Source organism: Actinomadura physcomitrii (genome assembly GCF_008923205.2).
Taxonomy (GTDB): domain Bacteria; phylum Actinomycetota; class Actinomycetes; order Streptosporangiales; family Streptosporangiaceae; genus Spirillospora; species Spirillospora physcomitrii.
Window position 1 is genome coordinate 1 of the sequence record NZ_WBMS02000057.1, and the last position, 57,238, is coordinate 57,238.

Annotated in this window: 47 protein-coding genes, 1 rRNA gene and 1 pseudogene; 31 read left to right on the forward strand and 18 right to left on the reverse strand. The window is 73.4% G+C overall.

What is annotated here, in order from left to right:
- The 3 genes from rrf to F8568_RS41735 form a co-directional block, all read left to right on the forward strand.
- Window positions 1-94, forward strand: a 5S ribosomal RNA gene (rrf, locus tag F8568_RS41725); the annotation flags it as partial.
- Window positions 95-471: 377 nt separating this feature from the next.
- Complete coding sequence (locus F8568_RS41730; RefSeq protein WP_151599591.1) at window positions 472-1,026, forward strand: hypothetical protein; 555 nt, start codon at window positions 472-474, stop codon at window positions 1,024-1,026.
- Window positions 1,027-1,177: 151 nt separating this feature from the next.
- A complete protein-coding gene (locus tag F8568_RS41735) occupies window positions 1,178-3,409 on the forward strand; it encodes an N-acetylmuramoyl-L-alanine amidase (RefSeq protein WP_160573957.1) in 2,232 nt (743 codons plus the stop codon).
- Between the two features lie 84 nt (window positions 3,410-3,493).
- On the opposite strand, the gene F8568_RS41740 is transcribed toward F8568_RS41735, so the two are convergent.
- Window positions 3,494-5,146, reverse strand: coding sequence for a DNA repair helicase XPB (locus tag F8568_RS41740; RefSeq protein ID WP_151599595.1), 1,653 nt, complete (start codon window positions 5,144-5,146; stop codon window positions 3,494-3,496).
- Between the two features lie 208 nt (window positions 5,147-5,354).
- Here F8568_RS41740 and F8568_RS41745 point away from each other — a divergent pair, with 208 nt between their 5' ends.
- On the forward strand, window positions 5,355-5,915 hold the full coding sequence (locus F8568_RS41745) for an MFS transporter (RefSeq protein ID WP_202125975.1): 561 nt from the start codon (window positions 5,355-5,357) through the stop codon (window positions 5,913-5,915).
- Here F8568_RS41745 and F8568_RS41750 read toward each other — a convergent pair.
- The 3 genes from F8568_RS41750 to F8568_RS41760 all read right to left on the reverse strand — a co-directional run bounded on the left by F8568_RS41750 (window position 5,891) and on the right by F8568_RS41760 (window position 9,648).
- Window positions 5,891-6,301: a DUF4190 domain-containing protein gene (locus tag F8568_RS41750; RefSeq protein WP_151599599.1), complete on the reverse strand. Its 411-nt coding sequence runs from the start codon at window positions 6,299-6,301 to the stop codon at window positions 5,891-5,893. The two genes, F8568_RS41745 and F8568_RS41750, sit on opposite strands and share 25 nt — an antisense overlap.
- Window positions 6,302-6,447: 146 nt before the next feature.
- On the reverse strand, window positions 6,448-8,829 hold the full coding sequence (locus tag F8568_RS41755) for a helicase-associated domain-containing protein (protein WP_151599601.1): 2,382 nt from the start codon (window positions 8,827-8,829) through the stop codon (window positions 6,448-6,450).
- Between the two features lie 201 nt (window positions 8,830-9,030).
- The gene (locus F8568_RS41760) at window positions 9,031-9,648 is read right to left on the reverse strand and encodes a TetR/AcrR family transcriptional regulator (protein WP_202125976.1); all 618 of its coding nucleotides are present in this window, start codon (window positions 9,646-9,648) and stop codon (window positions 9,031-9,033) included.
- 412 nt (window positions 9,649-10,060) lie between these two features.
- On the opposite strand from F8568_RS41760, the gene F8568_RS41765 reads away from it, so the two are divergent.
- Window positions 10,061-10,540 (forward strand): GNAT family N-acetyltransferase, encoded by a 480-nt coding sequence (locus F8568_RS41765; RefSeq protein ID WP_236010010.1) that lies wholly within the window; start codon window positions 10,061-10,063, stop codon window positions 10,538-10,540.
- A 35-nt stretch (window positions 10,541-10,575) separates the two neighbouring features.
- Here F8568_RS41765 and F8568_RS47315 read toward each other — a convergent pair whose 3' ends face one another.
- Entirely contained in the window at window positions 10,576-11,034 is a 459-nt protein-coding gene (locus F8568_RS47315) for a hypothetical protein (RefSeq protein WP_202125977.1), read from the reverse strand.
- A gap of 334 nt (window positions 11,035-11,368) precedes the next feature.
- On the opposite strand from F8568_RS47315, the gene F8568_RS41775 reads away from it, so the two are divergent.
- Window positions 11,369-12,019, forward strand: a complete 651-nt coding sequence (locus F8568_RS41775; protein WP_328601276.1) for an HAD family hydrolase — start codon at window positions 11,369-11,371, stop codon at window positions 12,017-12,019.
- Window positions 12,020-12,185: 166 nt separating this feature from the next.
- Complete coding sequence (locus F8568_RS41780; RefSeq protein WP_151599603.1) at window positions 12,186-12,581, forward strand: cold-shock protein; 396 nt, start codon at window positions 12,186-12,188, stop codon at window positions 12,579-12,581.
- 26 nt (window positions 12,582-12,607) lie between these two features.
- Here F8568_RS41780 and F8568_RS41785 read toward each other — a convergent pair whose 3' ends face one another.
- Window positions 12,608-14,035, reverse strand: coding sequence for an MFS transporter (locus tag F8568_RS41785; protein ID WP_236010011.1), 1,428 nt, complete (start codon window positions 14,033-14,035; stop codon window positions 12,608-12,610).
- Window positions 14,036-14,320: 285 nt separating this feature from the next.
- Here F8568_RS41785 and F8568_RS41790 point away from each other — a divergent pair, with 285 nt between their 5' ends.
- Together F8568_RS41790 and F8568_RS41795 are read left to right on the forward strand one after the other, a co-directional pair.
- On the forward strand, window positions 14,321-15,067 hold the full coding sequence (locus F8568_RS41790; RefSeq protein WP_328601280.1) for a DUF3027 domain-containing protein: 747 nt from the start codon (window positions 14,321-14,323) through the stop codon (window positions 15,065-15,067).
- 67 nt (window positions 15,068-15,134) lie between these two features.
- Window positions 15,135-18,125, forward strand: a complete 2,991-nt coding sequence (locus tag F8568_RS41795) for a sacsin N-terminal ATP-binding-like domain-containing protein (protein WP_407924514.1) — start codon at window positions 15,135-15,137, stop codon at window positions 18,123-18,125.
- Here the strand turns inward: F8568_RS41795 and F8568_RS41800 are convergent.
- On the reverse strand, window positions 18,122-18,505 hold the full coding sequence (locus tag F8568_RS41800; RefSeq protein ID WP_151599610.1) for a DUF2530 domain-containing protein: 384 nt from the start codon (window positions 18,503-18,505) through the stop codon (window positions 18,122-18,124). The two genes, F8568_RS41795 and F8568_RS41800, sit on opposite strands and share 4 nt — an antisense overlap.
- Window positions 18,506-18,542: 37 nt before the next feature.
- Entirely contained in the window at window positions 18,543-19,106 is a 564-nt protein-coding gene (locus tag F8568_RS41805) for a TetR-like C-terminal domain-containing protein (protein WP_151599612.1), read from the reverse strand.
- Window positions 19,107-19,214: 108 nt separating this feature from the next.
- Here F8568_RS41805 and F8568_RS41810 point away from each other — a divergent pair, with 108 nt between their 5' ends.
- The 3 genes from F8568_RS41810 (at window position 19,215) to thpR (ending at window position 22,200) form a co-directional block, all read left to right on the forward strand.
- Window positions 19,215-19,682 carry a MarR family winged helix-turn-helix transcriptional regulator gene (locus F8568_RS41810; protein WP_151599613.1) on the forward strand — a complete coding sequence of 156 codons (468 nt, stop codon included), beginning with the start codon at window positions 19,215-19,217 and terminating at the stop codon, window positions 19,680-19,682.
- A 518-nt stretch (window positions 19,683-20,200) separates the two neighbouring features.
- Window positions 20,201-21,442, forward strand: coding sequence for an MFS transporter (locus F8568_RS41815; protein WP_151599678.1), 1,242 nt, complete (start codon window positions 20,201-20,203; stop codon window positions 21,440-21,442).
- Window positions 21,443-21,576: 134 nt separating this feature from the next.
- Window positions 21,577-22,200, forward strand: coding sequence for an RNA 2',3'-cyclic phosphodiesterase (gene thpR / locus F8568_RS41820; RefSeq protein ID WP_151599615.1), 624 nt, complete (start codon window positions 21,577-21,579; stop codon window positions 22,198-22,200).
- On the opposite strand, the gene F8568_RS41825 is transcribed toward thpR, so the two are convergent.
- Together F8568_RS41825 and F8568_RS41830 are read right to left on the reverse strand one after the other, a co-directional pair.
- Window positions 22,137-24,299: a hypothetical protein gene (locus F8568_RS41825; RefSeq protein WP_151599617.1), complete on the reverse strand. Its 2,163-nt coding sequence runs from the start codon at window positions 24,297-24,299 to the stop codon at window positions 22,137-22,139. The genes thpR and F8568_RS41825 overlap by 64 nt on opposite strands.
- A gap of 388 nt (window positions 24,300-24,687) precedes the next feature.
- Entirely contained in the window at window positions 24,688-25,722 is a 1,035-nt protein-coding gene (locus F8568_RS41830) for a hypothetical protein (protein WP_151599619.1), read from the reverse strand.
- A gap of 240 nt (window positions 25,723-25,962) precedes the next feature.
- On the opposite strand from F8568_RS41830, the gene F8568_RS41835 reads away from it, so the two are divergent.
- The gene (locus F8568_RS41835) at window positions 25,963-26,826 is read left to right on the forward strand and encodes a class II glutamine amidotransferase (RefSeq protein WP_328601281.1); all 864 of its coding nucleotides are present in this window, start codon (window positions 25,963-25,965) and stop codon (window positions 26,824-26,826) included.
- Between the two features lie 36 nt (window positions 26,827-26,862).
- Here F8568_RS41835 and serC read toward each other — a convergent pair whose 3' ends face one another.
- On the reverse strand, window positions 26,863-27,999 hold the full coding sequence (gene serC, locus F8568_RS41840; protein ID WP_151599623.1) for a phosphoserine transaminase: 1,137 nt from the start codon (window positions 27,997-27,999) through the stop codon (window positions 26,863-26,865).
- 74 nt (window positions 28,000-28,073) lie between these two features.
- Here serC and F8568_RS51315 point away from each other — a divergent pair, with 74 nt between their 5' ends.
- Together F8568_RS51315 and F8568_RS51320 are read left to right on the forward strand one after the other, a co-directional pair.
- Complete coding sequence (locus F8568_RS51315; protein ID WP_151599625.1) at window positions 28,074-28,169, forward strand: helix-turn-helix domain-containing protein; 96 nt, start codon at window positions 28,074-28,076, stop codon at window positions 28,167-28,169.
- Between the two features lie 44 nt (window positions 28,170-28,213).
- Window positions 28,214-28,594: pseudogene (locus F8568_RS51320) on the forward strand (RNA-guided endonuclease InsQ/TnpB family protein); the annotation flags it as partial.
- A gap of 129 nt (window positions 28,595-28,723) precedes the next feature.
- On the opposite strand, the gene F8568_RS47320 reads toward F8568_RS51320, so the two are convergent.
- Both F8568_RS47320 and F8568_RS41855 read right to left on the reverse strand, forming a co-directional pair.
- A complete protein-coding gene (locus F8568_RS47320) occupies window positions 28,724-29,074 on the reverse strand; it encodes a hypothetical protein (protein WP_202125987.1) in 351 nt (116 codons plus the stop codon).
- Window positions 29,075-29,531: 457 nt separating this feature from the next.
- A complete protein-coding gene (locus tag F8568_RS41855; protein ID WP_151599627.1) occupies window positions 29,532-30,641 on the reverse strand; it encodes a citrate synthase 2 in 1,110 nt (369 codons plus the stop codon).
- Between the two features lie 92 nt (window positions 30,642-30,733).
- Between F8568_RS41855 and pdxH the strand changes: the two genes are divergently transcribed.
- The 5 genes from pdxH to F8568_RS41880 all read left to right on the forward strand — a co-directional run bounded on the left by pdxH (window position 30,734) and on the right by F8568_RS41880 (window position 37,346).
- Window positions 30,734-31,504, forward strand: a complete 771-nt coding sequence (gene pdxH / locus F8568_RS41860) for a pyridoxamine 5'-phosphate oxidase (protein ID WP_151599628.1) — start codon at window positions 30,734-30,736, stop codon at window positions 31,502-31,504.
- The gene (locus F8568_RS41865) at window positions 31,501-32,889 is read left to right on the forward strand and encodes an MFS transporter (protein WP_151599630.1); all 1,389 of its coding nucleotides are present in this window, start codon (window positions 31,501-31,503) and stop codon (window positions 32,887-32,889) included. The genes pdxH and F8568_RS41865 overlap by 4 nt, the downstream gene beginning before the upstream one ends.
- Window positions 32,890-33,042: 153 nt before the next feature.
- On the forward strand, window positions 33,043-33,744 hold the full coding sequence (locus F8568_RS41870) for a metal-dependent transcriptional regulator (RefSeq protein ID WP_151599632.1): 702 nt from the start codon (window positions 33,043-33,045) through the stop codon (window positions 33,742-33,744).
- A gap of 234 nt (window positions 33,745-33,978) precedes the next feature.
- The gene (locus tag F8568_RS41875; protein ID WP_151599634.1) at window positions 33,979-36,351 is read left to right on the forward strand and encodes a SpoIIE family protein phosphatase; all 2,373 of its coding nucleotides are present in this window, start codon (window positions 33,979-33,981) and stop codon (window positions 36,349-36,351) included.
- A complete protein-coding gene (locus F8568_RS41880) occupies window positions 36,351-37,346 on the forward strand; it encodes a zinc-dependent alcohol dehydrogenase family protein (protein ID WP_151599680.1) in 996 nt (331 codons plus the stop codon). The genes F8568_RS41875 and F8568_RS41880 overlap by 1 nt, the downstream gene beginning before the upstream one ends.
- Before the next feature lie 71 nt (window positions 37,347-37,417).
- Here the strand turns inward: F8568_RS41880 and F8568_RS41885 are convergent, their stop codons facing one another.
- Together F8568_RS41885 and F8568_RS47325 are read right to left on the reverse strand one after the other, a co-directional pair.
- Window positions 37,418-38,236, reverse strand: a complete 819-nt coding sequence (locus F8568_RS41885; protein WP_151599636.1) for a class I SAM-dependent methyltransferase — start codon at window positions 38,234-38,236, stop codon at window positions 37,418-37,420.
- A 131-nt stretch (window positions 38,237-38,367) separates the two neighbouring features.
- Complete coding sequence (locus F8568_RS47325; protein WP_202125979.1) at window positions 38,368-38,532, reverse strand: hypothetical protein; 165 nt, start codon at window positions 38,530-38,532, stop codon at window positions 38,368-38,370.
- Window positions 38,533-38,638: 106 nt separating this feature from the next.
- On the opposite strand from F8568_RS47325, the gene F8568_RS41890 reads away from it, so the two are divergent.
- From F8568_RS41890 to F8568_RS41925, 8 genes are all read left to right on the forward strand, one after another.
- Window positions 38,639-39,037 (forward strand): hypothetical protein, encoded by a 399-nt coding sequence (locus F8568_RS41890; RefSeq protein ID WP_328601278.1) that lies wholly within the window; start codon window positions 38,639-38,641, stop codon window positions 39,035-39,037.
- A 120-nt stretch (window positions 39,038-39,157) separates the two neighbouring features.
- Window positions 39,158-41,197, forward strand: coding sequence for an MFS transporter (locus F8568_RS41895; RefSeq protein WP_151599638.1), 2,040 nt, complete (start codon window positions 39,158-39,160; stop codon window positions 41,195-41,197).
- A gap of 116 nt (window positions 41,198-41,313) precedes the next feature.
- Entirely contained in the window at window positions 41,314-42,447 is a 1,134-nt protein-coding gene (locus F8568_RS41900) for an acetyl-CoA C-acetyltransferase (RefSeq protein ID WP_151599639.1), read from the forward strand.
- Window positions 42,448-42,555: 108 nt separating this feature from the next.
- Complete coding sequence (locus F8568_RS41905; protein WP_151599641.1) at window positions 42,556-43,350, forward strand: enoyl-CoA hydratase-related protein; 795 nt, start codon at window positions 42,556-42,558, stop codon at window positions 43,348-43,350.
- Window positions 43,351-43,779: 429 nt separating this feature from the next.
- On the forward strand, window positions 43,780-44,598 hold the full coding sequence (locus F8568_RS41910; RefSeq protein ID WP_151599643.1) for a hypothetical protein: 819 nt from the start codon (window positions 43,780-43,782) through the stop codon (window positions 44,596-44,598).
- 31 nt (window positions 44,599-44,629) lie between these two features.
- On the forward strand, window positions 44,630-45,382 hold the full coding sequence (locus tag F8568_RS41915; RefSeq protein ID WP_160573959.1) for a radical SAM protein: 753 nt from the start codon (window positions 44,630-44,632) through the stop codon (window positions 45,380-45,382).
- A gap of 28 nt (window positions 45,383-45,410) precedes the next feature.
- Window positions 45,411-45,911, forward strand: a complete 501-nt coding sequence (locus F8568_RS41920) for a nucleoside deaminase (protein ID WP_160573960.1) — start codon at window positions 45,411-45,413, stop codon at window positions 45,909-45,911.
- On the forward strand, window positions 45,908-46,657 hold the full coding sequence (locus tag F8568_RS41925) for a class I SAM-dependent methyltransferase (protein WP_151599649.1): 750 nt from the start codon (window positions 45,908-45,910) through the stop codon (window positions 46,655-46,657). The genes F8568_RS41920 and F8568_RS41925 overlap by 4 nt, the downstream gene beginning before the upstream one ends.
- A gap of 3 nt (window positions 46,658-46,660) precedes the next feature.
- On the opposite strand, the gene F8568_RS41930 is transcribed toward F8568_RS41925, so the two are convergent.
- On the reverse strand, window positions 46,661-47,425 hold the full coding sequence (locus tag F8568_RS41930; protein WP_151599651.1) for an IclR family transcriptional regulator: 765 nt from the start codon (window positions 47,423-47,425) through the stop codon (window positions 46,661-46,663).
- Between the two features lie 220 nt (window positions 47,426-47,645).
- On the opposite strand from F8568_RS41930, the gene F8568_RS41935 reads away from it, so the two are divergent.
- Together F8568_RS41935 and F8568_RS41940 are read left to right on the forward strand one after the other, a co-directional pair.
- Complete coding sequence (locus tag F8568_RS41935) at window positions 47,646-49,613, forward strand: acyl-CoA dehydrogenase family protein (RefSeq protein ID WP_151599653.1); 1,968 nt, start codon at window positions 47,646-47,648, stop codon at window positions 49,611-49,613.
- 268 nt (window positions 49,614-49,881) lie between these two features.
- Window positions 49,882-50,700, forward strand: a complete 819-nt coding sequence (locus tag F8568_RS41940) for a class I SAM-dependent methyltransferase (RefSeq protein ID WP_151599655.1) — start codon at window positions 49,882-49,884, stop codon at window positions 50,698-50,700.
- Between the two features lie 238 nt (window positions 50,701-50,938).
- On the opposite strand, the gene F8568_RS50805 is transcribed toward F8568_RS41940, so the two are convergent.
- Together F8568_RS50805 and F8568_RS41950 are read right to left on the reverse strand one after the other, a co-directional pair.
- Complete coding sequence (locus tag F8568_RS50805) at window positions 50,939-53,911, reverse strand: helix-turn-helix transcriptional regulator (RefSeq protein ID WP_328601279.1); 2,973 nt, start codon at window positions 53,909-53,911, stop codon at window positions 50,939-50,941.
- A 42-nt stretch (window positions 53,912-53,953) separates the two neighbouring features.
- A complete protein-coding gene (locus F8568_RS41950; protein ID WP_151599657.1) occupies window positions 53,954-55,018 on the reverse strand; it encodes a CaiB/BaiF CoA transferase family protein in 1,065 nt (354 codons plus the stop codon).
- A gap of 332 nt (window positions 55,019-55,350) precedes the next feature.
- Here F8568_RS41950 and F8568_RS41955 point away from each other — a divergent pair, with 332 nt between their 5' ends.
- Entirely contained in the window at window positions 55,351-57,069 is a 1,719-nt protein-coding gene (locus tag F8568_RS41955; RefSeq protein ID WP_151599659.1) for an LLM class flavin-dependent oxidoreductase, read from the forward strand.
- Window positions 57,070-57,238 lie beyond the last annotated feature (169 nt).

Consider the following 57,238-nt stretch of genomic DNA (forward strand, 5'->3'; position numbering starts at 1 on the left):
AACACCCGGTCCCATTCCGAACCCGGAAGTTAAGCCCTTCAGCGCCGATGGTACTGCATGGGAGACTGTGTGGGAGAGTAGGACACCGCCGGACACATATTGGGAAGGCCCCGCCGAAAGGCGGGGCTTTTTCCCTTTGCGGCCGGAGCCGAGCAACGGCGGTGCGCGGACGCTAGATGAACGAAGTTGTTCGTTAGAGTACGGTGAATCTCGGTCTCTTCTCGACGTCCGCCTATGTCCAGTGAGGACGCTTGCCGACATGAGCCAGCCGCAAGAGCCAGCCCAACCGCAGTGGGGAGGCCCGCCTCCGCAGCCAGGACCGTATCCGACGGCGGGTCATCACGGGCAGCCGTTGGCCCGCCTGAAGCGCCTCAAGGTCCGCCGCCAGGAGTGCATCTCGGAAGCCCGCCAGGTCTCGGATATCCACCACCGGGATACCAGGGAACCTTCTACCAGCAGGCCGGTGGGCCGGTGGGCTCTCAGGCGCCTTCCGGGCGGGGGCTGAACTGGTTCGGTGTCGTGGTCGCGGGAGCGGCGCTTCTGCTGGTGGTCTCCACGGTCCTGCCGTGGGTGCGGGTGTCTGTGGACGGGCAGTGGCTTTCGCCGAGCGCCACCCAGCACGTCGAGAGGTCGTTCAACGGGTTCGAGGGCAATGTCGGCTGGGGTTACCTGACGCTGCTGTGCGCCTTCGCGGCGGCCGCCCTCGGCGTGCTCGGTGCCGTTCTCCGGAACGGCCGGCTCGTCGGTGCGGCGGCGATTCCCGGGCTGCCCGGCTTGGTGTCCTTGGGGCTGGTGCTCGCGCGCCTGGATTCCGCCAGGTCCGCAGTCGTCGACGGTCAGGTCCACGGGATTCCTCCCGCGCTGAGAGTTGTCCTCGAGAAGAAGCTTCAGACGTCGTTGGACGTCGGCTGGTTCCTCGCGCTCCTGATGACCCTGGTGGTCATCGGTGTAAGCGTCGTGGCGTTCATCATCGCCGTCGGACGTCCGGCCGATGCGGGGCGGCAGCAGCCCGTGCCGGGACGTTGAGCCACCGCATTGTTTCTCGCTGGCAATTGCGTGACAATTGCGGGGCCCGAGGTGCTGGTGGTGCGGGGATGCCGGCCGGTGATGGTGCGGCCCGGGTCGTGATCGGAGAGACATGCTCAGGCGTACTTTATTTGGTGCGTCCGTTGCCACGGTGGTGGTCGCGGGAACGGTGACGTACCTGGTCTCCAGTGGATCGGACGCGACGACGTCCGCGAGCGGCAAGCCCGGCCCGGGGCGCGTGCATCAGTACGCGCTGCGGAGCATGACGGCCGGCACCGCGGCGCAGAAGGTGGCGGGGCTCCCCGCCGCGTCCACCGAGCCGTTCAGCCTCCTCGGTGTGACGTGGGACAAGCCGCGGTCCGAGCTGCACGGGACGGTCCGGGTCCGGACCCGGGACGCCGCGTCCGGACAGTGGTCGGGCTGGCGCGAGGTCGAGCCGGAGACCGAGGACGCCCCCGACGCCCGCGAGGGCGCCGCGAGGGGAAGCCGGGGCGGGACGAGCGGGCTGTGGGTCGGGCCTTCCAACGGCGTCGAGGTGCGGGTGACCGGGCATGGCCGGACGCTCCCGACCGGGCTGCGCGTCGACCTCGTCGATCCCGGAGATCCGGGAGACTCCGGAGACCCGGCGGGCGGGGGCGGGACGTCCCGGCCCCGGGCCGCGGGCGGGGGCGGCACCGACGCCCGGCTGGCCGCGGCCGCCGAACCGATCGACTCGCCGGCCCCGGCCGACTCGTCGAGCCCGGCTGCGGAACCGTCAGCCTCCAGCAGTGCGGAACCGTCGCCTTCGGAGTCGCTGGCGCCGACGTCTTCGCCGGCCGGCGGCACGGCGCCGTCGTCGCAGCGGTTGGGCGCGAAAGCGGTGATCGCGCCGAAGCCGGCGATGGTGTCGCGGGCGGCGTGGGGCGCCGACGAGTCGCTGGTGAAGGAGCCGCCGGAGTACGACGCGTCGGTGAAGGCGGTGTTCGTCCACCACTCCGACACCGGCAACTCCTACACGTGCGCGCAGGCGAAGTCCGTGGTGCGGTCGATCTTCCTGTACCACGTGAAGAGCGAGGGCTGGAACGACATCGGCTACAACTTCCTCGTGGACAAGTGCGGCACCGTGTACGAGGGCCGCGGGGGAGGCGCCGACCGTCCGGTGCACGGCGCGCACACCTACGGGTTCAACACCGACACGACCGGGATCGCCGTCCTCGGCACCTACACGAAGGCGAACGAGACGCCGGCGGGCGTCGCGCCGACGCAGGCGGCGCTGAACGGCGTGGCGAAGGTGGCGGCGTGGAAGCTCGGCCTGACGGGCGTCGACCCGGCGGGCAAGACGACGCTGACGTCGATGGCGCCGGACGGGACGGGCGGGAAGTACCCGTACGGCAAGAAGGTGTCGTTCTACACGATCTCCGGGCACCGTGACGGGTTCGCCACGGCGTGCCCGGGCGCGCAGCTGTACGCCATGCTCGGCGCCATCCGGACCGCCGCGAAGAAGCTCACCACCCCCGCGGTCGCCGTCACGCTGTCGGGCGCGGCGAACGTGGGCGGCCGCTACTACACCAAGAGCACGGTGACGGTCGGGTGGAAGCCGGTCGCGTCGGCGACGTACGAGGTCCGCGTCGACGGGGCGGTCGCGGCGACGCCGGCGGCCGGTGCGTCGTCCGCGGCGCTGACGCTGAAGCCGGGCACGCACAGCGTCATGGTGCACGCCAAGTACAGCGGCGGTGGCACCGCCGACTCGCCGGCGTCCACGGTCGTCGCGGACGTCACCAAGCCCGTCTTCGCGACGCCGCCGGCGCTGTCGCTGCGGCCCGCGACGGTCACCACGACCGCCGTTCCCGTCACGCTCGGCTGGAAGGCCACCGACAACGCGCTGCTCGGCTCGGTCAAGGCGACGTCGCCGGCCGCCAAGACGTTCGCCCCGGCCACGACGAGCTGGGCGGCGACGGCGACGCCGGGCGCGGCGCAGTCGTGGTCGCTGACCGCCGCCGACGCCGCCGGGAACACCGCGACGTCCGGCACGTCGCAGAGCGTCGCGCTCATGCCGGAGGGCCAGTCGCAGCGCACCGGGCCCTGGAAGCGGACGACGAACAGCTCCTACCTCGGCGGGTACGGGCTCTACAGCGGCACCAAGGGCGCGAGCGCGAGCTGGACGTTCACCGGGCGCAGCGCGGGCCTGGTCGTCAAGCGGCAGTCGAACGTCGGCGCGGTCGTCGTCTACGTGGACGGCGTGAAGGCCGGCACGCTCGACACCCGCGCGTCCAAGCTCGCGTACCGGCAGCTCGTCTGGACGCGGGCGTGGAAGACCAGCGGGAAGCACACGATCAAGGTCGTCGTCGCGGGGACGTCGGGGCGGCCGATCGTCTGCATCGACGGGATTACCTACATCCGCTGACGCGACATCGACAACACCCAGAAACACCGAGGGGCCCGGCGTGCGCGACGCCGGGCCCCTCGGCCGTTCAGCGGCCGGCGGCGGTCAGATCTCCTCGCCGGCGAGGATCGCGTCGGCGTCGACGATCCGGTACGCGTAGCCCTGCTCGGCGAGGAACCGCTGCCGGTGCGCGGCGTAGTCCTGGTCGAGGGTGTCGCGGGCGACGACGGCGTAGAAGCGGGCGCCCTGCCCGGACGCCTTGGGCCGCAGGAGCCGGCCGAGGCGCTGCGCCTCCTCCTGTCGCGACCCGTACGCGCCGGAAACCTGGACGGCGACGGACGCCTCCGGCAGGTCGATGGAGAAGTTCGCGACCTTCGACACGACCAGCACGGTCAGCTCGCCGGACCGGAACGCGTCGAACAGCCGCTCGCGTTCGCGGACCCGCGTCTCGCCCTTGATGACCGGCGCGTCCAGCAGGGCGCCGAGCTCGTCGAGCTGGTCGATGTACTGGCCGATGACGAGGGTCTGCTCGCCGCGGTGCCGGTCGACGAGCGCCTGGATGAGTTTGGTCTTGGTGTCGGTGGTGGCGCAGAAGCGGTACCGCTCGTCGGGCTCGGCGGTGGCGTACGCGAGCCGCTCGGAGTCGGTGAGGGTGACGCGGACCTCGACGCAGTCGGCGGGCGCGATCCAGCCCTGCGTCTCCATGTCCTTCCACGGCGCGTCGTAGCGCTTCGGGCCGATGAGGGAGAACACGTCGCCCTCGCGGTCGTCCTCGCGGACGAGCGTCGCGGTGAGGCCGAGGCGGCGGCGGGCCTGCAGGTCGGCGGTCATCCGGAAGATCGGCGCGGGCAGCAGGTGGACCTCGTCGTAGACGACCAGTCCCCAGTCGCGGGCGTCGAACAGCTCCAGGTGGGTGTACACGCCCTTCCGGCGCGTCGTCATGATCTGGTAGGTGGCGATGGTGACCGGCCGGATCTCCTTCTTCGTACCGGTGTACTCGCCGATCTCGTCCTCGGTGAGCGAGGTGCGCCGGATCAGCTCCTGCTTCCACTGGTGCGCCGAGACGGTGTTGGTGACGAGGATCAGCGTGGTCGCCTCGGCACGGGCCATCGCGGCGGCGCCGACGATCGTCTTCCCGGCGCCGCACGGCAGGACGACGACGCCGGACCCGCCGTGCCAGAACGCGTCGGCGGCGTCGCGCTGGTAGGAGCGCAGCTCCCAGCCGTCCTCGACGAGGGAGATGGCGTGCGCCTCGCCGTCCACGTAGCCGGCGAGGTCCTCGGCGGGCCAGCCGAGCTTGAGCAGCGCCTGCTTCAGTGAGCCGCGCTCGCTCGGATGGACGATGACGGTGTCGTCGGCGACCCGGTCGCCGATCATGCCCTTGATCTTCTTGGCGCGGAGCACCTCCTCCAGGACCGAGCGGTCCGAGGAGGACAGGACGAGCCCGTGCGCGGGGTGCTTCTCCAGCCGCAGCCGCCCGTACCGCGCCATCGTGTCGGCGACGTCCACCAGCAGCGCGTGCGGGACGGGGTAGCGGGAGTACGTGATCAGGGTGTCGACGACCTGCTCGGCGTCGTGCCCGGCGGCGCGGGCGTTCCACAGCGCGAGCGGCGTGACCCGGTAGGTGTGGACGTGCTCGGGCGCCCGTTCGAGCTCGGCGAACGGGGCGATGTCCTTGCGGCAGGCGTCGGCCAGCTCGTGGTCGACCTCCAGCAGCAGGGTCTTGTCGGATTGGACGATGAGCGGACCGTCGGTCAATGCAGAAGCCCCCGTCGATGATCGCGATGGCTCGTCCGGACGCCGTGCACGCTACCCGAGGCGTGCCGGCGCGTCGCGCGTTCCGGACGGGACGGCAGGGTTCAACGCCCGATCCGCCCCGGATATTGCGTCGGCCGCCGGCGGCCCGTTCGCGGTCGCCGGTGCCGCCTGGTGAGGACGGCGGCGCCGCGCGGTCCTGTTCCAGAACGTGCACGGGTTCTCGGCGCTGGAGACGGGCCTGGCGTTCCTCGTCCCGGCCGTGGCGATCGCCACCGGCACCCAGCTCGGCGAGCGGATGGCGGGGCGGTTCGGGACGCGGCGGACGCTCGTCACCGGGTTCGCCGCCGGGGTCGCCGCCGGGGTCGCCGGAACCGCGCTGCTCGCCCCCGGGTTCGACATCGACGCCGCGTTCCTCACGACCGTCCCGGGACTGGTCGTGTCGGGGGTCGGGCAGGGGCTCGTGTGGACGGCGATGTGGATCACCGCGTCCACCGGCGTCGCGCCGGAGCGGCAGGGCGTCGCGAACGGGATGGCGTCCACCGCGCTGAAGCTCGGCAACGCGATCGGCCTCGCCGTGCTGACCGCGGTCGCGAACGCCGGAACGGGCGGGCGCGCCGGCGACCCGCTGCGGGCCGCGATCGCGGGCGGGAGCCGTACCGCCGTGCTGCTCGCCGCGGCCGGCATGGCCGCCGGGATGCTCGTCGCGCTCGCGCTGCGCCGCCGGCGCGGCGCGGCGGCCCCGGCTCAGACGCCGCTGGTCGAGCTGTAGTCCGAGTCGTGGGTGACGGCGAGGGCGATGTAGACGACCGCGAGGATGATGGAGATCACCACCGACGCCGCGAACAGCGACCAGCTCCAGATCGTCAGCCGCCGGGCGGAGGCGGGGTCGGTCCGCACGCGGCCGACGGCGAGCGCGCCCGTCACGATGCCGGGGATCGCGATGATGTTGCAGCACAGCAGCGCCAGGACGCAGTTGCACACCAGCGCCGCGATGGCGGAGCCGTTGTTCGCCGGCGCGTAGGGGACGCCGGGCGGCCCGTACGGGTGCGCCTGCGGGCCGTAGACGCCGGCGTCGTCCCAGCCCGGCGTCCCGCCGTTGCCGTAGCCGCCGTACGGGTCGTGCCAGCCGGGCGGCACCCCTCCGTATCCGCTCACGGTCGCCTCCTCGCGCTTGAGGGCACGGTACCGGTCAGATAGCCCACATGGTTGGACAGATCGGGCGTGCCGCCGGTTCCCTCCGGCCGCCGGTTCGTCCCGGCCGGACCCGGACGGGTCGGTGCACCGTCGGGGCGCGGACGGGGCTAGGACTCGTCGTCCAGCTCGGCGACGCCGGTGATGCGGTGCAGCGCGAACCGGTGCACGGCGGCACGCGTCGCGTCGTAGCCGGTCAGGAAGCCGCCCTCGACCCGGACCGGCTCGACGATCCGGCTGGACGCCTGGCCCTGCTGGTCGAGGTAGCCGATCCAGACCCGGCCGCCGCGGTCGACGGCGCCGCGCAGCCGCTCGATCGTCGCCATCGCCGGGGACCGGGGCGGCTCGCCGGACGGCGCGCCCGCGCGCAGCCGCGCCTGCTCGGCGCCGTGCCGGGACGCCTCGTCGCCGGCCCGCAGCGCGCGCACCGCCGCGGAGATCATCGAGGCGTCCGCGGCCTCGTCCGGGCGCAGCCGGACGATCTCGGCGGTCGGCGGCGGCTCGGCGCGCTGCGCGTCCGGCCGCGTCACGATCACGCCGCCGCCGGGCGACTCGGCGACCGGCGCGAGGCCCATCGCGCGCAGCCCGTCGAGCAGCTCGCCGCGGTGCAGGCTGGACGCCAGCACGGTCGGCGCGAGCCGGTGCAGCCGCAGCGCGGCCGAGCGCCGGTCGGCGAGGATCTCGTCGAGCGTGCCGGCCGAGTCCGTCCGGACGTAGGAGGACAGGGACCCGACGCGCAGGTGCCCGTGCCGGCGCGCGACGTCGTCGATGAGGTAGGTGAGCGGCTGCGGCAGCGGCGTCGCCGAGTGGCGCGCCAGCAGGCCGGTGACGTCGTCGGCGGTGCGCCCGGCGTCCAGCGCGCGGCGGATCGACTCGGGCGTGAACCGGTACACGGTCGCGCCACCGGTCGACTCGACGTCGGCGGCGAGCGCCAGCTCCCGGCTCAGCTCGGTCACCAGCGGGCCCGGCGCGACGGCGGTCAGGTCCGCCTGGATGAGGATCCGGTCGACCGGCTCGGGCAGGTACTTCTCCAGGCCGGGCTCGGGGTCGTCGCCGGCGAGCAGGTCGCGGGCGAACGGCGCGAGCTCGCCGAACCCGGTGAGGCCGAGCGCCGCCGCCTCCCGCAGCGTCCAGCCGACCAGCCGGTCGCGGGCCGGGCCGCCGCGGCGCGGCCGCAGCCACGCCAGCCGGGCCCGCAGCGCGTCCGCGTCCACCGCGGTGCCGCGCTCGGCGCCGGCGAGGATCTCCAGCGCGGCGCGGCGGGTGGCGGGGGCGCTGCCGCGCACCATCGCCTCGCTCAGCGCGTTGATCAGCCGGTCCCGGTCGTCGCGCTCCCCGGCGAGCCCGGCGGCCCGGTCCGACCGCAGCCAGCCGCGCGCCAGCTCCGTCCAGCGGCCCGCGGTGTCGCGCATCAGCCACAGGTCGTAGGCGGGGGTCGGCAGCCACTCGCCGTCCAGGTCGCCGCTGCGGGTCAGCAGGCCCGCCGCGTACGCGACCTCGACCAGCAGCGCCGCCTTCCACTCCGGGACGTCCAGCAGCGTCGCGGCGTTGCGCAGGTCGCGGACGGCGAGGCCGCCGCTGCGCAGCACCGGCGGCGGCTCCAGCCCCCACCGCTCCAGCAGCTCCTCGACCAGCCGGACCGCGTTGAACGCCTCGCCGGCGGCGGCGCGGACCGCCATGTCCTCGCCGCGGGGGCCGCCGGACGGCTCCCGCCCGAGCGGCGGCGGCTCCGCCGGAAGGTCCTGGAACAGGCGGCCGCCGCGCAGGTGGAGCGCGACCTCCCGGGGCAGCGTGACCGTCCGGTCGTCCTCGGCGGCGAGGAGCCCGCGCGCGAGGAGCCGCTCGATCGGGGTCGCGGCGGTGTCGACCCGCACGGGACGGCGCGCGTCGGCGACCCGGCCGACCGGCGGACCCCAGGCGAGCGCGTCCAGCGCGGACCGCGCCTCCGGCCCGGCCGCCTCGATCAGCGGCGCCGGGTCGGCGAGCAGCTCGGCGAGCCGGCGCAGCAGCCGCGCCGCGTCGGCGAACCCGCGCGGCGCCTCGCCCTCCAGGTCGGTGACCAGCGCGGTGAGCCGCTCGACGGGGTAGCCGGCGAACACCTCCAGGACGGGCGGGCCCAGCCCCGCCGGATGCGGCAGGCCCTGCCGGACGCCCGGCGCCGCGTTCAGCGCACCGTCGCCGCCGTCCCAGACCAGGCCGAACCGCAGCAGCCGCCCGACGGCGTCCGCGACCAGGTCCTCGGCGGCGTCGAGCGCGGCGGCGGGCGCGCCGGGCAGCACCGGCGGCGGCAGCACGAGCACCGCCTCCAGCACCGCGAGCGTGAACCGGTCGAGCCGGTCGAGGGCGCGGGAAACCGCGGCGGGCGTGGCGGCGCGCGAGGCGAGCGCGGTCAGGTCGGCGGGGACGGGCGCGAGGAGTTCCGGACGCGCGGACAGCAGCGCGCGGAGCTCGTCATCGGCTCGTGCGCGCAGCCAGTCCGCATACGATTCCATGCCGTTCGCCAGCTTAGTGTCGCGGGCGTCCCGGCTCGCCGCGCCCCGCGGACGGGGCGTTTCCGCATGTCGGACGCTGCGGGGGCGGGACCTCTCCAGCGTAGGAGCGCGGCGGTGCGGCCGGTGCGGCGCCGCGGCACGTGGAGGAACGCGTGCCGGACGAGCCGTCCGGCACGATACGGGACCGGCCGGAACGGCGGGTCAGGACGCGGGCGTGCGCTCCAGGTTGACCAGGCCGAGGCCGAGCCGCGCCCAGCTCTCCACGAACCGCTTCTCGTCGATCCGCGTCGGCGGCTCGTACATCGACTCGTTCGCCAGCCAGTAGTTGACGACGGCGCCGCCCAGGATCGAGGCGATCGCCGCCCAGTCCTCGTCGGCGCCCGCGTACTCCGGCTGCTGCGACAGCCAGGTCGCGATCCCGTCGTACAGCGGGTTGACGATGCCCTCGCGCATCTCCGCGACGAGGTTCGGGAACTGGTCGAGGTCGCGGAACAGCACCCGGATGAGGTCCTGCTCCTCGCGCATCTTGGCCAGGCCCGCCTGGCAGGTCATCCGCAGCCGCACCTCGAGCGGGCGGTCGGAGAACACCTCGGCCTGGTCCAGGACCGTGGTGATCTGCTGGCGGGTCCGCTCGATGTGCTCGCGGATCGCGGAGGCGAGCACCTCCTCCTTGGACCGGAAGTGCCGGTACAGGCCGCCCGCCCCGGGCGACAGCCCGGCCGCCGCCTCGATCTCGGCCACCGAGGTCGCCGCGTAGCCCCGATCGGCGAACAGCCGCAGCGACTCGGCCACGATCCGCTCGCGCGTAGAAACCGTCATCTGGAAACAACCTCCATGGACCCGCCGCACGGTTCGAACGTACGTGCTAAATTACGGGTGCCCGGTCGGCGGGAACCACGCTGGCCGAGCCTACCGCCGGGTCGGCGGGAAGTGAGGTCTGCGGAGCTGTTGTAAGACCGATGGGCGGCACACCGTCCCTTGCCGGTAATCCGGGTCGGCAGACGGCTGTGAAACAGAATAGTCGCCCCACGAGGGGCGAATCCCTTGTCTCGGCAGGGGAGAGGCCAAGGTGATGAATTCCTCCGCGAGGCAGCGTGTTGCATCGTCGACCTTCGGGGTCCGCCGCGGCGAGCGTGTTCACTTTGTGACACGTCTCGCCGCGTCCCGGGGGCGACTAGAGTTCGATGCCCGCGCCCCTGTGCCGGAAGGGGCGTCCCCGGAAGGGTCGACGATGTTCATGTCTCCGCGGAAGGCGGCCGACGGGGCCTTCCTCCCCGAGGACTTCGTGGTGCCCACGCTGGTCGCCGGACCCCGGTTCCAGATCCGCCCGATCACCGTGCACGACGTCGTCAAGGACTACGGCGCGGTGATCGGCAGCCTGGACCGGCTCGCCGGCCGGTTCGGCCCCGAGTGGGGCTGGCCGGACCGCGAGTTCACCTTCGAGCAGGCGCTCATCGACGTGGCGTGGCTGCAGAAGCAGGGGCAGCTGCGCCGCTCCTTCAGCTACGTGGTGAACACGCCGGACGGGGAGCACCAGCTCGGCCGCATCCACGTCGCCCCGTCCGACGAGCCGGGCGCCGACGCCGTCGTGGTGTTCTGGGTCCGCGCCGACGAGGAGGACACCGCGCTGGAGAAGGACCTGGAGGACTTCGTCCGCGAATGGGTCACCACGGCGTGGCCCTTCGACGTCGTCCGCTTCCCGGGCCGGTAGCCCTCCTCGTCGGGCGTTGGGTGCCGGGCCCCGGGTCAGGCGGCGCGGCGGACGGCGCTCACGATGATCCGCCCGACGACGAGGTAGACGAGCGCGGCGAGGCCGTAGTTGACGGCGACGTCGACCTTGGCGTTGTCGGGCTGGAAGACGTCCTTGAACTGCCAGGCCAGCTCGTCCGCGCGGGCGGCGAACCAGTGCACGATGTCGTTGCCGGTGTTGGCCTCGAACACCACGAACAGGATGTGCACCGCCAGCACCAGCACGACGAGCGTCGTCACGACCGAGATCACCGTGGCGATCAGGTCGACGGTGCGCTTGCGGGCGGCGGCCGCGGAGGCGGTGAACGGCCGCCGGGACCGGTGGTCGCCCGGGTCGGTGCGGGTGCCGGTCATGGCGTGCCGTGCGGTCGTGCCGGCCCCGGCGGGTTCGGTCCGGCCGGGTTCCGGCCGCACCGGTTCCTGCGCGGCGCTCGTGCGGTCGGTGTCGTCTGCCATTGGGCCCTCCTTCGCCGGGCCGGCCTGCGGCTGATCGTCCTTGGCGTTCGAGTGGCTCGTTCGAGCCCTACGTTTTTCCTGGTCAGGCGGTTTTCGCCGGGGGGTGGGGGTATCACCTCGGCACGGGCGGCCGCCCGGGACCCGGCAGACCAGACCGGGCCGGGCAACCAAGGTCCCCGCGCCAAGAGTTCCCGCGCTCTCCTACTCGGATCCCGTCGCATCGCCACTACCGGGAGAGCGCGGGTACTTGCGTCCGGGGTCCCGGGGCCCGGACCGTCCCGCGCGCGCTCAGGTGCCGGCTCTCGCTCCATACCGGACCTTTACCCTGTGTGGCGTGCTGGACCTTGATTCGCCGAAGATTCCCCGTCCGGATGGTGCCGGATTCTCCGTCGGCTTCGACCTCGACCTCACGCTGGCCGACACACGCGCCGCCATCGCCGCCGTGTACACCGCGATAGCGGCGCGGACCGGTGTGGCCATCGACACGGACCTGGTCCTTCAACGGATCGGCCCGCCGCTCGAGGTCGAGATGGCCTACTGGTTCCCGTCCGAGCGGGTACCCGCCATGATCGCCCTGTACCGGGAGATCTACCCGGACGTCGCGATCCCGGCGACCGGGCTTATGCCCGGCGCGGTCGCGGCGCTCGAGGCGGTCCGGGCGGTGGGCGGCCGGGTGGTCGTGGTGTCCGGGAAGAACCAGCGCGACACCGAGCGCACCGTGAGCTTCCTGGGACTGGACGTGGACATCGCCGTCGGCGGGCTGTTCGGCGCCGACAAGGGCACCGTGCTGCGCGAGCACGGCGTGCGCGCCTACATCGGCGACCACACCGGTGACGTGGACGCGGCGCGCGCCGCGTCCGCCGTGGCCGTCGGGGTCGCGACCGGCGCGTTCGACTCCGCCGCCTTGACCGCCTACGGCGCGGACGTCGTCCTGCCGGACCTGAACGCCTTCCCGGGGTGGCTCGCGGAGTTCGCGGCGGCCTGACCGGGCGTCCGGAACGGGCCGATATCGGGGTGCCGCGGAGGCGGTGTCCGGGATAGCTTCATCCCGTTGCCCCAGGGGGCTTCGCGGGGGTCCGGCGTGTTCCCGGGCACCCCGTGAGGCATTAATCTTGGGGTCGATTCAGGACGATTACCGAACGAGGTATCCCGTGCCGACTGGCAAGGTCAAGTGGTACGACTCCGACAAGGGGTTCGGCTTCCTCACCCGCGACGACGGCGGTGAGGTCTTCGTGCACTCCTCGGCGCTGCCGGGCGGGGTCACGACGCTCAAGCCAGGCCAGCGCATCGAGTTCGGCGTGGTCGAGGGACGGCGCGGCCAGCAGGCGCTGCAGGTGCGCGTGCTGGAGAGCCTGCCGTCGGTCGAGCGGACCATCGCCAAGCAGCGGCGCAAGAAGCCGGACGAGATGGTCGTCATCACCGAGGACCTGATCAAGCTGCTGGACGGGATCTCCAACACCTACCGGCGCGGCAAGCACCCGGCTCCGGCCGAGGCGAAGAAGATCGCGACCGTGCTGCGCGCGGTGGCCGACGACATCCACTCCTAGCCGCCGGCCCTCGGGCCGGGCGCGGGTCAGCCCGGTGCGCGCATCCGGGTGCCGGCGTCCTTGATCGGGGCGCCCGGGCCGGGGCGGACGCGGCGGTGCGCGCCCGCGCGGCGGGTCAGCAGCAGGCCGAGCGACAGCGCGAGCGCCGCCGCGACGATCGCCATCGCGACCCGGCCGTCCGCGACGATCGACATGCCGAGGCCGAGCAGCCCGCCGACGACCCAGGCGAGCTGGTGCAGCGTCTCGGTCACCGCGAACGTCGACGAGCGGACCTCCTCGCCGATCTCCCGCTGGACGACCGCGTCCATCGACAGCTTGCCGAGGACCTGGCCGAGACCGGCCGCGAGCGCCACCGCGAGCGCCGCCCACAGGCCGAAGAACAGCGCGCTGACGGCGGTCACGGCGGTGACCGCGCCGAGGGTGGCGGTGACGATCAGCCGCGGCGCCCGCGCCCTCATCCAGGCGCCGAGCGCGGTGCCGATCAGGCCGCCGGCGCCCGCGAACGCCGCGAGCAGGCCGAGCGCGAGGTTGTGCGACACCGGGTCGAACCGCTCCTCGCGGAGCAGGAACGCCAGGTAGAGCACCAGGAAGCCGGACAGGGCGCGCAGCACGGCGTTCGCCTGCATCGCCTCGGCGACGACCGGGCCGACGCGGGGCAGCGTCCGCCAGTGCCGGGCGGGCGGCGCCGTCCCCGAATCCGCGGGCTCGGAACCCAGGTCCTGCGAGTCCGCGGGCGGTGCCTCGCCCGCGTCGGGGAGGTCCACGCGCCGGGGCAGCCCCATCGCGAACACGATGCCGAGCAGGAACACCGCCGTCCCGATGCGCAGCACCCAGCCGGGGCCGATCAGCACGGCGAGGCCCGCGCCCGCCGGCGCGGCGGCCGACGAGGCGATCAGCCCGGCGAACGAGGCGCGCGCGTTGGCCGTGACCAGCGTGATCTCCTCCGGCAGCAGTTGCGGGGTCACCGCGGCGCGCAGCACCCCGTACGCCTTGGAGGTCACCAGCACGCCGAACGCGGCGGGCAGGAAGGTGATCGGGTCGTTGTGCGCGACGGCGCCCGCCATGCCCCAGCACAGCAGCCCGCGCACCGCGAACGTGGCGGCCACCGCGTACCGGCGGACGTGCCGCATCCGGTCGAGCGCGGGGCCGATCAGCGGTGCGACCAGCGCGAACGGCGCCATCGTGACGAGCAGGTAGAGGGCGACCTGGCCGCGCGCCTGGTTGACGTCCAGGCCGAAGAACAGCGTCCCGGCGAGCGCGACCGTGACCATCGCGTCGCCGGCCGAGTTCAGCGCGGACGCCTCGATGAGGGTGCCGAGGCCGCTGCGGCCGGCGCCGTGCGCGTGCGTGACGCGCCGGGTGAGCCGGCCCGCGCCGCACGCCGCCGAGCGCATGCCGCGCAGCGTGCTGCCCGCGCCGCCCACACCGGCGCGCACGGAGCGTCGCAGTCCCATCGCGCCCTGATCTCTCCTCGCGGGGTCCGTGCCGTTGCCCGGCCGCCGCGGCCCGCCTGGTCGCGCGTCCGGCCGCCTGATTGAGAGTACGTTCCCTTTCGAGGGGCCGGATCACCTCGCGCCGGGTGCGGCCCGCGTGTCGGGTCATGTCCCGGGATGCGCGAGAATCGAGATGTGAGCCCAACGCGTCAGTCCAGCCCCGCGCGTACCGCCGCCGCGCGCACCACCTCCGGGCCCGCCCGCCGGACCCGCACGCCCGCCGTCGATCCCGCCTGCGCCGAGGCGGTGGACCTCGCCCGGACGGCGGCCGAGGAGACCGCCCGGCCCGCGCCGGTCGGGGAGCATCTCGGCCTGCGCGCCGAGGGCGACCGGGTGGTCACGCACTATTTCGAGGCGCTGGACCCGGCCTATACCGGCTGGCGGTGGGCGGTCACGGTGGCCCGCGCCGCCCGCGCCAAGATCGTCACGGTGAGCGAGTGCGTGCTGCTGCCCGGCGACGACGCGCTGCTCGCGCCGGAGTGGGTGCCGTGGCTTGAGCGGCTGCGGCCGGGCGACCTCGGCCCCGGCGACCTGCTGCCGACCGCGCCCGACGACGTCCGGCTCGCCCCCGGCTACGCGCAGGTCGACGAGTCCGTCGAGCGCGAGGCGCAGTGGGAGCTCGGCCTCGGCCGCGTCCGGGTGCTGTCCCGGGAGGGCCGCGACGAGGCCGCCGCGCGCTGGTACGACGGTGTCGCCGGGCCCCGCGCGCCGATCGCCGCGTCCGCGCCGGCGCAGTGCTCCACCTGCGGGTTCTACGTGCCGCTGGCGGGCGGCCTGCGGCAGATGTTCGGCGTGTGCGCCAACGAGTACGCCCCGGACGACGGCCGGGTGGTGTCCGCCGACCACGGCTGCGGCGCGCACTCCGAGGCGGTCAACCTGCCGGCGGCGTCCGAGCACAACCCGCCGGTGATCGACGAGCTGGGCTACGACGTCGTCGTGTCCGCCGGCGAGGAGGCCGGGGCGCTGGACGACGAGGCGCTCGGGCACAGCTGATCGCGACGGGACCGGATCGGGGGCGCGGCCCGTCCCCGCGACGAGCCGCGGCCCGCGCGGCGAGGTGGTGACAGCGGTGGCGCCGGATCCGTTCGGCACGCGCGTGCTGCGCGAGCGCGTCCTGCGCGCCTGGGCGGAGTCCCCGGCGCGGTTCCGCGAGGACGCCAACACCGAGGAGGACCACGCCCTCGGCGGCTACCGGGACCGCGTCGTCATCGAGCTGGCGCAGAACGCCGCTGACGCCGCGCTGCGCGCCGCCGCCCCTGGTCGGCTGCGGCTGGCGCTGGACTCCGCCGCCGCGGTGCTGACGGCGGCGAATACGGGCGCCCCGCTGGACGCCGCCGGTGTCGAGGCTCTGTCGACGCTGCGGGCGTCGGCGAAACGCGATGAGGCGGGCGCGGTGGGGCGTTTCGGCGTGGGGTTCGCGGCGGTGGTCGCGGTGACGTCCGAGCCGTCCATCGCGTCGCGGACGGGCGGGGTGGCGTGGTCGCAGGAGCGGGCCCGGGAGCTGGCGGGCGGCCTCGCCGGGGTCGCGGACGAGCTGGCCCGCCGGGAGGGCCGGGTGCCGCTGCTGCGGCTGCCGTTCGAGGCGGAGCCGCCGCCGGAGATCCCGGACGGGTTCGACACGGTCGTCCGGCTGCCGCTGCGGCCGGGCGCGGCCGAGTCGGTGCGGCGGCAGCTGGAGCAGGTGGACGCGGCGCTGATGCTGGCGCTGCCCGCGCTGGAGACGGTCGAGATCGACGTCGACGGCGGCGTGCGGGTGCTGTCCGCCGAACGGCGCCAGGCAGGGCTGGTCGTCGTCGACGGGCGGGCGTGGCAGACCGTCGAGGCGCACGGGGCGACGCCGGGAGAACTGCTCGAGGACCGTCCCGTGGAGGAGCGGTCGCGCGCGTCCTGGCAGGTGCGGTGGGCGCTGCCCGAGGACGGCCTGCCGGACGGCACGCCCGCCGTCGTCCACGCCCCCACGCCCAGCGACGAGCGGCTCGACCTGCCGGCGCTGCTCATAGCGTCGTTCCCGCTCGCCCCCGACCGGCGGCATGTCGCGCCGGGCCCCTTGACCGACTTCCTGGTGGAACGGGCCGCCGAGGCGTACGTGGACCTGCTGAAGGCGCGTCCGGCAGAGCCGCGCCTGCTCGACCTCGTCCCCGGGCCCGTCGGCGCCGGGGAGCTGGACGCGCGGCTGCGGCGGGCCGTCCGCGAACGCCTGCCCGAAGCGGCGCTGCTGCCCGTCCCGGACGACCCGGACGGCCGCCGGATGCGCGGCCTGGACGCGATGGCCCTGGACGCCCCTGCCCCCTTCCTCGATCTTCTCGCGGGCCGCGCCGGCGAGGAGGCCGTCGTCGGCGGGCTCCTGCCGCCCGGCTGGTCCGCGCGGAGCCCGGCGCTGGCCGCGCTGGGCGTCCGCCGCGTCGAACTGGCCGACGTCGTGGACGAGCTGGCCGCTGTGGACCGCGGACCGCGCTGGTGGCACCGGGTCTACGAGGCGCTCGCCGAGGCCTCCAGGGACGCTCTGGGGGCGCTCCCGGTCCCGCTGGCGGGCGAGGCGGGACGGCTGGTGCGCGGGCCGCGCGGGCTGCTGGTCGCGGACGGCGTCGACCCGGCCGGCCTCGACGCGCTCGGGCTGCGGTTCGTGCACCCCGGCGCCGTCCATCCGCTGCTGCTGCGGCTGGGCGCGGTCGAAGCGGGCCCGCGCGCCGTGCTCGCCGACCCGGCGGTGCGCGCCGCGGTGGAGGACTCCTTCGACGCCGACGACCCCGGCGCCGTCGCCGAGGCCGTGCTGGGCCTGGTCGCGGCGGCCCGGATCGACCCGGGCGAGGAGCCGTGGCTGGCGGAGCTGGCGCTCCCCGGCGACGACGGCGACCTCTACCCCACCGGCGAGCTGCTCCTGCCGGACAGCCCGCTGCGGACCGTGATGGCCGCCGACGCGCCGTTCGGCGTCGTCGCGCCGGAGACGCTGGAGCGCTGGGGCGCCGAGACCCTCACCGCCGCGGGCGTGCTGGACGGCTTCGCCCTCGCGCGCGCGGAGGACGTCAACCTGTCCGGCCTGCTCGACGAGGCCGAGACCTTGGACCTCGACGACGAGGACCGCTGGGCCGACGACGTCCTCGAACGGATCGGCCCGCAGGAGCTGCCACCGCACGTGCCCGAGTTCCAGGCCGTCCGCGATCTGGAACTGGTCGACGACTGGCCCGCCGCACTGCGGCTGCTGGCCGCGCCGCCATGGCGCGCCGCGATCGTGGAGCCCGCCCACGTCGCCCTGTACACCGGCCATCGCGCAGTGGTCCCGTCCTACACGGCGTGGTGGCTGAGCCGGCGTCCGATCCTGGACGGCCGTAGGCCCGGCGAGTTCCGCCTAGGGGGCAATGAGACGCTCGCAGGGCTCTACGACCTCGCGCCCAGCGGATTCGACGAGCAGCTACTGCTGGCCTTGGGCGTCCGTACATCGCTGGCCGATCTGCTGGACGAGCCCGGCGGTGCGCAAGAACTGCTCGACCGGATGGGCGATCCGGGACGCACCGTCAGCCGCGTCCAGCTCGGCGGCCTGTGGACGGCCCTCGCCGACGCCGACGTCACGGTGGAGCCGCCCGAAAGCGTGCGCGCGGTGGTGGACGGGGACGTCGAGGTCGTCGACGCCGCCGACGCCCTCGTCCTGGACGGTCCCGACGTGCTGCCGCTGCTGGCCGGGCAGCCCCTCGTCATCGCCGCGCAGGGACGCGACGCGCGGCTCGCCGAGCTGCTCGACCTGCCCCTGGCCGGCGACGAGGTGCCCGGCGCCGTGGAGACCGCGGGGGAGAAGCGCCCCGTGCCGGACGCCGTCCGGGCCGTCCTGCCGGACGCGCCGGAGACCTACCTCGCGCACGAGCGGCTCATCGTGGACGGCCAGGACGTCGCGTGGTGGACGAGGGACGGCGAAGTCCACGCGAGCGGCACCGGCGGCCTCGCGCGCGCGCTCGCCTGGTCCTGCGGGGACTGGGCGGCCCGGCTCCTCGCCGAAGCCGTCCTGCGCGACCCGGACGCCCTGCCCGTCCTGCTGGCCGAGGACGACCTGGAGCGCTAGACGTCCGCTTCGGACGTTTCCGATGTCTCCGACGGCTCCGGCGATCTCGTGACGGCGTCCTGGCGCGTCGCCCCCGGGCCGGCGGCGGCTTCGGCCTGTGCGGCGGGCTGCGCCGCCTCCTCGACGGCGGCCTCGCGGCGCGCGGCGCGGGAGGCCTCCAGCCGCTCGCGGCCCGCCTGGAGCCGCGGGATGTACCAGACGCCGAACAGGCCGGTCACGACGCCGGTGACGCACACCCACAGCCACCAGCGGTCCCCGGACGGCGTCCCGGCGACCAGCAGCACGGCGAGCGCCACCGCCCACGCCACCGTGCCGACCAGGGCCACGCGGACGTCGTTGGTCCGCATGGGCGGCGGGTCCGGGCGGCGCGGAGGGGTCATGGAGATCAGGTTACGCGGCGGGCGCGGGAGAGCGGCGTCACACCCTGGGCTGCGAGAAGCCGGAGGTGAACAGGGTGATGAGCCGCTCGTAGCTGGCCTCCAGATCCTCGGGGAGGCCGAAGCCGCCGGCCGCCTCCAGGACGGCGAAGCCGTGCACGGCGGAGCGCAGGCAGCGGGTGGCGTGGACGAGGTCCGGGCCGTCCAGGCCGTAGCCGCGCAGCACCGCGTAGATGACGCCGAGGACGCGTTCGGCGGCGGCACCGGCGGAACCCGCGCCCTCCGCCGACTGCTCCAGCGACCCGTAGCGGCTAGGGTGCTCCACAACGTAGCCGCGGTAGGCGCGCATCATGGCCGCCACGGCGTCGTCCTTGGAGCGTCCCATGGCGGCGGTGCCGAGACGGTCGGCGAGCTCGTCGAGGATTCTCGCGGTCACCAGCTGTCGCAACTCGGCCAGGTTGCGGACATGCTTGTAGAGGGAGGGGGTCGCGACCCCGGCCCTTCCGGCGACCGCGGCGAGCGTGAGGGCGCCGGGTCCGCCGGCGTCCACGACGGCGATGGCGGCGTCCACCACCGCGTCCGGCGTCAGGCCCGCGCGCGGCATCCCGATCCTTTCTTCGACCACTGAATAGCCAAAAAGCTAATAGCCTTAGCTGAACGTGTCAAGGAGCGGGCGTGGCAGCATGGGCATCAGCACGGGAGAACGATGACGATGACAACGCCACCGACCGGCGGCCGGACCGCCTCGCCCCCGGGGCTGGCCGAGGAGCTGCGCATCTCGATCGCGCGGCTGTCGCGCCGGCTCCGGCACCTGCGGGCGCCGGCGCCCGACGGCGGGCCGGCCCCGCTGTCGCTCACCCAGTTCGCGGCGCTCGCCGCCATCGAGCGGCACGGCTCCATGACGCCCCGCGAGCTGGCCGACCACGAGAAGGTGCAGCCGCCGTCGATGACGCGCGTCATCGCCTACCTGGAGGACCGCGGGCTCGTGGTGCGCAGCCCGCACCCGACCGACGGGCGCCAGGTGGTGCTGGTGGCCACCGACGAGGGCTCGTCGCTGCTGCGCGCCGAGCGCCGCCGCAAGGAGGCGTGGCTGTCCACCCGGCTCGGCGAGCTGACCGACGGCGAGCGCGAGATCCTGCGCCAGGCCGCACCGATCATCGACAAGCTCAGCCGCTCCTGACCCCGGCCCCGGCCCGTAGCCCCGCGCGGCGGCCGGTACCGGCGCCGTGCCGGAGTGCGGTTGCCGGAATACCGGCCGTGCGATTATCGTTAGCCTTGATAATGACTTCTGCTAACGATGGACTCGATGAACCGGACGGTGCCCCGGCGCGCGGGGCGCGCCCCGGGCAGGCCGGGCGTACCGGCGCCGCCCTCCCCGTGGCGTCCCGCGCGCGCCGCCGCCGTCCCGTCCCCCGCACCCCCGCCCGTACCCCGCACGCGTCCCCGCATCCCACCGCCCATCCGGCGGGCCGGTCGGACGCCGCCGCGCCGCCGCCGCACGCCGAGCGCGCCGGGCGCCTTGATGGAGCGGTCCAAACGCCTGCCGACGCCCCCACCGGCCAGGTGACCGAAGCCACGGAAGCCGCCGAGGCCGCCGAGGCCGTCGTCGCCGCCGAGGAGACCGACTCCGCCGTCGAACCGCCCGGACACACCGGCGACGACGCGTCCGACTCCGCCGAGGACGCCCGCGCCGGCGGCATGTTCCGCTCCCTCCGGACCCGGAACTACCGCCTGTACGCCTCGGGCCAGGTCGTCTCCAACACCGGCACCTGGATGCAGCGCGTCGCGCAGGACTGGCTCGTCCTCGACCTCGCCCACAACAACGGCACCGCGCTCGGCATCACCACCGGCCTGCAGTTCCTGCCGCTCCTGCTGTTCGGCCTGTGGGGCGGAGTGATCGCCGACCGCTACCCCAAGCGCCGCGTCCTGATGATGACGCAGGTGTCGATGGGCGCGCTCGCGCTGATCCTCGGCGTCCTCACCGTCACCGGGCAGGCCCGGGTCTGGCACGTGTACCTGCTGGCGTTCGGGCTCGGCCTCGCCACCGTCGTCGACAACCCGACCCGCCAGTCGTTCGTGATCGAGATGGTCGGCAAGCGCGACCTGCCGAACGCGATCGCGCTGAACAGCGCCACCTTCAACGGCGCCCGGCTGCTCGGCCCCGCCGTCGCCGGCGTGCTGATCGCCGTCATCGGCACCGGACCGGTCTTCCTGGTGAACGCCGCCTCGTTCGGCGCCGTCCTGCTCGGACTGTCCGCGATGCGCGAGAGCGAGCTGCACGACTCCGGCACCGTCAAGCGCGCCAAGGGCCAGCTCCGCGAGGGGCTGCGGTACGTCCGGGGCCGCCGCGACCTGGTCCTCGTCCTGGTGATGGTCGGGTTCGTCGCGACCTTCGGCATGAACTTCCAGATGACGACCGCGCTGGTCGCCAAGGAGGTCTTCCACACCGGCGCGTCCTCGTTCGGCCTGGCGTCCAGCATGCTGGCGCTCGGCGCGCTGACCGGCGCGCTGCTCGCCGCCCGCCGCTCGACCAAGCCGCGGCTGCGGCTGCTGCTCCTCGCCGCGATGGGGTTCGGCGTGGCCGAGACCGCCGCCGGGCTCGCCCCCGCCTACTGGCTGTTCCTGGTGCTGCTCGTCCCCGTCGGCATCGCGCTGATGACCTTCACCACGTCGGCGAACGCGACGATGCAGCTCGGCGTCCAGCCCGAGATGCGCGGCCGCGTGATGGGCCTCTACATGTTCGTGTTCATGGGCACCAACCCGCTCGGCGCGCCCACCGTCGGCTGGATGGCCGAGCACTTCGGGCCCCGGCTCAGCATCGTGCTCGGCGGGCTGGTCTCGATGGCCACCGCGATCGTCGTGGCGGCGCTGGCGGCGCCGCGCGGCTCGATCCGGCCCGCGCTGGCCCGGCTGGCGCGCGTCCCCGCCGCCGGCCGCTGACCCCTGAGCCGCCGGTGCGCCGCCGCCTACGGCGCCGACGGCCCGCGCCGACCGGCGCCGATGGCGCAGCGCAACCGCGTGACAACGGGTGCCGTCTGCTGGAAAGCTGAACGGGTGGCTCACCGGACGTTCCCATGAGGCTCTTCGTGGCGCTCGTACCGCCACCGGACATCCTGGACGAGCTCGAGGAGGCCGTCCTTCCGCACAAGGACGACGTCCCCGAGCTGAAATGGGTCCGGCGGGAGCTGCTCCACGTCACGCTGGCCTTCCTCGGCGAGTGCGACGACCGCACCGTCGACCGGCTCCTGCCCCGGCTGGAGCGCGCCGCCCGGCGGCACGAGCGGATGACGCTGTCGCTCGCCGGCAGCGGCGCGTTCCCCGGCAACGGCGCGCACGCCCGCGTCCTGTGGACGGGCCTGTACGGCGACCGGCGGGGCCTGGCCCGGCTCGCCGCGTCCGTCGCCGCCGCCGGACGCCGCGCGGGCACCCCGCCCGACAAGCACCGCACGTTCCGGCCCCACATGACCATCGCCCGGTCCAGGCAGCCGACCGACGTACGGCCGCTGATGGAGGCGCTGTCGGCGTTCGCGACCGGGTCGTGGACCGCCGACGCCGTCCAGCTGATGTGCAGCCACCTGCCCGGCAAGCAGTACGACCAGCTGACCTACGAGCCGCTGAAGACCTGGTCGCTGCGCTACAGCTCCGGCGGCGGAGGCGCGGGACGGTCGGCGTCCGGCGGGCCCCAGGGGACGCCGTAGCGCTCGCAGGCGCGGCGCAGCTCGTCCAGGTCGGGCGGGAACGTCACCTGCCGCAGGACGCGCCCTGACGGCCCCCAGACGACCAGCCGCGGCAGCCGCTCGGTCGACTCGTCGATGCCGACCCCGCCGATGCGGTCGCGGGCGAGGTCCCACTCGACCCGGCCGCGCCGCGTCACCACCGCCACCCCGGCGGACGACACCCGCAGCTGCGAGCGGTTCCGGTCGTACAGCCAGTAGCCCGCGAGGCCGATCAGCAGCCCGGCCGGCACCGACCAGCTCGCCGTCGCCCCGAACCCGCCGAGATCGGGCCCCAGCCACACCGCGCCGATCAGCGCGACCGCCTCGCACAGCAGCACGCTCATCCCGTACGTGCCGACACGGGAGCGGCGCGTGGCGTCCAGCAGCGCGCCCGGCGCCGTCACCGGGCTCGGCGGCTCCGGCACCGAGAACGCGAAATCCGGCTCGCCGGCGAGCCCGCCGGGCGCCCGCGACCCCTCCCGCGCCCCCTTCGGCGCCTCCGAGCCGTCGGACGCCGCGCCCGGCGCCGACAGCGGCGCCGTCGCACGGGCCTCCGGCTCCGGCGCCGTCAGCGTCGACATCGCCGAATGGAATGCCGCGCTCAGATACGCGTCGTACTCCGCGTCGTTCACCGGCAGGCCCGCCTTGCGCGCCGACTCGCGCAGGTCCGTGCGGGAGATCCGCAGCGCCGACAGCGGCGCGGCGAAGAACTCGTCGCCGTCGGAGTCGTACAGCCGCACCCACGCGTGCCCGGCGATCGTCAGCAGCTCGATGCCGCCGATCCGGTCCTCCGGCATCTTCAGCACCACGTCGCCGGCCGCGTCCGCCCAGCCGAGCCCGCCGTCCGCGACCACCAGCCGGCCGCCCGGGACCTGCGCGAAGATGTCCGGCAGCCCCTCCAGGCCGTACTCGGGACGGCGCGGCGGCCGCGCCCCCGGCGTGATCACGTGGTAGCCGTGGTCGTCGAGCGCGTGCGCCAGCTGGAAACCGTCCAGGCCGTGCGCGGGCAGCCGCGCGACCAGCTCCAGCCGGTGCCCGAACGCCAGCGCCGCCAGCTCCGCGCGCCGCGGCTCCCCGCTCAGCGGGTCCAGCCGCAGCCCGGGACCCACCACCACCGCCGCGACCGTCCCCGACGGCAGGTCCTGCAGCTGCCGGCGGCCCGGCCGGGCCCGCACCAGCAGCCGCTCCGCGGTGATCGTCCAGCGCACCCGGGCCGCCCGCAGCAGCCGCCGCCGCGCCGCCAGCACCCCGGTGATCGCGGCGAGCGCCCAGCAGCCCGCCGCCAGCCGCGCCTCGAACCCGCCCGCGCCCTGCACCGCGATCCGCACGATCATGACCGCGCCCAGCACGCCCGTCAGCGTGCCGAGCAGCGCGACACGGCGCCGCCCCGGCAGCGGGTCCGGCGTGTCGAGCCGGAACTCGCCGCGCCCCGGCGCCGCGCCGCCCGCCCCGTCCCTCGGACGCGGCGGCTCGTGCACCGCCGCCAGCAGCGCCGCCTCCTGGTCCAGCAGCCGCTTCTCCGCCGCGTGGTCGCGCGGCAGCGGCCCCGGCGCCGAGAACCCCGGACCCGGCACGTCCCCGTCCGGGCCCTGGCGCCGCAGCGCCTCGTCCAGCGCCGGATCCAGCAGGTCGCTCGCCTCGCCGTCCAGCACGTGCATCGGGATGCCGAGCCGCCGCGCCGTCACGAACAGCGCCAGCGGCTCCAGGCCCATCGCCGTCAGCCCGCCGACCGCCGTCCGCCCGAACCGGTGGAACACCGTCAGCATGCCGTCGCCCGTCGTGATGGCCAGGCCGTCGATGCGGTCCCGCTCGTAGCGGACCATCGTCAGGCCGCCCTTGCCGACCCGCTCCAGCCCGGCCGCCGACAGCCGCCAGTACGGCCGCGGCCGGCGCCGCCGCGCCTCCGGCGCCGCCCCCAGCACCCACGGGAACGCCGCCACCACCGCGATCAGCAGCGCCCACAGCCACACCGGCCGGATCGGCAGCAGCGCCAGCGCCACCGCCAGCAGCGCGAACGGCCCCGCCGCCACCGGCCGCCACCGTCCCCCGGCCCCCGAAAGCCCGACGAGCTCTGTGTTCATTGCATTGCCCTCGGCGGTCGGGCGTTGAACGCCCTCCCTTCAACGGGCAATGCGGCGATCGCTGCATCGCTCCGACTCGCCCTGGGGGCTCGCTGCGCGATCAAGTTCTCGCAGGCTCGAACTTGGCTTCGCACGCGATCGCAACGCTCGGGTCCGCGCGGGCTGGGGTTCGGACCACTGACGATGGCCGCTGCGGGCGGGGGGTTGCGGTGGGGTCGGGCGGGGTGGTCACCCTGGGGCATGCGGCGCCCTCCTTCGGCGGGCAACTGGGCGAACGTGGGGGACGCTACGGCTCGCTTCGCGTTCGGATTCTCCCAAGCGCGGCGCCGGGTTCGCAGACGTTCGGGGGTTCGCGGAGCAGACCGTGTCCGGACGGTCAGGTCCCGGGTCATCCGCGTCTCCGGAACAGGCCGTAGCCGACGCAAGCGGCGATGGCGAGCGCGACGAAAAGGCCGGTCCGGACGCCGCCGGCGTCGCGGTGGCCCTGGTCGGCATCGTCCTTGCCGGTCTTCTCCGCGGTCTTCGCGGACGCCGAAGGGGAGGCCGGGGACTTCGCGCCCGGTACGGAAACCTTGTAGACGGGCTGGTTCTCGCCTTCTGAACCGGCGAGGAAGTACCGGCCGTCGGCCGTGTAGGTGATCGACTCGCCCTGCGGCTGGAACGGCAGCGACACCGAGCGCAGCGACTTGCCGGGGCTCCCGTCCGGCTTCACGGCGTACATGCGTGCGCCGAAGTAGGTGCGGATGACGCAGGTGCTGCCGTCGGGGGCGAACGCCCCGTCCGTCGCCATCGCGGGCGCTTTGCCGATCTTGTGCATGACGTTGTAGCCGGACGTCCGCAGGTGCTTCGGCGCCTCGTAGAGCGCGCCGCCGAACAGCTTGCTGGCGATGTAGAGCCGGTTCGTGCGCGGGTTGACCATGAGGGTCTCGGCGTTGCGCGGCCCGTCCGCGTACTTGATCTTGAACGCGGTGGCGCGGATGGTCTGGCTGCGGATCCGCGCCGGCTCGGGGATCCGGTAGACGGTGACGTACGGCCAGGCGCCGCCGAGGTTGTCGCCGATGTCGCCCATGTAGATCGCGGGACGGCCCCGCTCGTCCTTGCCGAGCGCCATCCCCTCCCAGTCCCGCGCGGACGCGCCGCCGAGCGTCAGCACGGCCCGCACCCGCCCGTCCGGGCCCAGCGCGTAGATCTTCGGGACGCCGCCGGAGTCGTTGTGGGTGTAGACGATGCCGGGGTGCGCGGTGCTCGCCGCGAGCCCGCTGGACTCGGTGATCCGCGGGTCCCTGATGGTGAAGGCGGTGTCGCCGCCGGCCGCGGTGCCGGCCGCTGCGGGCGGAGCCCAGCAGGCGGTCGCGGCGGCGCCGAGCGCCAGCGCGGCGGCTGCCCCGAGGAGGGCACGCGGGGCGGACGGACCCACTGACATCTCGCGATCAACCCCGTTCCCCCGCCCGGTCGATCATACGACGCGCCCCGCGACCCGGACCCGCACCGGCGGTCAACGCAGCAGCGCGCCGACGACCACGGCAAGGATCAGCGCGGTCAGCACGGTGGGGAGCAACCATTGGGGCGCGCGGTTCACATCTTGAGCTTATGCGGCCCCGCGGACGGCGCGAACCGGACGGCGATGATTCGCATCTCATCTGGCATGTGCGGTTTGTTCGGGGTGGTCCGCTCGCCCTTCGCCGACGACCCGGGCCGGGCGTCGGACGCGTTCGTGACGCTGGGGGCGCTCGCGGAGGAGCGCGGCACGGACTCGGCGGGGGTGGCGCTGCTCGGCGGCTGGCCGGGGCTCGGGCACGACGGCTGCCGGGTGGTGAAGGGCCGCGGCCGGTTCTCCGCCATCTGGCGCACCGAGCTGCTCGCCGAGCTGGACCGGGCGCCGGTCGCGCTGGGCCACACCCGCTGGGCGACGCAGGGGTCCCCGGTGGAGCCGGCGAACGCGAGCCCGATGCTGGTCGGCGCCCCCGGGGCCGCCGGGATCGTCGCGACGCACAACGGCGACGTCGACGCCGGGGCGCTGCGGTCGCGGTTCGCGCTGCCCGCCCCGTCCGGCGGGACGGACAGCGAGGCGGTCTTCCAACTGCTCGCCGGGCGGCGTGACCCGTCGGGCGTCACCGGCGTGCTGGAGGCGCTGGTCGGACGGGCCGCGCTCGCCTGGGTGGACCGCGACCGCCCGACCCAGGTGCATCTGGCGCGGGCCGCGCTGAGCCCGCTCGCCGTCGCCGTCGACGCCGAGCAGAACATCTACTGGGCGTCGAACCCGCGCTGGTTCCGGGTGGTGCAGCGGTACACGCGGGTCCGGTTCGTGACGATCGTCATGCTCCGCGAGGGCACCTACATGCGGGTCGGCACGGAGAAGGCGCCCGGACGCCGCGACCGGCCCCAGGTGCTGGCGGCGGCGTCCTTCGTCCCGACCGCTCGTCCCGCGGACCTCGACGACCGGGTCTGGACGGGCTTCACCGACACCGACCGAGCCCGCGACCAGGCGACCCTCCACCACCGCCTGGCCGCTGTGGCGGTGGCCTGAGCCGGGGCCGTCCTTCAAGACGGCCCCGGCCTGGGACTACAACCTCTCGACGACGTAGTCGATGCAGGTGGTGAGGGCTTCGACGTCGGCCGGGTCGATCGCCGGGAACATGCCGATGCGCAGCTGGTTGCGGCCGAGCTTGCGGTACGGCTCGGTGTCGACGATCCCGTTGGCGCGCAGCGCCTTGGCGACGGCCGCCGCGTCGACGTCGTCGTTGAAGTCGATCGTGCCGACGACCTGCGAGCGCTGCGCCGGGTCGGTCACGAACGGCGTCGTGTACGAGGTCTTCTCGGCCCAGGTGTACAGGCGCTGCGAGGAGTCGGCGGTGCGGGCCGTCGTCCAGGCCAGGCCGCCCTGCGCGTTCATCCACTCGATCTGCTCGGCGAGCAGGATCAGCGTGGCGACGGCCGGGGTGTTGTAGGTCTGGTCCTTGCCGGAGTTGTCCCGGACGGTCTTCAGGTTGAAGAACTCCGGCACGTACCGGTCGGACGAGGCGATCTCGTCGATGCGCTCCAGCGCGGCGGGGGAGGCGAGCGCCACCCACAGGCCGCCGTCGGCGGCGAAGCACTTCTGCGGCGCGAAGTAGTAGACGTCGGTCTCGGTGACGTCGACGGGCAGGCCGCCGGCGCCGGACGTGGCGTCGACCAGGACGAGGCCCTCGCGCGCGGTGGTGCCGGCGGGACGCTTGATCGGCATCGCGACGCCGGTCGAGGTCTCGTTGTGGGTGAGGGCGTAGACGTCGACGTCCTCCTCGGCGGACGCCTCCGGGTGGGTGCCGGGCGGGCCGGAGATGACGGTCGGGTCCCCGAGCCAGGGGGCGCCGGTGGTGACCTTGGCGAACTTGCTGGAGAACTCGCCGAACGTCAGGTGCTGCGAGCGCTGCCGGACAAGGCCGAACGCGGCGGCGTCCCAGAACGCGGTGGTGCCGCCGTTGCTGAGCAGGACCTCGTAGCCGTCGGGGAGGGAGAACAGCTGCGCCAGGCCCTCGCGGACGCGGCCGACCAGGGACTTGACCGGCTTCTGCCGGTGCGAGGTGCCCATGTACGTGGAGCCGGACTCGGCGAGCGCGGCGAGTTGCTCGGGGCGGACCTTGGACGGCCCGCATCCGAAGCGGCCGTCGGCGGGCTTGATATCGGCGGGAATGGCTATGGCTGGATTCGCGCTTTCGGTCACCCGCAGAAGGCTACCGGACGCCTACCGTCCCGTTCTTACCGTGTTCGACCATGCACCGACGGTAAGGTCCAGGTGTGCGGCTCAGGTACAACTTCCGTCTCTATCCGACCCCGGGCCAGCGCGTGGCGCTGGCCCGGGCGTTCGGGTGTGCTCGGGTGGTGTTCAACTGATCAAGGACGCGGCCGGACGGTACTTCGCCTCGTTCGTGATCGAGGTGACCGAACAGCCTCTGCCGCTTGTGGAGTCTGAGACGGGCATCGACCTCGGGCTGACTCATTTCGCTGTGCTGTCGGACGGTCGCAAGATCGCCGCACCGAAGTTCCTGCGCCGGGCGGAGAAGCGGTTGCGCAAGGCGCAGCAGGCGCTCTCACGCAAGGTTAAGGGGTCCAACAACCGGGTGAAGGCCCGGCGAAGGGTCGCCCGCCACCACGCCAAGATCGCCAATGCGCGCCGTGACTTCCACCACCAGCTCTCCACACGGATCGTCCGTGATAACCAAACGGTGATCGTGGAAGACTTGGCGGTGAACGGTCTCGCACGCACGCGGCTGGCCAAGAGCGTGCATGACCCGGGCTGGTCCCAGTTCACCGCGATGCTGGAGTACAAGACCGCCCTGTACGGGCGGACCTTCGCGAGGGTGGACCGGTGGTTCCCCCTCCTCCAAGAGGTGCCGCACGCAGGTGCGGCACGGTCTGAATCCCCGGTCTTCAGACCGAGGAGCGCGTCAATTGGTGTGCCGTACGGCCACCACCAATACCAGCCAGGTAAGCAGGGCCACCAGCATCACTCCGCAGACAGCGGCGACGATTCCCGGCGGGTAGATCCAGTCGCGGCCGTGGGCGTGGTCGTCGATGGCGGCGCGGACGGCGTCGTAGGTGAGGAACGCGAGCAGGACGGCGCCGAGCGCGGCGGCGACGCGGCCGGAGACGGCGTTGGTGCGGCGGCGGCGCTCCTCGCGCTCCGCGGTGTAGCGGCGCATCTCCTCGGCCGGGTCGGGGGGCGGTCCGGCGGGGCGGACGGCGCGCGCGGCGGGTCCGATGTCGCCTTCCAGCGGCTCGTCCGGGTCCTCGGTCATGACGCCCATGATGGCAAACCCGTGCAGGTCGGGGCACCCCGGCCGGTTCGCATCGGTGGTCGAATCACCACCATCGGTAGCCGAATTTCGAGATTTTTCGATCCATTTCGCAAAGGGGCGCGCGCGGGAGGCGCGCGCCGGGACGAGGAGCCGCCGGGGGACGAGAGCGAGGGGTTTTCCATGCCGGGCGACGGCGACCGGATCCTGTCGGAGGATCGGCTGCGCGGAGTGCTCGAACGCGGGCGGCGCCGTCGAGGTGCGGGAGGTCTGCGGCCGCCTCGTCACCGGCCACCAGGCCCGCGCCGACTGCCCGGCGGGCGACGCCCCGCCGGCCGAGCCGTCCCGCTGACACGGTCCGGCCCAAGGCGCACGAAGGCCCCCGGTTCCGTGCGAACCGGGGGCCTCAGGCGCGTTCAGCGGGGGGGAGGGGGAGCCGGCGCGTCAGCCGGCCGTGCGATCAAGCACCGCGCTTGAGGACCTCCGCCGCCCCGGCGACGTCGTCGATCGACCGGGTGCCCGGCCCGACGTACCGGGCGCTCGGCCGGACGAGGCGGCCGGTGCGCTTCTGCTCCAGGATGTGCGCGGCCCACCCGGCGGTGCGGCCGCAGGTGAACATCGCGGGCATCATCGCGGTCGGGACCTCGGCGAAGTCCAGGACGACCGCGGCCCAGAACTCCACGTTCGTCTCGATCGGCCGGTCCGGGCGGCGCTCGCGCAGCTCGGCGAGGGCGGCGTCCTCCAGGGCCTTCGCGGCCTCGAAGCGCGGCGCGCCGAGCTCCTTGGCGGTGCGGCGCAGCACCCGGGCGCGCGGGTCCTCGGCGCGGTACACGCGGTGGCCGAAGCCCATCAGCCGGTCGCCGGAGTCGAGGATGTCGGTGACGACCTTGCGGGCGTCGCCGAGCTGCTCGACCTTCTCGATCATCGGCAGCACGCGGGCCGGGGCGCCGCCGTGCAGCGGGCCGGACATCGCGCCGATCGCGCCGGAGATGCTCGCCGCGACGTCCGCGCCGGTGGAGGCGATGACGCGGGCGGTGAAGGTGGAGGCGTTCATGCCGTGCTCGGCGGCGGAGACCCAGTAGGCGTCGATGGCCCGGACGTGCTTCGGGTCGGGCTCACCGCGCCAGCGGACCATGAACCGCTCGGTGATCGTCGCGGCCTCGTCGATCCGGCTCTGCGGCACCATCGGGACGCCGATGCCGCGTGCGGACTGGGCCACGAACGACAGCGCGGTCACCGAGACCCGGGCGAGGTCGGCGCGGGCCTGCTCGTCGGAGATGTCGAGCAGCGGCTTCATCCCGTACGCGGGGGCGAGGGTGGGGAGCGCGCTCTGCACGTCCACCCGGACGTCGCCGGAGGTGACCGGCAGGACGTGCGGGTCGGCGGGGGCGAGGCCCGGGTCGAAGCTGTCGTCGACCAGCAGGCCCCAGGCGTCGCCGAAGGAGACGCGGCCGACGAGCTCCTCGATGTCGACGCCCCGGTAGCGGAGGGCGCCGCCCTCCTTGTCCGGTTCGGCGATCTCGGTCTCGAAGGCGACGACCCCCTCAAGACCGGGTTTGAAGTCGGACATGTCGTCCTGCCTTTCGTCTCCAAGAGTGATAAGGCGGTGCCGTGCCATTGAACCCTGTCCGCCTTACTGACCAGTACCCAGGTCCATGTGAGATGCACAATGCCCAGGTGAGAGGCTCAGACGCTGTGGATTTCCCAACGCCCGACCCCGCACGGCTCCGCAGATCCTACGAGGGCGGCGAATTGGCGGAGCCGGCCGTCCCCGCCGATCCGCTGGCGCTGTTCGCCGCCTGGTTCGCCGACGTGCACGCGTTCGGGCTCCCGGAACCGAACGCGATGGTGCTGGCCACGGCGTCCGCCGACGGCGTCCCGAGCGCCCGGACGGTGCTGCTGAAGGGGTACGGGCCGCACGGGTTCCGCTTCTTCACCAACTTCACCTCCGCCAAGGGCCGTGACCTGGCCGAGAACCCGCGCGCGGCGCTCGTCTTCCCGTGGCACGCGATGCACCGGCAGGTGCGCGTCGCCGGGCCGGTGTTCCGGCTGCCGGCGGACGAGGCGGAGGCCTACTTCCGGACCCGGCCGTACGGGTCGCGGATCGGCGCGTGGGCGAGCGAGCACCAGTCGGGGGTGATCCCCGACCGCACGGAGCTGGAGCGGCGGTTCGCGGAACTGGCCGAACGGTGGCCGGATCCGGCCGCGGCGCCGGGCGGTGGCGCGGTCGCGGAGGGGGACGCGGTGCCGCTGCCGGACTTCTGGGGCGGGTTCCGAATCGTCCCGGAGAGCATCGAGTTCTGGCAGGGGAGGCGCGACCGGCTGCACGACCGCATCCGGTACCGGCGGACGGCCCTGGACGACCAGGGCCGCCCCCTCGACGCGGACCCGGACGCGGCGGGCGCGTGGGTGACGGAGAGACTGTCCCCGTGACACCGGAACAGCAGCCACCCCCCGCCTACGCTCCTGACACCCCTGGGGACGGTGCCGCGGACTCCGCAGGCGCCCCGGACGCCGCGGACGCCGCCGCCGACGAGCCCGAGAATCCGCCCGCCCGGCCGGGCCGCCGGGGCCTGGTCCGGCGGCTCGCGATCGACACCCGCCCGCTCGCCCACCCCCCGTACCGGCGGCTGTGGCTCGGGCAGGGCGTGTCGTTCATCGGCTTCCAGGTCACCGCGGTCGCGGTGCCCGTCCAGGTCTACGGCATGACCGGGTCGTCGTTCTGGGTCGGCGCGCTCGGCCTCGTCAACCTCGTCCCGCTGATCGTGTTCGGGCTGTGGGGCGGCGCGGTCGCCGACCACATGGACCGGCGCAGGCTGCTGTTCTCCTCGTCCTGCGTGATGTGGGGATCCACGCTGCTGCTGCTCGTCCAGGCGCTGCTGCACCTGGACAGCCTCACACTGATCATGGTGGTGGTGGCGGTGCAGGCGACCGGGTTCGCGGTGTCGTCGCCGACCCGCAGCGCGATCATCCCGCGGCTGGTGGACAAGGAGCTCGTCCCGGCCGCGAACACGCTGAACTTCACCGCGAGCCAGGTCGGGATGCTCGCCGGGCCGCTGTTCGCCGGCGTCATCCTGGCCCGCTGGAGCTACGGCGCCGCCTACGGGATGGACGCGGCGCTGTTCACGGTCGGGCTGTGGGCGGCGCTGCGGCTGCCGTCGATCCCGCCGCTCGGCGAGGTCGCCGGCACGCCCGGCCTGCGGTCGGTGATCGACGGGCTGCGCTACCTCGGCACGCAGCCGGTGCTGCTGATGTCGTTCGTCGTCGACATCATCGCGATGGGCGTCGCGATGCCGCGCGCGCTGTTCCCGGAGCTGGCCGAGACCCGGTTCGGCGGCGAGGGCGCGGTCGGCTACCTGTTCGCCGCGATCGCGATCGGCGCGTTCCTCGGCGGGCTGATCTCCGGCTGGATCGGCCGCGTGCACCGGCAGGGCGTCGCCCTCGTCGTCTCCATCGTGGTGTGGGGCCTCGCCGTGGCGGCGGCGGGCCTCTCGCACCAGCTGTGGCTGGCGGTCGCGCTGCTCGCCGTCGGCGGCGCCGCCGACCTGGTGTCGGCGGTGTTCCGGCAGACGATGCTCCAGACGTACGCGCCGGACGAGATGCGCGGCCGGCTCCAGGGAGTGTTCACCGTCGTCGTCGCGGGCGGTCCCCGGCTCGGCGACGTGCGGGCGGGCGCGGTCGCGAGCGTCGCCGGCGCCACCGCGTCGTGGGTCGGCGGCGGCATCGCCTGCGCGGTCCTGGTCGTCGTGGTCGCGTTCCTGGTCCCGGCGCTGCTGCGCTACGACACGAGGACCGCCGAGACCGTCCACGCCGCCTGACCGAGCAGGTCAACGGAGGGCCCGGGCGGCGGCGGGAAGTTTCCGCGTACAACTCGCGTTTTCCCGTACCCGCCGTGTCCGGGATATTCGCGCGATCCGGCGGTGGGGGATCCATAGCAAGTAGACTTCGAGGCCATAAGACTGGAGGGAGCTGTGACCTCACACGGCCTGATCGATACCACGGAGATGTATCTCCGGACGGTGTTCGAGCTCGAAGAGGAGGGGATCATCCCCCTTCGTGCGCGCATAGCCGAGCGGCTCTCCCAGAGCGGCCCGACGGTGAGCCAGACGGTCGCGCGGATGGAGCGCGACGGGCTGCTGCGGGTCGAGGGTGATCGGCACCTGGAGCTGACCGACAGCGGCCGGGGCCTGGCCACCCGCGTGATGCGCAAGCACCGGCTCGCCGAGTGCCTGCTGGTCAACGTCATCGGGCTGCCCTGGGAGGACGTCCATATCGAGGCGTGCCGGTGGGAGCACGTGATGTCGGAAGAGGTCGAGCGGCGGCTGGTCGCGTTGCTGGACAACCCGACCACCTGCCCGCACGGCAACCCGATCCCCGGCCTGGACGAGCTCGGCGGGCACGGCGACGACGCGGCCGCCGCGCCGCTGTCGGTGATGACGGCGGTCGCGAGCACGTCCGGCGCCGCCGCGGTGGTCCGGCGGATCAGCGAGCAGGTGCAGATGGACAGCGACCTGATGCTTAGACTCAAGCAGATAGGGATACAACCGGGACGAGAGGTGACTCTCCGGGCGACCGATGACGGGGTGCGGGTGACCTGTGACGACGAGGCCGACGGTGCTGCGACGGAACTGCCGCGCGGCATCGCCGAGCACGTCTTCGTCAGCAGGCGCTGACACGGTCGGCGTGCTGCCCCCCGCCCCCGCCGCGACGGTCTATACCGAAGATCTCCATACCATCGCGCCGTTCGGGCGTATCCCGGTGGCGGGTTCGTCGTTCAATACGACGAGGCGAACACGTACGAGGACCGTGCCGCGTCGCCCGGTGATCGGCACCGTGCGCGGTGCGGGCCGGCCGCGCGGGGGCGGCCCGGCCGCCGGCGGGACCGCGAGTGTGATCGGGATGGGGAGATGAAGCGTTGGGGGGAAGCGCCCTTCGAGGCGCATCTGCCGCCCGAGACCGTCCTCAGCCAGATGGAGATGGCGGTCATCGTCTGCGACCGCTTCAGCAACGTCATCTACGGCAACGCGTTCGCCCGCCAGCTGTTCGGGTTCGGCGGCGACGAGGTCATCGGGCACTCCATCCTGTCGCTCGGCATCGCGGAAGAGGACCACGAGCAGGCCACCGAACTCGCCCGGCACGTCCTCAAGGGCGGCGTCTGGGAGGGCACCTTCTGCAACCTGCGCGCCGACGGGACCACCGTGTACACGCGCGCGCACGCCGTCCCCCTGCGGCACCCGTCCGGCGCGGTCGACGGCGTCGTGATCTTCGCGCGGGAGGCGCTCCGCTCCAACCAGCGCGACCAGGAGCGGTACGGGCTGCTGGAGCGGATCGGCGAGCGGCTCGCCGGGTCCCTGGAGCTGGAGGCGACGCTGCGGCGGGTCGCCGACACCCTCGTCCCGCAGTTCGCCGACCACTGCTTCATCGACCTCTACAGCGGCGACCGGCTGTACCGGCGGGTGTCGCGGCACGCCGGCAACTGGGAGCCGCCGCCCGGTACCTGGGCGGAGGTCGGCGAGCCCGTCTCCTACCCGCCCGGCCACTTCAGCGCCAAGGCGATGGCGCGCCGCGACGCCGTCCTCGTCGAGGACATGGTCCAGCACCGGTTCGCCGCGCCGACCGAGTCGTCGCTGCGGCTCGGCGAGTCGATGGGCATCACCTCGGTGATCTCCGCGCCGCTGCTGGTGCGCGGCGAGCTGCTCGGCGTGATGAGCCTGGCGCTGTCCAACCTGTCGAAACGACCCGACCCGCACTACGACGGCTTCGACCGCGACCTGCTCGGCGCCATCGCCAGCCGCGTCGCGCTCGCCGTCGACAACGCGCTGCTGTTCGAGGAGGAGCGCGACACCGCGCTCGCGTTCCAGAAGCACCTGCTGCCCGGTGACCGCCCGCCGCACCTGGACGGCCTGCAGATCGCCTGGCGGTACGAGCCGGCCCGCCCGCTCGAGTCGCACGGCCACGGCATCCAGACCCAGGTCGGCGGCGACTGGTACGACGTGATCCCGCTGTCGGCCGGACGCGTCGGGCTCGTCATCGGCGACGTCGAGGGCCGCGGTGCCCGCGCCGCCGCGGTGATGGGCCAGCTGCGCGCCGCGCTGCGCGCGTTCGCGCAGGACGACAAGCCCCCGGCCGACATCCTGCGCAAGCTCGACGAGTGGGTCCGCACGATGACCCGGCCCGAGCGGATGCGGTCCGGCTGGAACAGCGACGACCTCGTCCGCCCTCCGCTGGTGTCGTGCACCTACTTCGTCTACGACGCGTGGTCGCGGGTGCTGGAGTTCGCCAACGCCGGCCACGACCCGCCGCTGCTCGTCGTGGGCGGCGACGTCGGCGAGCTGGACTTCGAGAGCGAGGGCGCCATGCTCGGCGTCCGCGCCCCCGGCATGGGCGGCGAGATCCTCTACAACGAGGAGCAGGTCGAGCTGCACCCCGGCTCCACGCTCGTGCTGTACACCGACGGCCTCATCGACCGGCGGCCCAAGGACGACGGCGAGTACTACACGCGGGAGGAGTCCCGCGAGATGGTCCGCGACGCCGTCCAGCGGGTCGCGCGGTCGGGCGTGGAGGCCATCGCCAACGCCGCCTACGACGCCGTCCCCGGCGACATCGACGACGACGTGGCGATCGTGGTGATCCGCACCGCCGCCGACGAGCTGGCCGTCGAGGAGCGCACCTTCCCCGCCGAGCCGATCATGGTGTCGGAGGCGCGCCGGATGGCGGCCGACGCGTTCGCGTCCTGGGGCATGCTCGACGAGCAGGCCGAGCTGGCCTGCCTGCTGGTCTCCGAGGTCGTCACCAACGTGGTGCTGCACGCCACGTCGACGCCGCAGCCGCGCCGCGAGATGGTCGTCCCGGTGCCCGCCGGGCCGCCCGGCCGCGGCGGCGAGCCGCTGAGCGCGCCGCCGCCCGTCCAGTTCAACACCCATAAGTTCACCGCCGCCCAGGAGTTCAACACCGCGCAGGTCGGCGGCGCGTACGAGGCCGGTCTCGACCCCGCGCTGGACCCGGGCGGGTTCGACGAGGACGACTGGACTCTCGGCGCCGACCTCGGCCGCCGCGAGCCGCCCACCAAGGAGTTCCGGCTCCGGCTGCGGCGCGGCGCGGACGCGATCTGGGTCGAGGTGTTCGACTCCGACATGCGGCTGCCGCGCATCCGCAGCGCCGGCGAGACCGACGAGGGAGGCCGCGGCCTCTACCTGGTCGACCAGCTCGCCACCCGGTGGGGCGCCCGGCCGACCAACGACGGCAAGGCCGTCTGGTTCGAGCTGCCGCTGACCCCGTGATGCGGGCCTGGGCGGTGGACGCGCCGGCTCCGATCGCCTCGGGGCCGCTGCGCCGCGCCGACCGGGACGTCCCGTCGCCGGGGCCGGGGGAGCTGCTGGTGCGCGTCCTCGCGTGCGGCGTGTGCCGGACGGACCTGCACGTCGCGGAGGGCGACCTGCCCGTCCACCTGCCCGGTGTGACGCCCGGCCACGAGATCGTCGGCGAGGTCGCGCAGGCGGGCGCGGGCGCGCTGCACGCCGTCGGCGACCGGGTCGGGGTCGCGTGGCTGCGCGGCACCTGTGGCGCGTGCCGGTTCTGCCGCCGCGGCGCTGAGAACCTGTGCCCGTACTCGGTGTACACGGGCTGGGACGCGCACGGCGGCTACGCCGAGTACGCCCTCGCCGTCGACGCCTACACCTACGCGCTGCCGCCCGAACTCGACGACGTCCGCGCGGCGCCGCTGCTGTGCGCGGGCATCATCGGCTACCGCGCCCTGCGCCGCGCGGATCTGCCGCCGGGCGGGCGGCTCGGGATCTGGGGGTTCGGCGGCTCGGCGCACCTCGCCGCGCAGATCGCGCTCGCCGAGGGCGCCGACGTGCACGTGTTCACGCGGAGTGCCGCGGCCCGGGAGCTGGCCCGCTCGCTGGGCGCCTCGTGGGCGGGCGACTCCTTCGACGCCTCGCCCGACCCGCTCGATTCGGCGATCGTGTTCGCGCCCGCCGGCGGGCTCGTCCCCGCCGCCCTCGAACGCCTCGACCGCGGCGGCACCCTCGCCATCGCGGGCATCCACCTGAGCGACGTCCCGTCCCTGGACTACCAGCGGCACCTGTTCCAGGAGCGGCAGGTCAGGTCGGTGACCGCGAACACCCGCGCGGACGGGGAGGAGTTCCTGCGCCTCGCGGCCCGCCTCGACGTCGCCGTCACCACGCACCCCTACCCGCTGGACGAGGCGGACCGCGCCCTCGCCGACCTCGCCGCCGACCGCTTCACCGGCGCCGCCGTCCTCGTCCCGTAGAACGGGGATGCGGCGCGCCGGCCCCTGAGGCTCCTGGAAAGAGGGCGGCGCGCCGCAAGCATGTGGGCGTCCTAGATCGGCTCCGCCGCGACATGGGCCCAGGACTGGGTGAACCAGAGTTCGCCGCCGATCACGCGGGGCTTCGCGCCGGTCTTCGGGCCGCCGTCGACCTCGTCGGTGAGCGCCTCGCGGATCCGGTCGGCGGACGCGTCGTCCCGCGCGCCCGCGAGCCACGGCTCCACCGGCCGCTCGACGGTGAACACGTCGAGCCGGCGGATGGTCGCGCCCGCCGAGGTGATCATCTCGGTGAGCCGGGCGATGGACGGGGTGCCCGGGTGGTCGGGGTCGCGCAGCCGCTCGATCCGGTCCCGCTCCGGGCCGGCCAGGTTGCCGCGGACGAGATCGGCGATGATCAGCCGTCCGCCGGGCCGGCAGACCCGCAGCAGCTCGCGCAGCACCCGCTCCGGCTCGCCCAGCGTGTACAGCGAGAACCGGGCCGTGACCAGCGAGAACGCGTTGTCTCTGTAGGGCAGTGCGGTGGCGGTGGCGCGGACGGCCGGGCCGGTGGGCCGGGGGCGCGGGTCCTCGCGGGTGGCCATCGCGGGCGGCCGGTCCCCGTCGCCCGCCGGGCCGGTGATGCGGACCGGTCCCGTGCCGAACTCGACCGTGGCCATCCGGCCGCCGCGCCCCGGTTCCTCCGGCGCCGGCGTCGCGTCCACCGCGGTCATGTGCCGGACCCGCGGGCGCAGCGCGGCGGGCATCGGCCCGCGGCCGCGCGCCACGTCCAGGCAGACGTCGTGGCGGTCGGGTTCGACGAACTCCAGCAGCCGCCTCAGGTGCGGGGCGATGCCGCCGGCGGTCTCCTGGACCGCGGTCGCCGGATGCGGCACGGATGGTCTCCCTCGGCTCGGACCGGCTCCTCGGGCACGGGGACAGGCGTGAAGCCGGTTTCGCCAGGTATGACTCCCGGTGCGGGCGGGAAGTTCGCATCCGGGGCCGGGGAAATTCGCGGCCCGGCGCGTCAGCCTCTCAGGTGCTCGCCGTACAGCGCCCCGACGACCAGCACGAACACGATGATCACCGCGCTGCGGGTGGGCATCGGCATGCGCAGCTTCACCGCGACCCAGCGCACGCAGAACGCGGCGAGCAGCGCGACGACCGCGAGGCTGAGAAGGCCCTCGTCCATGGCCACCTTCAATCCGGGGGAGTGCCGCCATCTAGAACGATAGACGCGTAAGGCAAGGGTTACCTCGGAGTAGGCGCATTGGACGGCTCCCGATAACCTCGCGGATGTGGCAGATGCGAAGGAAGTAGACGACCGGGACCGGCTGGACGACCTGATGACCAACCTGGCGCGGGCGCGGGTGGCCCTCGGCCTCGCGGCGTTCGCCGCGCCGAAGCTGACCGTGAAGCTGATGACGTCGGCGGGCGGCACCGACCCGGGCCGCGACTACGTCGCCCGGATGTTCGCCGCCCGCGAGATCGCGCTCGGCGCCGGCTACCTGCTGAGCGACGGGCCCGGGCGCCGGCTGTGGGCCCGCGCGGGGCTGCTCGTCGACTCCCTCGACACGGTCAGCGGGCTGCGCACCCGCCGCGGCCTCCCGCTGTGGGCGACGGCAGGGGCCACCGCCGTCGCGGGCGGGGCCGCCGCCCTGGGCGCCGCCAAGGTCGCCCGCGACATCCTGCGCTGACGTCCCGGACGGCCCCGGCGCCCGTGCCGGGGCCCTCGGCCCGGCATCCCCGGGACGCCGATTTGGGGTGATCTCTGTGGGTAGACCTCCCTCGTCGGCCGGCGAGGGGGGACGGGCGCTATGACCGCTGACACGGTGGCGCGCGGCGAGGAGCCCATGCCGAAGGGCAGCGACCTGTACGTCGTCCTCGGCGCGCTGATGCTGGCGATGCTGCTCGCCGCGCTGGACCAGACGATCGTCTCCACGGCCCTGCCGACCATCGTCAGCGACCTCGGCGGCCTCAACCACCTGTCCTGGGTCGTCACCGCGTACCTGCTGGCGTCCACCGCCTCGACGCCGCTGTGGGGCAAGCTCGGCGACCAGTACGGCCGCAAGCGGCTGTTCCAGGGCTCGATCGTCATCTTCCTGGCCGGGTCGGCGCTGTGCGGCATCGCGCAGGACATGAACGAGCTGATCTTCTTCCGGGCGCTGCAGGGCCTCGGCGGCGGCGGGCTGATGGTCCTGGTCGTCGCGATCGTCGGGGACGTCGTGCCGCCCCGCGACCGCGGCCGCTACCAGGGCATGTTCGGCGCCGTGTTCGGCATCGCCAGCGTGTGCGGGCCGCTGCTCGGCGGCTGGTTCGTCGACAACCTGTCCTGGCGCTGGGTGTTCTACATCAACCTGCCGATCGGGGTCGTCGCGCTGGCGGTCATCGCCGCCGTCCTGCACGCCGCGGGGGAGCGCGAACGGCACCGCATCGACTACCTCGGCACTCTGCTGATCGTCGGCTGGTCCGTCGGGCTGGTGCTGATGACGACCTGGGGCGGCACCCGCTACGACTGGCTGTCCGCGCCGATCATCACGCTCGCCGCCGTGTCGGTCGTGCTGATCGCGGTGTGGCTGCTGGTCGAGCGGCGCGCCGCCGAGCCGATCATGCCGCCGCACCTGCTGCGGCACGCGGTGTTCTCGCTGTCCTCGGCGATCAGCTTCGTGGTCGGCTTCGCGATGTTCGGTGCGCTGACCTTCCTGCCGATCTTCCTGCAGGTCGTGCACGGCGTCTCGCCGACGCTGTCCGGCGTGCACCTGCTGCCGATGATGCTCGGCATGCTCGTCGCGTCGATCGGCTCCGGGCAGCTGATCACCAGGACCGGCCGGTACAAGATCTACCCGGTGGTCGGCACGCCGCTCATCGCCATCGCCCTGTACCTGCTGTCGCGGCTGGACGAGAACTCCTCGACGCTGTCGATGAGCCTGCGGTTCGCGCTGCTCGGGTTCGGTCTCGGCCTGGTGATGCAGGTCCTCGTCATCGCGGTGCAGAACGCCGTCTCCTACCAGGACCTCGGGTCGGCGACGTCCGGGGTCACGTTCTTCCGGCAGATCGGCGGGTCGTTCGGCGTCGCGGTGTTCGGCTCGGTCTTCAGCAACGAGCTGGCCTCGCACGTCGAGGACCTCGCCAAGGGCCGGCTGCTGCCGCCCGGCTTCGACCCGGCCGCCGTGCAGGGCGACCCGCAGCTGCTCGACCGGTTCCCCGGGCCGGTGAAGCAGGCCGTCCTGCACGCCTACGCGCAGTCGATCGACACGGTGTTCCTGTGGGCGGTGCCCGTCGCGGCGGTCGCGTTCGTCCTCACCTGGTTCCTGCGGGAGGTCCCGCTGCGCGCCACCTCGCAGACCCGCGACTACGGCGAGGGCTTCGGCGCGGCGCCGACCGTCCGCTCGTCCCGGCACGAGATCGAGCGGGCGCTCAGCGAGCTGATGCGGCGGGACGCGAAGGCCGCGGAGGCCTACAACCGGCTCGCCCGCCTCTGTGGCGTCGACATGCCCGCCGGCAGCATCTGGGCGCTGTGCCGCATCGCCAAGGACAGGACGGTCGCCGGGACCGACCTCGCCGACCGCGCCGGCGTCCCGATCGAGCAGGGCCGCCCGCACGTCGACCGGCTCGTCGAGGCGGGGTACGTCGACCGCACCGACGGCGTCCTCGCCATCACCCCGGCCGGCCTGGCGACCGCGGAGCGGCTGTTCGCCGCGCGCCGCGAGGGCCTGGCGAAGCACGTCGAGGGCTGGTCCCCGGAGGAGCACCCGGAGCTGTCGGACGTGCTGACCCGGCTCGCCCGCGTCTCGCTGGGGCAGGACGCCGACGGCGGCGTCCTGAAGCACGGCCCGGCCGCCGAGACCGCCCCCTGAGCGGCGGAGCGCCGAGACTCAGCTCACATCGCGTTGCGCTATGAGGGATGTAATCTCATACTGACGACCGAATCTCACTCGGTTTCGGGACGGAACCCCAAGATTTTGGAGGCGTAGTGGCCGAGGCGTACATCGTCGGCGCGGTCCGTACCCCCGTCGGTACCAAGAAGGGCGCCCTCAAGGACGTGCACCCCGCCGACCTCGGGGCGCACGTGCTCAAGGAGCTCGTGAACCGGACCGGCGTCGACCCCTCCGCGGTCGAAGACGTGATCATGGGCTGCGTCATGCAGGCCGGCCCGCAGGCGCTGGACATCGCGCGCACCGCCTGGCTGTCGGCCGGGCTGCCGGAGAGCGTGCCCGGCGTCACCATCGACCGCCAGTGCGGCTCCTCCCAGCAGGCGATCCACTTCGCCGCGCAGGGCGTGCTGTCCGGCACCCAGGACCTCGTCGTCGCGTCCGGCGTCGAGCACATGGCCAAGGTGCCGATGGGCGCCACCATCGTCCAGGGCCTCGACTTCCCGTACGGCGAGGGCTGGGGCGAGCGCTACGGGCAGCAGGAGATCTCCCAGTTCCGCGGCGCCGAGCTGATGGCCGAGAAGTGGGGCTTCACCCGCGAGGACCTGGAGAAGTTCGCGCTGGAGAGCCACAAGCGCGCCGCCAAGGCGATCGAGGCCGGCTACTTCGATCGCGAGATCGCCCCGATCGCCGGCCTCGCCAAGGACGAGGGCGCCCGCCCCGACACCACCCTGGAGAAGATGGCGGCGCTGAAGACCCTCCGCGAGGGCGGCGTCATCACCGCCGCGGTGTCCTCGCAGATCTCCATCGGCGCGTCCGCGGTGCTGATCGCCTCCGAGGAGGCCGTCAAGCAGCACAACCTGACCCCGCGCGCCCGCATCCACACCCTCGCCGTCACCGGCTCGGACCCGGTCTACATGCTGACCGGCCCGATCCCCGCGACGGAGAAGGCGCTGTCCAGGGCCGGCCTCAAGATCGACGACATCGACGTCTTCGAGGTGAACGAGGCGTTCGCCCCGGTGCCGATGGCGTGGGCGCACGACACCGGCGCGTCCCTGGAGAAGACCAACCCCAACGGCGGCGCCATCGCCACCGGCCACCCGCTGGGTGCGACCGGCGGCATCCTGATGACCAAGCTGCTGCACGAGCTGGAGCGCACCGGCGGCCGCTACGGCCTGCAGACGATGTGCGAGGGCGGCGGCCAGGCCAACGCCACCATCATCGAGCGTCTGTAGTCCCCGCAGGCCGCGGTCCGTGGCCCATCCCCGGTCCGGGGGTGGGCCACGGGCGTGCGCGGGGCGCGATGATGGCCCGGTCGTTGCCCGGACCGCCGAGGGTGGAGCATGTACGAGACGATTCTTTACGAGGTCGCGGAGCGGGTCGCGCGGATCACGCTGAACCGGCCCGACGCGCGCAACGCGCTCAGCGACCCGATGATCGGCGAGCTGCTCGACGCGTTCGAGCGGGCGAAGGCCGACGGCGGCGTGCGGGTCATCGTGCTGACCGGGGCGGGCGACCGGGCGTTCTGCGCGGGCGCCGACCTCGGCGGGCTCGGCCGGGCGCAGGCGGACGGACGGTCCGTCGCCGACCCCGGCGCGATCCGCGAGAGCGCCCCGTTCCGGCTGTTCACCGCGTTCCCGAAGCTCGGCAAGCCGATCATCGCGCGGCTGGCGGGGCACGCGGTCGCCGGCGGGCTCGGCCTCGCCGCGGCGTGCGACCTGGTGGTGGCGGCCGACGACGTCACGCTCGGCACCCCCGAGGTGAACGTCGGCCTGTGGCCCATGATGATCATGGCGATCATCAACCGGAACGTGGCGCCCAAGCACGCGTTCAAGCTCTACTACACCGGGCAGCGCGTCACCGCGGCCGAGGGCCGCGAGATCGGCCTGGTGACCGAGGTCGTGCCGCGCGCGGAGCTGGACGCGCGGGTGGACGAGCTGGCCCGCACCATCGCCGCCAAGAGCCCGCTCGGGCTGCGCCGGGGCCGCGACGCGTTCTTCGCGATCGAGGGCCGCCCGCTGGAGGACCAGGTGGAGCACCTGCTGTCGCAGCTGGTCGGGCTGGCCGCGACCGAGGACGCCAAGGAGGGCATCGCGGCGTTCCTGGAGAACCGCGCCCCCGACTTCCAGGGCCGCTGATCCCACCCCGCCGCGCGGTGGCCGAATCCGGACACCGATTTCCAGCCGCGCCGTTCGGCCCGCAAAAGCCGCAGGTTGATCGCCGTCCATCTCTGAACTGGTATGGCGGCACGCCTCATCGCCCGCTTTTGTTCGCTTCCACAACTTTGACAAGTGATGTCAAGGTGATGGAAAGAAGAGTTCCCTGGTCAGACACATGTGCGAGCGCCTCAGTGGTGTGCGTTCCGGCTCTTCTCCTCCTTTTGCCGGCCGGTACAGGCTGTGGACACATGTCCAGTTCGCGAGGTATGAAACTTGGCAAAAGCCCTTTGCGGCACAACGGGATCGAGGGGTGGTCGATCGGTACGCGGAAGTCACGGGACGGATCGGAACGTCTAACGCTGAGTGAAGATCCCTTCACACTGTGTTATTGTCACGGATGGGTGCCGAGTGGATCGATCGAGTGCCGCGAGCATCAGCAGGCTCGCCAGCTCGGTCGCGTCCGCCATTCTTCTCGGCATCTGGATAAATGTGTTCACCGACAGACGGGAGGGGGCCGGATACCTCGACGCGCTGACGGACCTCGGCTACGGAAACCTGCTCCTGGTGGCGAGCATCCTCGTGCTGGTGGTTCATGAGCTTCTGCTCCGGAGGTTACAGAAATTGGAATTCGATGATCTGGAGAACGGCTTCGAACTGCTCCGCCACCGGGAGCGGCAGATGCTGCATGAGGCGCTCGATCTGACCTGCTCGCTCATCGCCAAGACGTTGGCCGTCCCGTCCAATGCCCGCTACTTCGCCGCAGTTCAGGACGAGTCGGGCGATGTCTTCCTTGAACAGGACCGCGATCTCGCGATCCTGAACATTCCGATGCCCCGCGAGTACGGGTTCACGCGGGTGGACGTGACCACTCCCCAGATCGTCAGCGCCCGTGCCTACCGGGAACGCCTGCCGCTGTACGAGAAACTCCCCGCCAATCATTCCGAATGGTACAGCGAGGACGTCGGCCGGATGATCGAACCGACGCAGCGGTGGGTGCTGGCCTGCCCGGTCCTGTCCCTTGATCCGGTGACCAACCGGCACGACGGCGGCAGGCCTCCGCACGGCGTGATCGTGTTCTACGGAACCCAGCTCACCCCGGGCGCCGGCGCCCGGGCGCGGATAGCCGAGAGCCTGCGGTACTCCCAGAAGTTCGCGGACTACATGTGCAACACCCTGAACACCTTGGAATTGACGCGGAGCATGGAGGGGAGACGTGTTCCCGGCTGAACCGCGGTTCCCACCCTCCATCTGCCTGAGGGTGACCAGGCGCTGCAATGCCGCATGCTCCTTCTGCCAGGCCCCGAATACGGATCGGTCCACGCTGACGCTCGGTGAGATGGACGTGATCGGCGCCGTGCTGGAAAGCCGCGACCTGAGCACGATCAAATTGTCCGGCGGGGAGCCGACCACCAGGAGCGACCTCCCGCGCATCGTCACCGCGTTCGGCCTTCGGGGGATCAAGCCGGTCGTCATCACCAATGGCTTCCGAATCGACGCTCCGGTGTTCGGCGCGCTGCGGGCGGTCGACGGCGAGCTCAAGTTCAGCGTGCACCGCCCCGGCCCGGACAACGACCTCGTCCTGCGGGTCTCCTCCTTCCCCCGGATACTGGCGAATATGGAGGCGGCACGCGCGCTGCGGGTTCCGTTCTCCATCAATGCGGTCGTCGCCCCCGGCGATGCCGACCGTATGAAAGAGATGGCCGCATTCGCGGTCGAGCAGGGCGCCAGGAAGATCAGTTTCGTTCCGGTGGTGCCGCGCGGCAGGGCCCGGGCGCGACCGGAATTCGAGTTCGATGCGCCCGGAGTCGCCGACGTACGGGACAGGGTCGTCGAACTCGCCGCGGATCTGGAGCCGTACATCGTCGTGCGGTGCATCGACATCCGCAAACACGACTACTGGGTGATCGAGAACGACGGTTCGCTGTGGATCGAGAGATCGCGCGACGAGGACGACGTGCTGATCATGGAAAAGAACCAGCTCATGGCCCTCGGCGGCCGGATCAGACGATGAATCGGCAGGCGATCTCATGTTGCAGGAAATGAAGACCTCCGTCGAACAGATGATGGACATCTGCATCGGCCTCGCGCGCGAGGCCGCGGCGTCGGGCAACTACGCGCTCGGCGCCCTCGTGGTGCGGGACGGTGAGGTTCTCGCGGAGTCGGGGAGCAGCCTGATCGTCGATGACGACGACCCCAGCGCGCACCCGGAGATGTCGGCGATTCGCGCCGCGGCGCGCAGGACCGGGTCCCGCTACCTGCGGAACGCGGTGCTCTTCTCCACCCTGGAACCGTGCCCCATGTGCGTGTCCGCCGCGATCTGGGCGAAGATGGACGGCGTCGTGTTCGGCGCGACCCAGCAGGACGCCCTGGACTGGGCCGCGCTTCACCCCAGCGATGTCTACACCTGGCGGCAGATAAGGATCACCGCCCGAGAGATCGCGCGGGCCGGAGAGCCGAGGATCGACGTGCGGGGCGGCGTGCTGCGCGCCGCGTGCAAGGAACTGTTCGCCCTCACCCCCGCCCGGCCGGATGCCGGATGAGCAGGGGGGACACCGGGGGGCGCTCGGCGTTGTGGACCGAGTCCGCGCTCGACGCGTTCTGGGAGCGCGAACTCGGCTTCCCCGAGCACTCCTTCTCCGTGAAGTACGGTCCAGGCCTCGTCGCGATGCTGCGCCGGCACATCTGCGCGGGAGACGACGTGCTCGACTACGGCTGCGGACCCGGCCGACTGTCCGCCCTGCTCTGCTCGGACGTCGGCGCCAACGTGTGGGCGACCGACCGCCTCGCGGGCGCGGTGGAGGCGGCGAATCGTCTCAACGCCGCACACCCCACGTTCCGCGGGGCTCTGGCGGTCGGCGAGTTCGAAGGGGTCACCGGCCGCTTCGACGCGTTGGTGGCGGTGGAACTGCTCGAACACCTTCCCGATGACGAGTTGGACGCTTTCTTCGGCACGGCTCACCGCCTGCTGCGCGCCGGCGGCCTGCTGATCGTGACCACGCCCAACCGGGAGCGCCTCGAGGTCAAGGACGTGCTGTGCCCGTCATGCGGGGCGGTGTTCCACCGGTGGCAGCACCTGAGGAGCATCGACGCCGGCCGGCTCAGGTCATGGGGGACGGCCGCGGGCTTCGGCGTCAAAGAGATCGTGGAGACCGACTTCGGAGATCGTGTTCCGCGCTTTCCGGGTGCGGCTCGCCGCTGGAAGGGCCGGATCCGGGAGCCGGGTGCCCGGGGACGAGCCCGGCCGCACCTTGTGGGAGTGTTCGCGCGCTCCCCAGCGGACCGTTGACCGTCAGGAGACGGCGGTGAGGACGAGGGTTCGCTGCAGTTCGGCGGCGCGGGCGTGCATCCGGTCGGCGGACCTCTCGATCCGGGCGAGCCTGCCGGTGCGGCAGGAGATGGCGAGCGCGCCGATCGCGGTGCCGGTGGCGTCCGTGACCGGTACCGCGGCGCAGCCGGTGCCGAGCGCGTACTCGTCGCGGTCGAGGGAGAGCCCGCAGGGCGAGCTGAGCGTGCTCAGCAGCCGCGCCGGCTCGGTGATGGTGTTCGGGGTCAGGTCGACCAGCGGGTGCCGGGACAGGTAGTCGCGGCGCCGTTCCTCGTCGAGCTGGCTCAGCATGCACTTGCCGAGCGCGGTCGCGTGCGCGGACTCGTCGAAGCCGACCCACAGGTCGACCCGGGGCGCGCGGGGGCCGTCGGCGATGTCGATGAGCCGGATCTCGTCGTCCACGTGCATGCCGAAGTAGCACGCGACGCCCAGCTCGTCGCGGAGCGCGATCAGCGTCGGGCGGACGCGGGCGAGCAGCTGCTGCGTCCGGCTCCGGCCGTGCAGCGACTGGACGCGCTCGCCGAGCACCCAGACGCCGTCGGGCAGCCGCGAGGCGTAGCCCTCGTAGGCGAGGGTGCGCAGCAGGTGGTAGGCGGTGGCGAGGGGCAGCCCGGCCTCGCGGGCCAGCTGCTTGGCCGGCGCACCGCTCGGATGCGACGCCACCGCCTCCATGAGGTGCAGGGCCCGCTGCACCGAGGCGATGAGCGTGGGTCTGCGTGTCTCGTCCATCACGCACAGCGAACTCCCTCGGCCCGGCCGGGTCAAGCGCTTTGCCGGTACTCGGCCATGGCGGTCGCGACACGCCTGCGCGGCGGGAGGAGTACCCCTCGGGCCGACCGGGGAGTAACTTCGGGACAGTGCAACCTCTGGGGGCCGGTCCCCCAGACCCCCGAGGGCTGCCGCCCGGAGGGCGGGCGGGAGCAGCGGGAACCGCTTCCGAGGAGCCGGCATGAGCCAGCCGAGTCGCACCCAGACGTCCGTCGACGAGCGGACCGCCCGGCGGGTCGCCGAGGAGGCCCGGGAGAGCGAGTGGCGGCTGCCGAGCTTCGGCAGGCAGCTGTTCCTCGGCGACTTCCGGCTCGGCCTCGTCCACCCGCACCCCCGCCCGGACGACGACGCGCGCCGCCGCGGCGAGGCGTTCCTCGCCCGGCTCACCGAGTTCTGCGCCACCAGGATCGACCCCGCGCTGATCGAGCGGGAGTCGCGCATCCCCGACGACGTCGTCGAGGGGCTCCGCGAGATGGGCGCGCTCGGCATGAAGATCCCCGAGCGCTACGGCGGGCTCGGGCTCAGCCAGCTCTACTACGGGCGGGCCCTGATGGTGGTGGGGTCGGTCAGCCCGGCGCTCGGCGCGCTGCTGTCGGCGCACCAGTCCATCGGCGTCCCGCAGCCGGTGAAGCTGTTCGGCACGCAGGAGCAGAAGGACCACTGGCTGCCGCGGTGCGCGAAGCAGATCAGCGCGTTCCTGCTCACCGAGCCCGACGTCGGCTCGGACCCGGCGCGGCTGCGCGCCACGGCCGTCCCCGACGGCGACGGCTACGTCCTCAACGGCGTGAAGCTGTGGACGACCAACGGCGTCGTCGCCGACCTGGTCGTCGTCATGGCGCGCGTCCCGAAGTCGGACGGGCGCAAGGGCGGCGTCTCCGCGTTCATCGTGGACATGGCCGCGCCCGGCATCACCGTGGAGAACCGCAACGCGTTCATGGGGCTGCGCGGCATCGAGAACGGCGTGACGCGCTTCCACGACGTGCGCGTCCCGAAGGCGAACCTGATCGGCGCGGAGGGCGCCGGCCTGAAGATCGCGCTGACCACGCTGAACACCGGGCGGCTGTCGCTGCCCGCGATCTGCGCGGCGAGCGGCAAGTGGGCCGCCAAGATCGCCCGCGAGTGGTCGAAGGAGCGGGTGCAGTGGGGCCGGCCGGTCGGCGAGCACGAGGCCGTGGCCCGCAAGGTCGCGTTCATCGCCGCCACCGCGTACGCGCTGGAGGCCATCCTCGACCTGTCCGGGCAGCTCGCCGACGACGAGCGGAGCGACATCCGGATCGAGGCGGCGCTGGCGAAGCTGTGGTCGTCGGAGATGGCCTGCCGGATCGCCGACGAGCTGGTCCAGCTGCGCGGCGGCCGCGGCTTCGAGACGGCCGAGTCGCTGGCGGCGCGCGGCGAGCGCGGCGTGCCCGCCGAGCAGCTGCTGCGCGACCTGCGGATCAACCGGATCTTCGAGGGCTCCACCGAGATCATGCACCTGCTGATCGCGCGGGAGGCGGTGGACGCGCACCTGTCCGTCGCGGGCGACATCATCGACCCCGACGCGTCCGCCGCGGCGAAGGCGCGCGCGGCGGCGAAGGCCGGCGGCTTCTACGCGCGCTGGCTGCCGACCCTCGTGACGGGCGCGGGGCAGCGGCCGAACGCCTACGCCGAGTTCGGCGCGCTCGCCAAGCACCTGCGGTACGTGGAGCGCTCCTCCCGCAAGCTCGCCCGGTCCATCTTCTACGCGGCGGGCCGCTGGCAGGGGCGGCTGGAGTACAAGCAGGGCTTCCTCGGCCGGATGGTCGACATCGGCGCGGAACTGTTCGCGATGAGCGCCGTCTGCGTCCGCGCCAATGCCGATGCTTCGGGCCTCGGTCCGCTTACCGGGTCCATCGTGGACGGCGCGAGCGAGGCCGATGTTCCGGGGGCGTCCGCCGTCCTGCTCGCCGACGCGTTCTGCCGGCAGGCGCGCGTCCGCGTCGAGGAACTCTTCGACGGGCTGTGGCGCAACACCGACGAGATGGACGTGAAACTCGCGCGCGCCGTCCTCGCCGGGGATTTCGCCTGGGTGGAGAAGGGCGTATTGGACCCCTCCATTCCCGGCCCGTGGATCGCGCCCGCCGAACCGGGCCCGAGCGACCGGCCGAGCGTGCACCGCACGATCGGCTGAAAAGGCCGCGCCGACCTGCGGTGCGTGACCGCCGGACCGCTGTGCGCTACGGTGGCGTGTCCCGGTCGCCGGTCCGTGGGACCGGTCACACCGGGACAGACCGGTCACCGATTCCGTAGGCCGATTCCCGAACGCCGGGCATAGCGGTTACGTACGGATGGGTAGACTGTCCCGACCTTGCGCCAGAGATCAGGCCATCCCCAGGGATCCGGCACGGCGATCCGGCGAAAAACAGGCAGTACGCCAACGCACCCAGCGAGCGGGAAGTATGCAGCAACCTGGTCAGAAGAAGTCCATCGCAGGCACCCTCCTCAACCTACTCGGAAGCCGCCCGAAGCCCGGTCCCGCGACGCCCACCGCCGGAGACGGCGAGGTCATCCAGCCCGCCGCCGGCGACGGCGCCCTGGAGAACCACCTGGGCGGCGACGAGGCCCGCAACTACCGCAAGTACGAGTACGAGACCGTCGCCCCGCACGTCGGGCGCTCGCTGCTGGAGATCGGCTCCGGGCTCGGGCACTTCTCCGAGCAGTTCGCCGGGCGCCTCGACTACCTCGTCGTCAGCGACAACGACCCGTACTGCGTCGGCGAGCTGCGCAAGCGCTACGACGGCAACGACGACGTCGAGGTCATCGACCTCGAGCTGCCGGCCGAGATCGAGATCCGGCAGAAGGTCGACACGGTCGTGATGATGAACGTCCTGGAGCACATCAAGGACGACGTCCAGGCGCTGCGCGACCTCGCGTCCGTCACGCTGCCCGGCGGGCGGATCGTGATCTGGGTGCCCGGCTACATGCAGCTGTACGGTGACTTCGACCGCAAGGTCGGGCACGTCACCCGCTACACCCCGGCGACGCTGGAGGCCTCCGTCCGCGAGGCCGGCCTCGTCCCCGAGGTGCTCAAGCCGATCAACTTCCTCGGCGGGATCGCCTGGTGGTTCGCGGTCCGCCGCGGCGGCGCCGGCTACCCCGACCCGCGGCTGGTCAAGATCTACGACCGGACGGTGGTGCCGGTGACGCGCGCCATCGAGCGGCTCGTCCGGCCGCCGTTCGGGCAGACCGTCTTCTGCGTGGCCCGCGTCCCGCGCTAGCCGGCGCGGCTGCCCCCGCGGCGACCCGGCACCGCCTCCGGCGGGCATGAGATCAGCACCATCTGAACTCGTGCCGCCGTTTTCGGTATGTCGCCTGTTACATGGCGCAACGGGGCGAGCACACTGGGCAGTGGCCGGAACGGTCGCGGGCCGCCTCTCCGGGGGGAGGAGCACCGCATGCTTCCGCGGCGCGCCGCCGTGACGGCCGGCCACGTCAGTTCCCGTGTGGTCCGACGGTTCAGCGGCGGGAGTCCGGGAGGGGGGCGCCCGCCGCCGAACCATGCCCGTCCGCGCCGGCGCGCCCGGCGGCGAACAGCGCGAGCCGGTGCGCGGTCGCCGCGGCCTCGCCGCGGTTGGCCACGTCGAGCTTGCCGAGGATGTTCGACACGTGCACGCTCGCCGTCTTCACCGAGATGAACAGCGCCTCGGCGATGTCGCGGTTGCTGCGGCCCTCGGCGACCAGGCGCAGCACCTCGTACTCGCGCGGGGTCAGCCCCATCGGCGCGGACGCCTCGGCGCCGCCCCGGCGCGGCGCCCGGGTGCGGCGCAGCAGGTCGGCGACCTGCTCGGCGAGCGGCTCGGCACGGAGGTCGGCGGCGATGCCCGCCGCGGTCTCCAGCCGCGCGGACGCCGCGTCGTGGTCGCCGTCCGCCAGCGCGGCCTCGGCGGCGCGGACGAGCGCCTGCGCGCGGGCGTAGGGGTTGCCGAGCCCCTCCCACGCGGCGGCGGCCGCGCCCCAGGCGGCGAGGTCGAGGACGCCGCGGGCGCGGGCCGCCTCGGCGTCGAAGACGAGCTTGTGGGCGCGCTGCAGCGGGCCACTGATCGTCAGGCCCGCGGCGCGCTCCTCGATCCGGCGCAGCACGGACGCGGCGGGCGCGCCGATCTCGGTGCAGGCGGTGACGCCCGCGACCAGGACGGGCAGCGCGTAGCGGGCGTCGTCGGGCAGGCCCGCCTCCTCGATCACCCGCTCGACCGGCGCGAGCACGTCCTGCGGGCGGCCCTCGGCGAGCGCCATCCGCGCCTCGAGCCACAGGGTGGCGAAGTAGTCCTGCGTCTTCAGCCACTTCATCTTGAGCCGCATGATCTCGCTGGAGCCGGCGAGGCGCTCGCGGGCGGTGGCGAGGTCGCCGCGGGCGAGCGCCACGGCACCGGACAGCACCAGCAGCGACGTCCGGATCGTCACCGCGGGCTCCTGCTCCATCGCGTGGTTCATCACCGCGATGGCCTCGTCCCACCGGCCGAGGGAGACGAGCGGCTCGGCCTGGTTGATGCAAAGGAACGTGCCCTGCGTCCGCGCCACGCCGTACTCGCGGGCCAGCTCCTTGCCCCGCGCGGCGACGGCCTCGGCCTCCTCGTGCCTGCCCGCGCCCTCCAGGAAGTGCGACTTGATGACGTAGTAGCGCAGCAGCACCCGGTGGTCGCCGGCACCGGTGACGATCCGCTCGATCTCGTTGAGCGTGCCCTCCGTCGCGGTGCTGTGGTCGGAGTAGTCGATGTCGGCGCAGAACAGCGTGATGAGCGCCTGCGCCTCGGCGACCGGGTCGGCGAGCTTGCGCGCGATGGCCAGCGACTCCGCCGCCGCGGCCTGGGCCTCGGGGATGTCGGTGGAGAAGCGCACATATCTCGCGAACGTCGCGAGGACGCGCGAGCGGAGCACGGTCGGAGGATCGGCGGGCAGCGCCTTCACCGCGGCTCGCAGGTCGTCGACGAAACCGGGCCGCGCCGTCTCGTAGCGCATGTGGCCGCGCAGCTCCAGCAGCGACGCCCAGCGCTCGATGTCGATCGCGTCCTCGCCGGCCGCCTCGACCTCCTTCAGCGCGGCGGTCGCGAACTTCAGGCCCCGGTCGTACTCGCCGGCGAGGTCGGCGGCGGCCGCGGCGTCCTCCATCACCTTGATGTGGTCGGCGCCGATCCGCTCCGCCGCGTCGGGCACCCGGTCCCACAGGTGCAGCACCCGCGACAGCATCGTCAGGCACTCGGCGTAGGCGAGCGCCTTGCGCGCGTCGGCCGCCGCCCGCCACGACGCGACCAGCGCCCACGTGGCGTCGTTCGCGGCCTTCCAGTGGTGGCTCAGCTCCACCCAGAGCCGCCCGGACGGGACGAGCCCCGGGTCGTCCTCCAGCGCCTGCGCGTAGCGGGTGTGCAGCCGCGTGTACTCGCCGGGCAGCAGGTCGTCGTGGACGGCCTCGCGGATCAGCGCGTGCCGGAACGCGTAGCCGTCACCGTCCACGACCAGCACGTTCGCGGCGACGGCCGGGCGCAGCACCCGGGTCAGCGCGGCGTCGTCCAGCCCGGACACGGCGGCCAGCAGCGCGTGCTCGATCCGGGTGCCGCCGCCGCTGGCGTCCCGCAGCACGTCCTGGGTCTCCTCCGGCAGCCGCTGCACGCCCGCGAGCAGCAGATCGCGCAGCGATTCGGGCAGCTCGCAGGCCAGCGTCCCGTCGTCGTCGAGCAGCGCCTCGATGAACAGTGGGTTCCCCTCGCTGCGGGCGTCGATCCGGTCGACCAGGCCGGGCGGCGGCGCGTGCCCGAGCACCTCGGTGACCAGCGCCGCGACGTCCGAGCGGGACAGCCGGGCGATCTCCAGCCGGCTCACCCGCTCGACCCGCTCCAGGCCGCCGAGCAGCGGCCGCAGCGGATGCGCGCGGTGCAGCTCGTCCGACCGGTACGTCACCACGACCAGGACGGGCGCGACGCTCAGGTTGCGCACGAGGAACGACAGCAGGTCGCGGGTGGAGCGGTCCGCCCAGTGCGCGTCCTCGATGACGAGGACGACCGGCTCCCGCTCGGCGAGCCGCTCCAGCAGGGTCAGCACCACCTCGAACAGCCGGGCCCGCTCCTCGCCGGACGCGGCGTCGCTCTCCGGCTCGCCGAACTCCGGCAGCAGCCGCGCGAGGCTCCCGGTGTCGCCGCGCGGGACGAGCGCCGCGACCCCGTCGATGCCGATGTCGCGGACCAGGCCGCGCAGCACGGTGGTGAACGGCGCGAACGGCAGGCCGTCGGAGCCGAGCTCCAGGCAGCCGCCGAGGAGCACGCGGGCCCGCCCGCCGGCGGCGACGGACGCCGCGAACTCGCGGATCAGCCGGGTCTTGCCGAGCCCGGCCTCCCCGCCGAGCAGCACCGCGCCGGGGGCGGCCGCCAGCGCGTCCTCCAGCACGGCGAGCTCGGCTGCCCTGCCGACCAGGACGGGACTCATCGCACGCGCGCTCACGTCACAAGGATGCCAAATGAATCCGTCAATCCCACCTGAATTTCAATCGGCGAGACGGCGCCAGCCCTCGCCGCGGTGCTCGTCCAGCCCGGCGACCGGCCCGCCCGGCAGCGGCGGGTGCGCCGACGTGCGGACCGGACCCGCGTCCAGCACGCCGCGCGCGCGGAAATGGTCGAGGTCCAGCATCTCGGCGCCGGTCAGCAGCGGCGCCACCGGCGCCCCGGCGGCGGACAGCCGCTCCATCGCCTCGTCCCTGGTCAGCCTGGCGATGGCGGCCGCCACCCGCGCGTCGAGTTCGGCGACGCGGCCGAGCCGCTCGGCGAACGGGACGCCCGCCGCCCCGTCCAGGCCGAGCGCGCGGCAGGTCGCCGCCCACAGCCGCTCCTCCGACACGACCCCGAGCGTGATCTTCAGGCCGTCCCTGGTGGCGTACACCCCGTAGCCGGGCACGGGCCCGGGGACGTGCGGCGCCGGGGCCGCCGGTCCGGCCGGCCGCGGCCGGGTCGCCTCCGGGACGGTGCTCGTCCAGTGCGCGAGCACGTCGGCCATGCCGAGGTCGATCCGGTCGCCCTCGCCGGTGGCGCGGGCCTTGAGGCACGCGGCGGTGATCGCGAACGCGGCCATCGTCGCGGCGGCCATGTCGGCGACCGGCAGCTCCTCCAGGGACGGCGACACCGCGTCGGGCGGGAGCGTCGCCGCGTACGCGCGGTAGTTGACGTCGTGGCCCGGCACCTGCGCGAGCGGACCGTCGGCCCCGTAGCCCGAGATCGAGCAGTACACCAGCCGCGGGTTGCGCGCGCGCAGCTCGGCGTCGCCGACGCCGAGCCGGTCGGCGACGCCGGGCCGGAACCCTTCGACGAACACCTCGGCGTCCCGCGCGAGCGCCAGGCACCGCTCGCGGTCCTCGCCGGACTTCAGGTCCAGCACGATGCTGCGCTTGCGCCGGTTGAGCAGGTCGAAGTGGCCCTGGAACATCCGCATGGGCTCCCCGCCCGGCGGCTCCACCTTGATGACGTCGGCGCCGAGCTGGGCGAGCAGCTGCGTCGTGTACGGGCCGGGCCGCCACATCGTCAGGTCCAGCACGCGCAGTCCGTCCAGCGGCGCCATGTGGTCTCTCCGGGTCCTCGGCCCTCCGGCGGGCGGGTGCCCGTCCACCCGCCATCGTGTCGATCTCCGGACCGCTCAGTCAAGCAAGTGCTTGGTCAGAACCAGCAGGGTCCGCTGCCCCAGGCCCAGCTCCACTCCTGCGGCACGAGCAGGTGGATGTGGCACGACATGTTGCCAAAGACCACGTACGGGCCCCTGCCAAATTCCAGTGATTACTGGCACGTTTTCCGCGCCGCGGCCCGGGGGACGTCCGTTGACCGGGCGTCCACTTCGGGTGATGCTGGCGGCAGGACCCGGGGTGCCGCGCATTTTCGCTGGTCACGAGGGTGGAGGTGGTCGAGATCAGGTTCTCGCTCTTCTACGAGCACCAGCTGCCGAGGCCGTGGGAGGACGGCCGGGAGCTGCGGCTCTACCAGGACGCCCTCGACCAGATCGAGATCGCCGACCGGGTCGGGTTCGACTGCGTCTGGGAGGTCGAGCATCACTTCCTGGAGGAATACAGCCACTCCCCGGCGCCGGAGGTGTTCCTCGCGGCGGCGTCGCAGCGGACGAAGCGGATCCGGCTTGGGCACGGGATCGTCCAGCTGCCGCCGGCCGTCAACCACCCCGCGCGGATCGCCGAGCGGATCGCCGCGCTCGACCTGGTGTCGAACGGGCGGGTCGACTTCGGCACGGGCGAGTCGAGCTCCGGTGCGGAACTCGGCGGGTTCGGCGTCCGGCGCACCGAGAAGCGGGCGCAGTGGCAGGACGCGATCGACGCCGTCACCCGGATGTTCGTCGAGGAGCCGTTCGCCGGATGGCGGTCGCCGTACCTGCGGATGCCGCCCCGAAACGTCATCCCGAAGCCCGTGCAGAAGCCGCATCCGCCGCTGTGGGTGGCGTGCTCCAGGCGGGAGACCATCCAGTTCGCGGCCCGCAACGGGATAGGCGCGCTGTCGTTCTCGTTCGTCGAGCCCGAGGACGCCGGGAAATGGGTGGACGAGTACTACCGCATCATCGAATCGGAGGAGTGCGTCCCGGCGGGGTTCGCGGTGAACCCCAACCTGGCGGTCGTGCTGCCGATGATGCTGCACGAGGACGAGGCCACCGCGATCGACCGGGGCATCGACGGCGCGCACTTCTTCGCGTTCGCGCTGGCCCACTACTACGGGACGACGCCGCACGACCCCGGCCGCACCAGCGTTTGGGACGAGTTCCAGGAACGGCGAGCGTCCAAAGGGTTCGACCGCGAGCAGATCATTCCCAACGCCGGGTCGCTGAACGTCAACGTCGGCTCGCTGCGCGGCGCGGTCGGCACCCCCGGGCAGGTCGTCGACCTGGTCCGGCGGTACGAGTCGGCCGGCGTCGACCAGGTCGCGTTCGTGCTGCAGGCGGGGCCGAACAGGCACGAGCACATCTGTGAGAGCCTCGAACTGTTCGGCGCGGAGGTGCTCCCGCACTTCCTCGAAGGCCGCGAGGAACGGGAGGCGGCCAAGGCGGAGCGCCTCGCCCCGGCCATCGAGGCGGCGCTCGCGCGGCGGGAACCGGCCCGGACGTCGCCGCCCGGCTACCGGATCGACGAGGACGCCGAGGTCGCCCGCGCTCTTCGCTCGTCCCGCTCCCGCCGTCCCCTGCGCCGGGAGATCCGGGCGGCGGCCAGGCGGCGGGCCGCGCAGGGCTTCTACAAGCTGGTGCACGGTAGGACGGACGAGCAGGTCGAGCGGCGCTTCGGGCCCGCCGCGCAGCGGCTCTTCTTCACCGGGATGGCCCGCGCGTACGACCCGTCCGCCGCGGCGGGGTTCGCCGGCGACATCGAGTTCCGCCTGACCCCCGGGCACGGTCCCGCGACCACCTGGACGATCCGGATCTCCGGCGGGCGGGCCAGGGCCCGGGCGGGCGGGTCACCGGAGCCCGACGTGGCGCTCGCCGCCCGCACGGCCGACTTCCTGCGCATCCTCGCCGGCGACGCGAACCCGGCGACGCTGCTCATGGACGGCCGGCTGGTGATCCGCGGGAACCACGAGCTGGCACCGAAGATCAGCGAGATGTTCGGCGGCCCGTCCCCCTACTGAGGAGTGGTGGCCGTGGTCCCCCGATCACCACGGCCACCACTACGTCTGATGCACCCCGCCTCCTCCGGGTTCGCACCCTCACCCCGAAACTCGTTGACTTGTGGCGGGGGGGGGGGGGGGGGGAGCCCACGCACGAAACAACACCCACCACGAACCCAACCGCGCGGGC

Excerpts from the sequence above, each read along its gene's own strand:
- F8568_RS41830 (WP_151599619.1), bottom strand. The coding sequence starts at position 25,722 with ATGTCAGTGGGTCCGTCCGCCCCGCGTGCCCTCCTCGGGGCAGCCGCC.
- F8568_RS47325 (WP_202125979.1), bottom strand. The coding sequence starts at position 38,532 with ATGGACGAGGGCCTTCTCAGCCTCGCGGTCGTCGCGCTGCTCGCCGCG.
- F8568_RS41760 (WP_202125976.1), bottom strand. The coding sequence starts at position 9,648 with ATGACGGTTTCTACGCGCGAGCGGATCGTGGCCGAGTCGCTGCGGCTG.
- F8568_RS47320 (WP_202125987.1), bottom strand. The coding sequence starts at position 29,074 with ATGACCGAGGACCCGGACGAGCCGCTGGAAGGCGACATCGGACCCGCC.
- F8568_RS41920 (WP_160573960.1), top strand. The coding sequence starts at position 45,411 with ATGAAGACCTCCGTCGAACAGATGATGGACATCTGCATCGGCCTCGCG.
- F8568_RS41880 (WP_151599680.1), top strand. The coding sequence starts at position 36,351 with ATGCGGGCCTGGGCGGTGGACGCGCCGGCTCCGATCGCCTCGGGGCCG.
- F8568_RS41930 (WP_151599651.1), bottom strand. The coding sequence starts at position 47,425 with ATGGACGAGACACGCAGACCCACGCTCATCGCCTCGGTGCAGCGGGCC.
- F8568_RS41755 (WP_151599601.1), bottom strand. The coding sequence starts at position 8,829 with ATGGAATCGTATGCGGACTGGCTGCGCGCACGAGCCGATGACGAGCTC.
- F8568_RS41935 (WP_151599653.1), top strand. The coding sequence starts at position 47,646 with ATGAGCCAGCCGAGTCGCACCCAGACGTCCGTCGACGAGCGGACCGCC.
- F8568_RS41895 (WP_151599638.1), top strand. The coding sequence starts at position 39,158 with ATGACCGCTGACACGGTGGCGCGCGGCGAGGAGCCCATGCCGAAGGGC.
- F8568_RS41785 (WP_236010011.1), bottom strand. The coding sequence starts at position 14,035 with ATGGGACTGCGACGCTCCGTGCGCGCCGGTGTGGGCGGCGCGGGCAGC.
- F8568_RS41940 (WP_151599655.1), top strand. The coding sequence starts at position 49,882 with ATGCAGCAACCTGGTCAGAAGAAGTCCATCGCAGGCACCCTCCTCAAC.
- thpR (WP_151599615.1), top strand. The coding sequence starts at position 21,577 with ATGAGGCTCTTCGTGGCGCTCGTACCGCCACCGGACATCCTGGACGAG.
- F8568_RS41825 (WP_151599617.1), bottom strand. The coding sequence starts at position 24,299 with ATGAACACAGAGCTCGTCGGGCTTTCGGGGGCCGGGGGACGGTGGCGG.
- F8568_RS41805 (WP_151599612.1), bottom strand. The coding sequence starts at position 19,106 with ATGCCGCGCGCGGGCCTGACGCCGGACGCGGTGGTGGACGCCGCCATC.
- F8568_RS41875 (WP_151599634.1), top strand. The coding sequence starts at position 33,979 with ATGAAGCGTTGGGGGGAAGCGCCCTTCGAGGCGCATCTGCCGCCCGAG.
- F8568_RS41925 (WP_151599649.1), top strand. The coding sequence starts at position 45,908 with ATGAGCAGGGGGGACACCGGGGGGCGCTCGGCGTTGTGGACCGAGTCC.
- F8568_RS41855 (WP_151599627.1), bottom strand. The coding sequence starts at position 30,641 with ATGTCCGACTTCAAACCCGGTCTTGAGGGGGTCGTCGCCTTCGAGACC.
- pdxH (WP_151599628.1), top strand. The coding sequence starts at position 30,734 with ATGCACAATGCCCAGGTGAGAGGCTCAGACGCTGTGGATTTCCCAACG.
- F8568_RS41815 (WP_151599678.1), top strand. The coding sequence starts at position 20,201 with ATGTTCCGCTCCCTCCGGACCCGGAACTACCGCCTGTACGCCTCGGGC.
- F8568_RS47315 (WP_202125977.1), bottom strand. The coding sequence starts at position 11,034 with ATGGCAGACGACACCGACCGCACGAGCGCCGCGCAGGAACCGGTGCGG.
- F8568_RS41800 (WP_151599610.1), bottom strand. The coding sequence starts at position 18,505 with ATGACCCCTCCGCGCCGCCCGGACCCGCCGCCCATGCGGACCAACGAC.
- F8568_RS41765 (WP_236010010.1), top strand. The coding sequence starts at position 10,061 with ATGTTCATGTCTCCGCGGAAGGCGGCCGACGGGGCCTTCCTCCCCGAG.
- F8568_RS41905 (WP_151599641.1), top strand. The coding sequence starts at position 42,556 with ATGTACGAGACGATTCTTTACGAGGTCGCGGAGCGGGTCGCGCGGATC.
- F8568_RS41950 (WP_151599657.1), bottom strand. The coding sequence starts at position 55,018 with ATGGCGCCGCTGGACGGACTGCGCGTGCTGGACCTGACGATGTGGCGG.
- F8568_RS41810 (WP_151599613.1), top strand. The coding sequence starts at position 19,215 with ATGACAACGCCACCGACCGGCGGCCGGACCGCCTCGCCCCCGGGGCTG.